Below are 56168 nucleotides of genomic sequence, written 5' to 3'. Positions count from 1 at the left end.
GGCATTCTTGAGCTGGCCTTCCAGGTCGGCGGCCTGCTTGGCGTACTCGAACTTCAGTGCCTCGAATTGCGCTTCAATCTGGCCATCGGCAAAAAAGTTGAGCGTCGGGAATTTGGCCACCAGTTCTTCCACGCTGGGTACCGGATATTCGGTCGTGGGGATGGTCGTCCCTTCCAATGCGGCGCGCAGGGCTAAGAGCGGATCCGCAGCGGCGTCGATGCCGGACGCCTGGCTGGCTTCGGTCTCCATCCGCTGAAAAATATCTTGGAGGTGTTGGTCGGTGGCCGACGGAGTCTGGTCCACGGCCTTGGCCTTGCCATAGGTCGACCCAGCGGGGATGACGGTAACGCCTTTGAGTCCGGGTGTGTTCATAGGTCACTTCGCTATGGAGCAAGAACTTTGCCACGGATTGCGGTGCGGTGTTCGGCCTATCTGGCTGATAATTTATAGGGAATTTTTTAAGCGGGGCTGCGGGTCGTAGGGTGGCATGGTGCCAAGCCTGGCCTGTCTGGGGTCCTCAGTCCCGCTACGAAAGGTGAACTTCATACTGTCGTAACTCTTCCATTTCCCGCTCGCAGGCGAACAACGACTCTTGGAGCCGGCCGAGGATCGCTTGCGTCACACGCACTTGCGTCACGTTCGGGGCCTGCAGCTGGGCCTTGGCATCCTGGATGGCATTAAGTATTTCCTCGCGGCGTTCGACATAATGGCCGGCCACTTCCTTGAGGAGCCGTTGCCGTTCCGCCGGGTTGTTCAAATTGCCTTCGACGACTTCCACCAAGTCCCGGAAACGCGGGACATGGGGCGGTTCGAAGGTGACATTCGCCTTCGTTGCTTCGGCCTCGAGCCGGATCGCCGCAAAATCATTGGCGATATTGCGGATTTGCCGGTTACGGCCGCGTTGACGGGCAGCCCCTTGCAAGTCGAGTTGGGCGGTCAGTTCCGCAATGGGACTGACGGCCTCGGCCGCGGCGGATCCGGCGGCCTTGGCGCGAAACTGGGCGAGTGCTGGGTCGTGGGCGACATCGAAAGTATCTCCCTGTCGATGCACGGTGCCGGGCGATACCGCTGCGGAAGCGGATGCTGGGGGGAGATAGACGGCGGACGACTTGCCGCGAATTTTCTCGGGCGTGCTCATGGCAGTGGTCCTCCAATGACTTGATCCAGGAATGTGATGGCCTCTTGTACGGAGCCGAGCAGTTCGGTCCCAGGCGCGTCCAGCTGTCCCGTGGCTTGCAACCGTTGCAGCAGCGTCGCCTGCGCACGGAATTGCTCCAACAGGTCGCTGGAAGCGCGCGCTGCTGGAGGCGTTGGCTGCTCCGCCGAGCCGAGCCCAGGAGGCGTCGCCGGCGGCGAATGGTGGATACGTGAGACCATATCGGGCATTTCTAAGAGCAAAAGGATTGCCAACTTTCTCGTGGGTGCGCGCGTGTCGTGATCGGAGCCGGGAGACCTCAACGCGCCGTTGTATCGGGGTGCGGGGTTCCCAGATGGCGTTGGAGTTTGCGGAGTTGGTTCAGGAGCGATTGCAAGTGTTGCCGGGCGGGGGCGGTCCGACGGTCGAGCCAGCGATTGAGCGTTTGCACGAGCCCGTCGACGGTGTCATGAGCGAGGTGCGACGGTGAAGGCGTTGCTGCTGCGGTCGCTATTGGTGCCGATCGCCGAGCCGGATGGTGCAGCAGCGCGGTGACGATGTCAGGGAGTTGATCGAGCGTCTCGCGCGTCTTCAGGTGAAAATCGCTGCTGCCCTGTTTCTTGGCCTCCGTGGCTGTTTGAGGATGGGTATTGCCGGAGAGGACCAGGACCGGAGCCGTTTTGGCTGCCCGGACAAGGGTGGCGAGCGCCGTGCCGAGCGACTGATGCCCCAATTCGAGGCTGGTAATCACCAGCGCGAACGGTTCGGTCTTCAGCGCGGTTATGGCCTCCGGAATCAGTTCCACTCGGGTGATCGCGAGCCGCGGCAGTTTCTTATGCAGCCGTTCATGAATTAACTGCGCGTGGTCCGGATTGTCTTCCACTAACAGACAACGCAAATGGCGGTCCGCAGCGGATTTGCGAGGTTTAGGCATTCAAAAGTTTACGCAGTGCCTCGGCCCGGTCGGTGCGCTCCCAGGTGAATTCCGCCAGTTCGCGCCCGAAGTGCCCGTACGCCGCTGTCTTCCGATAGATGGGGCGACGCAGCTCGAGGTGTTTGATAATGGCCGCCGGCCGCAACGGGAAGATCTCGCGGACCGCTGCTTCAAGCTTGCCCGCGTCGACGCGTTCGGTCTTGAAGCCGTTGATCAACAGCGAGATGGGTTCGGAATACCCGATGACATACGCGATTTGGACCTCGCAGCGGTCGACGATCCCGGAGGCAACAACGTTCTTGGCGATATAGCGCGCCATATACGACGCCGATCGATCGACTTTTGTCGGATCCTTTCCCGAGAATGCGCCGCCCCCGTGGCTCCCCATGCCGCCGTAGGTGTCGGCGATGATCTTGCGACCGGTGAGCCCGCAGTCCGCGTGGGGCCCGCCCAAGACGAAGCGTCCCGTCGGGTTAATAAAATAGCGGGTTTTCTTATCCAAGAGTTCTGCCGGGATGATCGGTTTGACCACTTCCGCCAAGACCCCTTCTTGAATCGCCTCTTGGCTGATGTCCGGCGCGTGTTGGGTCGAGACGACGACGGTATCGATTCGGACGGGTCGATAGCCTTCGTATTGCACGGTCACTTGCGTCTTGCCATCGGGACGGAGAAACGGGAGCGTGCCTTGCTTGCGACAGCTCGCCAGCCGTTCGGCTAAGCGGTGTGCCAACGCAATCGGCAGCGGCATTAGTTCTTTGGTCTCGTTGCTCGCATAGCCGAACATCAGGCCCTGATCTCCAGCGCCCTGTTCTTTGTAGGTCCCTTCGCCTTCGTTGACGCCTTGGGCGATATCGACGGATTGCCGATCGAACGAAGTCAGGACTGCGCAGGTTTCCCAATCGAATCCCATCGAGTGATGATTGTAGCCAATTTCCTTGATCGTGTTGCGGATCAGTTCCGGGTAGTGCACCGTGGCATTGGTGGTGATTTCTCCGGCCACCAGTGCCAATCCGGTGGTGACCATGGTTTCGCAGGCGACGCGCGAGTTCTGGTCTTGCGCCAGCAGCGAGTCCAGGATGGTATCGGAAATTTGGTCGGCGACTTTGTCCGGATGTCCTTCGGTGACGGATTCCGAGGTGAAGAAATACGTGCGGTTGTTCATGGCTCGCTCCTTAGTGGTTTTCGTGTTACGCGGTGCGGACCGCTTGTGGTGTTTCTGCGTACGACCCCGAGCACACATGTGGACGGGGTTCGTAGCGTTGGCGCGGAGACGTGTCAAGCGGTTTTGGGTGCCTCGTCGCCCATCGTAAGGAGCTTGGGTTCACGGACCGTGCGAAGAATCGCCTCGACTTCGGCGACCGTGCCGGCCTGCAGCGCGCGGGCGACAGCGGCCTTTTGTTCCACGAGCGACAGCGAGCGAATCAGGTGTTTCACCGGCGGGAGTGAGACGGGCATCATACTTAACGTGGCGACTTCCAGACCGACGAGGAAGGGAACGGCCATTGGGTCGGCCGCCATTTCACCGCAAAGCGTCACCGGAATGGCATAGCGGCGGGCGGCCGTGACGATGCGGTGGATCATCCGCAGCATGGCCGGATGAATGGCGCGATAGAGATAGCTCACGTGTTCATTGCCGCGATCCGCGGCCAGAGCGTATTGGGTTAAATCATTCGTGCCGATACTCAGAAATTGCACTTGGCGCACGAAGTCGTCGATCAGCATGACGGTCGCGGGGACTTCCACCATGATGCCGAGTGGAACGCGGTCGTCGAATGGGATGCGGGCGGTCGTGAGCGCTTGTTGCACCTCGGCGATGATGGCGGTCACGGCGCGCCACTCTTCCAGATCGCTGATCATCGGCACCAAGATGCGCAGCGGTCCGTAGATGCTGGCGCGGTACAGCGCGCGCAGTTGGGTCATGAATAACGCGCGTTCACGAAGACAGAAGCGGATGCCGCGCAAGCCGAGCGCGGGGTTGGCCTCGACGGCGTATTCGGTGAACGCGGCGATCTTGTCGCCGCCGATGTCGAGGGTGCGAATCGTGACCGGGCGGGGAGCGGCTTGTTCCAACGCCAAGCGATATTGCGCCAACTGTTCCTCTTCCGACGGCGAGTCGGCTCGATTCAGAAAAAGGTATTCGCTGCGGAACAGTCCGATCGATTCGGCGCCCTGCGTGAGGGCGTGAGCAATTTCATCGGCGACCTCGATGTTGGCGGCCAGTCCGACGCGGACCCCGTCGCGGGTTTCCGCAGGGAGGTCTCGCTCCCGGCGGTAGAGGCGTTTGCCGTGCGTGGTACGTCGTTGACGTCGCTGATATTGTGCGATCTCCGTGCGGGTTGGTTGCAACAGCAAGCGCCCGCGGTCGGCATCGAGGATCGCGAGTTCTCCTTCGCGCGCCAGTGGCACGACGGCATCGAGTCCGAGAATCGCGGGGATCTCCAATGACCGCGCAATGATCGCCGTGTGCGAGGTCCTGCCGCCGCGGGCCGTGGCCAGGCCTTTAATGTGTGCGCGGTTCAACGACGCCACTTCCGCCGGCGAGAGATCGGCCGCGATTAAGATCGTGGCCGGGTAGGGGACGGTCTTGATGGTGCGATCGGCAATGCCGAGCAAATGACGGAGGATCCGGAGCCCGACTTGTTCGACATCGGCGCGGCGTTCGCGTAAGTACGCCTCCGTGGCGCCGAGCATCGCCGCGTTGATGTAATCGAGCGTCTTTTCCAACGCCCATTCCGCCCCGATGGCGCGATCGCGAATCAGGTCGATGGTGTGTTGCACCAACATTTCGTCTTGTAGCAGCAAGAGATGCATTTCCAGAATTTGACGCTGATCGCGGCTCTGAAAGCGACAGAGGCGGTCGCGAATTCGCGTCAGATCATCTTGGGCGTGGGTAACGGCTCGTTGGAAGCGCAGGATTTCTTTGGCGGTGGTTGCATGGGGAATCCAATAATGCGGAATGGTCGGTGCGAGACCGGCCAGCAAATGCACGCGCCCAATCGCAATGCCGGGCGAGGCCGCGGTTTGGGTCAAGATCTTGCGGGCCACTTACTCTTCTCCAAATTTATCGTGGATCAGTTGGGCGAGGGCCACGGCGGCAGCGGCGGCGTCGGGGCCCTCCGCGATCAACGTGATTAACGTCCCTTTCGGAGCCGCCAACATCAAGACCCCCATGATGCTCTTCCCATTGACCGCGACCGTGTCTTTCTTCACTGTAATGCTGGAGCGAAAGCGATTCGCAATCTTCACAAAGCTGGCGGCCGCACGGGCGTGTAACCCCAGTTGGTTGGTGATCTGCAGCGATTGTTCGACCCGGCCGACCTCAGTCAAGTTTGCCTTGGAGGACGTGGCTGGCGATAACGATGTTTTTTTGCCCATAGCGTTGAATAAAAGTGACGACCTCGTTGAAGTGCTGTTGCTGCATGCCGCCCAACAGCTTGATCAACATCGGCAGATTGAGGCCACTAATGACCTCGATCCGATTCGGTTTGAGAAAAGAGAGGCAGAGATTCGACGGCGTGCCGCCGAACATATCGGTCAGCAGCAGGACGCCGACATCTTGGTCAACGGCCTGGATGGCCCGGCCGATTTTTTTGCGATTTTCCTCGACCGGGGCATTGGAATCGATTTCCACACTGGTAATCTGTTGCGCATCGGGCATGATTTTGCGGACCGCGTCGACCATGGCGGTGGTCAGATTGCCGTGTCCGACGGCCACAATCCCGATCAGTTTGCTGGTCATTCCAAGATCTCCCAGACGGAGCTATGCGGTTCTCGCTGCGAGATCAGCTGACGATGGAGCTGCTCTTGAAATTCCCGCGCCGAGTGGTGGCCGCCGACTTTCAACAGCTGATTCCGTGCCGCGACTTCGATAATCGTCGTGATATTGCGTCCGGGGCGCACCGGGATCTGGATATAGGGGAGGTGGACGTCGAGCAAGGTATATTTCCGCTCCTCCGTGCCGAGCCGGTCGTACTCGGCGCGCGGATCCCATTCTTGCAATTCGACGACGACCTCGACGACTTTGCGGTCGCGGATGGCGGCGATGCCGAAGAGGTCTTTAATATTAATGATGCCGAGGCCGCGGATTTCCATGTGGTACTTAATGATCTCCGAACCCATTCCGAAGAGCGTGGCCGGTGGGCGCTTCTTGATATTCACAATGTCGTCGGCGACCAGCCGGTGGCCGCGGAGGATCAGGTCCAGCGCGACTTCGCTCTTACCGATTCCGCTCTTGCCGATCACTAACATCCCGACTCCGAAGACATCCATCAGGACGCCGTGAATGCAGGTGGAGGCCGTGAGATGATCTTCCAAGAACCGCGTAACACGATTAATGAACGTCGATGTGAGCAAGTGGGTCTGAAAGAGCGGGATATCGTGCGTATCGCAAAGTTCCTTGAGCGGGACCGGGGTGGCGGCCCCACAGGTAATCACGAAACAGGTGACGTCGACGTGACAGATCGCGGTCAAGACCTGTTGCCGCGGCTCGGCGTCGAGGGAGCTGAGATATGTGAGTTCCGATTCGCCCAATACCTGGATGCGGCCCGCATGCACGCCTGACGTGTCGCCGGTCAGCGCGAGTCCCGGTTTTTGAATGCGTGGAATGGTGATTTTTTTGCTCAGACCCCGCTCGCCCGCCAGGAGTTTGAGATGCATCTGGTGGTCGCGGTCTTTTGCGAGCTGGATAACGGGAATCGCGAGCATGAGGGCCGCTTCTAGCTGAGGTCGCGCTGCGTTGCAATCAGTTCTACTCGGATGATTCTTCCGGTGTGAGACTCAATTCGGGAATGGAGGGTCGCCCTTTGCGATTGGTTTTGCGATCCTTGCGCCGTTGCAGTTGGTGCTCCACCTTGCGGACGGCTTGGTCAATGGACGCGTACATATCGGGCGTGGTGGCGTGACCGACGAGCTGTTCGCCGCCGTCCGTAATCGTGAGCTCCGCCCGATGGTCCAGATGTTCGACCGCTAAGATGAAATGAATGGTCGCTGGGCGTTGCCAATATTTTTCCAACCGATCGATTTTTTCAGCGGCATGGGCGCGGAGTGCGTCGGTGGCCGCAATGTTCCGAAATGTAAATGTCGGTTCCATATCCGCTCCTTATAACGGCAGTGTCTAAGTGCTTGAGTGCGTAAGTGCTTAAGTCAAGCCGAGCGGGGTGTCAATCCGACTTACGCACGGTGAATCATTCCATCCGTCGTCGTTGCGCAGACGGAGAGATGCCGAGGGCCTCCCGGTATTTTGCCACGGTTCGGCGCGCCAGCAGAATCCGTTCCTGCGCCAATTGTTGGGCGATGAGTTGGTCGCTCAATGGATGGAGCGGGTTTTCACCGTGGATCATTTGTTGGATCTTCTGCTTCACGGTTTCGGAGGCGACGTCGTTGCCCTCACTCTTGTGGATCGCGTTATTAAAGAAAAACTTCAGTTCGAAGATGCCGCGCGGCGTATGCACGTATTTATTGGTGGTGACGCGGCTGACCGTGGATTCATGGACGCCGACGTCTTCGGCGACATCGCGCAAGATCATCGGGCGCATATATTCGATGCCCCGGTCGAAGAATTCATGTTGGAACTTCACAATGCTTTTGGTCACTTTGTACAGCGTCTGTTGGCGTTGGTGGATACTCTTAATCAGCCACATCGCTGCGCGCAGCTTCGACTGCATGTATTCTTTGGTTTGATTCGCGACCGCACTGCCGTCCATCAACGTGCGTCGATAAAAACGACTGACTTGGAGTTTCGGCAGGCCATCTTCGTTCAGCATGATGACGTAGTCTTCCCCGACCTTATACACATAGACATCGGGAATGATGTATTGGGCCTGGTCGCTGAAGTACGGACGGCCCGGTTTCGGTTCCATATTGTGGATGACATGGGCGAGGGTCCGCGCGTGTTCCGGGGTGATGCCGAGTTTCTTCGCGATCATCGAGTAGTGATGCCGTTCCAATTCGGGCAAGTGCGCGTCGATGACCTTCAACAAGAGCGGGACATCTTCGCCGCCGAGTTGGCGGGCTTGAAGGGTCAAACATTCTTTCAGATCGCGCGCGCCGACACCGGCGGGGTCGAAGCGGTGGACCTTCTGGAGACAGGCCTCGACGGCATCGGGGCCGATTCCGAGCTTGGCCGCCAGCTCATCGAGCGTGGATGCGAGATAGCCGTCGTCGTTGATGTTGCCGATAATTTCTTCGGCGATTGCGTGTTCGGCGGTTGTGAAGCTATTCGACAGTTGTAATTGCCACAGCAGATGCTCTTGGAGTGATTCGGTGGTGTGTACGGTGTTCTCGAATGTTTGGCTTGCCTCTGGTGGCGCGGAGGCCTCGCCGGCGGGGTATGGATCGTTGTAGTTGCCGAGATAGTTTTCCCAATCAAAGTTGGGGGGCTCGACCAACTCGCCATCCTGTTTGCCGACTTCGGCAACTTGTTCCTCGCGCGTGGCCTCGGTGCTCTGACTGGCGTCGTTCTCGGGTGGGGTGTCGGTCGGATCGGTCCGTTCCTCGCCATCGCCTTCGGGAGCGGCCTCTTCAGGGGCCTCTTGCTCACTATCTTCGAGCAACGGATTTTCCGTCAGTTCCGTTTGGACCAAGGCCTCGAGTTCCATCCGGGAGAGTTGGAGGAGTTTAATAGCTTGCTGGAGTTGGGGGGTGATGACGAGTTGTTGCGCGAGACGTAATTGCTGTTTGATCTCCAAGGCCATACTGCGGATATGATAAGAAAGGGTTTGACGGCCGTCAAGCCGTCTTGGCGCGAAAATTGCGGATTAATACCTTGACATTATAGGGGTCAATTTTCCCTCAACGCCGGCGGCGCGTGGGGCGCTTGGGGAGCGGGGTGGCGGAGGTGATGAGCGGGGTGTCAACAGGTTCTGCGGCACCGGTTTTCTGCCCGGCCCAGACGCGCCGGCGCGCCGCGGCCCGACCGGCCTCGATGAATTGCGCAAACAGCGGGTGGGGAGTCATCGGGCGCGATTTGAATTCGGGATGGAATTGGCAACCCAGAAACCAGGGATGATTGTGGAGTTCGACCATTTCGACCAACTGGGCGCGGCTGAATATTCCCGTCACCCGCATGCCGTGGGTCGCCAACGTGTCGAGGTAGGCGTTATTGACTTCATAACGATGGCGGTGGCGTTCCGAGATTTCCGCCTCGCCATAGGCCGCAGCGGCCTTGGACCCCCGCGTCAGTGTGCACGGATACGCGCCTAAACGCATCGTGCCGCCGAGATTAGTGATCGCCTTTTGCTCTTCCATCAGGTCGATGACCGGGTGCGGGGTCTTGGCGTCGAATTCTCGACTATCGGCGTCCGCTAAATTGCAGACGTGTCGCGCAAATTCGATCACCGCGAGTTGCATCCCCAGGCAGATGCCGAAAAACGGCATGTTCCGTTCCCGCGCAAATTGGATCGCGCGGATTTTCCCTTCGATGCCGCGATCGCCAAATCCTCCCGGGACTAAGATGGCGTCGACATCGCGGAGGAACGGTTCGACATCGGTCACATCTTCCAGGCGCTCGGAATCGATGAACTGGAGTCGCACGCGCACGTCGTTCGCGATGCCGCCATGGATCAGGGCCTCGTTGAGACTTTTGTAGGAATCGGTGAAGCTGACATATTTGCCGACGACGCCGACACGCACTTCTTCGGTCGCAGCGGCGGCGCGCTCGCCGAGTTGGCGCCATTCCGACAGATCCGGTTGGCGACTCCAGATGTTGAGTTCCTCGACGATCTTTTCATCCAGGCCCTCTTCGTTGAGGCGGAGCGGGACTTCGTAAATGCTGGCGACGTCGCGGGCCGCAAACACGGCGTTCGCCTCGACGTTACAAAACAGCGCAATCTTTTGGCGGACGTCTTTTGAGAGATCGCGATCGCAGCGACAGAGCAGGATGTCGGGTTGGATCCCGATCTCGCGCAGTTTCTGCACGCTGTGTTGCGTCGGTTTGGTTTTGAGCTCGCCTGCCGCAGCGATGTGCGGGACGAGCGTGAGGTGGATGTACAATACGTTTTGCCCGCCGACGTCCGATTTGAATTGCCGGATCGCCTCGCAAAACGGCAGGCTTTCGATGTCGCCGACTGTGCCACCAACTTCGACCAATGCGATGTCGGTGTCTTGCGCCGCTTGCAAGACGCACGCTTTGATTTCGTCCGTGATATGTGGGATGACCTGCACGGTGCGTCCCAGATATGCCCCGCGGCGTTCTTTTTCGATGACCGAATGATAAATCTTGCCGGTGGTGAAATTGTTGAGCTTGGTCAAGCGCGCGTGGGTGAAACGTTCGTAATGGCCTAAGTCGAGATCCGTTTCGGCGCCGTCGTCGGTGACAAAGACTTCGCCGTGTTGCAGCGGATTCATCGTGCCGGGGTCGACATTGATATACGGATCAAGCTTTTGAATGGTGACCTTCAGCCCGCGACTTTCCAGCAGTGCCCCGATCGAGGCGCAAGCCAGACCCTTGCCGAGAGAAGAGACAACCCCGCCGGTGACAAATATGAACTTGGTTCGCGTTTGGACCGGACGTGCCATGCTGGAGGATGCTGGTAGCGAAAAGCGGAGAGGGAGTCAAGGAGCCGGATGTAAGAAGGTGCCGAGGTGCCGAGTCACCGGCAGTGGCTGCTAGTCGGTCAGTAACTCCGCGAAAGATACCGACATCCGTGGCCGCGCGGTTGGCATAGGCGTTGCTGATATAGGCGGCTATGCGGAATCGATGGCTCGGCTTCCTGGTGATGTGCGGCGTGGCCGTTGGCTTGTGGCCGGGTGCGGCAGCGGCACTGAGTTTGATGCCGCCGTTAGCGGCGGAACAGGCCCCGGCCAACCTGATCGATTGCCACCGCGTGGGGCAAATCTACGATGTCGAGACCGGCAAGTGTCAATTTGCGACGTCGCCCGGGGCGGTTGATCTGATGGGACCGCTGTTGGGCGTGAATGGCACGTTAGTCGATCCAGACACGATTGAAGACAGCATGACTGGCGAGGCGGCAACCGCGACGACGTACGGCGGCCAGGACGACGAGAAGAAGAGTAAGAAGAAAAAGACGAAGGCGGAAGAGGACCCCGCGTGTAACAATGGTGTCTATGCGGACGGCTGCGAAAATGGGACGCGGCGTCTTTGTAGTTTCATTCCCGACCTCCCGACGCCGACCGGCGAATGGCCGCAGTTTGTACTCGGGATCATATTGCTTGCCCTCGTCGCAACGTTCCGTCGTCGACTTCCCCACTAGCCCCTTGACCTTCTCCACGATTTCGAGTTTCTACGCTCAGCCGGGCCCGTAGCTCAATGGTTAGAGCCACCGGCTCATAACCGGATGGTTGGAGGTTCAAGTCCTCCCGGGCCCACAACGATTTTCCGCGAGGAAAATCGTCCTCTATTTTCCATTTTCCATTCTTCGATTTTCTGTAGTTACGTGCCGTTGATGGGGGCGGAAAATCGAGAAAAATAGTATGTGGAAAATAGAAAATAGAGGTTGTAAGGATTCCCTATGGACCAACTCAAGAAGGCGCTGCAGAAGGCCGGGTTTACGACGTCGGATCAGCTGAAGACGAAGGAACGCCCGCGCAAGGCGATCAAGCTGGATGACGAACGGAAAGGCCACGAGATTCGCAATCAGTGCGATCTGTGCGACAAGTTTGCGTCCAATATCGAACACTATGAACACCGAGTTGGCGTCCTCAATGGCAAGAAGTGGCTGTGTCTGAAATGTGCCGACGAACATCGAATCAATGATGAGACGCGCACGACTCACCAAAGCCCGTTGGCGCGGAGTGGATTGTTTCTGCGGGAATATGGGCGCACGCGGAAGTTCTGAAATGGCATGGCAAAAGACCCTCGGTGAGGCGCCCGGGGCTCGAACCCGGGACCCACGCCTTAAAAGGGCGATGCTCTACCAGCTGAGCTAGCGCCTCGCCGAAGGTCCTGTGCCTGATGCTGATCGCACGAATTTAACGCCGCCGCGCTCTAACAAGCAGTGCCGGACGTGTCAACCAGGGGCTTGCTTCGTTCCCATCTGATTACCGCGGCGAGATCTTGAAACTCCCGAACGCGAAGCCGAGATCCCATCCCTTCCCTTTGCCGGAGAGGGTCAGCGAGACGTCGCCGTTCCACATCGCGTGCGCACCGGCCGACTTGGCCGCGCCGGCGTGGGCCTCGGACGAGGCGTAACTGCCATACAGTGCGGTGATTGCCTCGACGCGGGAGAACGTGCCGTGCCCGTCTTCGATATTGGACTTGCCGAAACTGACGCCGCCGCCATGGGCCCGAATTTTCACGTTCGCGCGCTGTCCGTTGTCGCACGTGATGGCTCCGGTCCCTTTGCCGGACTTGTACAGCACGGACCAAGAATGCAGGTCGAATTGCAAACGACATTGCGTGGACTTGGCCCACGTAGGGCCGGCCCACGTCATGCCAGCAACGAGTAATATGGCGAATGGCACGCGGTGCATGGAAACTCCTTTCAAATGACAACGCCCAGCTCTTTCGAGCCAGGCGTTGTGCAGGTGGGTCGTGCAGGGATCGAACCTGCGACCCGCTGATTAAGAGTCAGCTGCTCTACCAGCTGAGCTAACGACCCGATTTCACACTGGGCGCCTTCTATCCATCTGAGGCTTGGATGCAACATTTTTTTCTCGAAACGCCGTACCTGATCGTTAAACCCTACTTTACTGCCAGCCGCGTATCGCCGCCGTGAGTTGATCGTACAGGGCCGTGACCCAAGCGGGCGAGTGGGGCGGAGGTCGGAGCGGGGCGCGGCGCGGATCGGTCGGAGTGATGATGACCTCTACATGGCTGAGGCCGGTGCGGTGCACGAGCGTGAAAAGTTCTTCGATCGCTGAGTCGCCGATGGCGAGACAGCCGATCGATGCGGCGCCGCCGTGGATGAAAATGTCGCTGCCCGGATGCGTCCGGCCTTCACGCTGCGCCTGCAAGCGGTCGAAGGCGTTGGGGTAGTTGAGTTGCATCGAGAGGTGAAACGCACTGTTCGGATTCAGTGCGACGATGCGGTACAGTCCTTCCGGGACTTGCGCGTCGCCCTCGCGCAGCTTCGGCCCGAGCGTGCCGCTGGCGGCCAAGATTGGGTAGCGTTTGATCAAGCGCCAATGTTGCCCCGCGCCGGCCCACACTTCGAGTGCCTTTTCCGCCTTGATGGTCAGGAAGCGCAATTGTCGGGGCGGGTAGGGGATGTCTGTCGCTTGGAAATGCGGAGTCAGTCTGGCCTCGGCCGCTGGGCCATAGCGAGTGATAGCTGTGGCGAGTGTCGCGGCCGACACAGTGCGACAGCTCAAGAGCAGCAGGCCGACAAGAAACAACGAAGCGTTGTAGGAACGAATCCGTTTCATCACGCAAATTCTCGCTTGCTATACCCGGCATGATCTTTTACGCAAGCTACATGACGATGAAACGCCCATCCCATGACATCCAGCCCCTCATCCCCGCAGATCAGCTGGCCGCGCGGATTAAAACGCTGGCCCGAGAAATCGAAGACGATTACGCCGGAGGGGAATTCGTCGTGATCGGGGTCCTGAAGGGGGCCTTTATTTTTATGGCCGACTTAGTGCGTGCCTTCCGCAAGCCCGTCCGATGCGACTTCCTCCGCGTGTCCAGTTATGACCATGACCGCTCCACCGGCGTAGTGCGCTTGGATCTGGATCTTACGCAGCCGATCGCCGACCAAGACGTGTTGCTCGTAGAAGACATCGTCGATACCGGGCGGACGTTGCGCTACTTGTTGAAACATTTGCAAGCGAAACGCCCCAGTCGGTTGCGCGTGGCAAGCTTGCTGTACAAGGAATTGTATCCAGAAGTGCGCGGCCTGATCGATTACTGCGGGTTTACCATTCCCAATAAATACGTGTTGGGCTACGGCCTCGATTCGGAGGGTCTCTACCGTTCGCTCCCGTTCGTTGGTTATCGGGAATAACGCGCTAAGGCGTGTTTGCAAAATCGCTTTTCGTGTCCATTTTCCGGGCGGGGCGCGAGGGGGGCCTGCGGGCCGTTCGCCTCGCGTTACGGCGCTCGGCTCACTCAGCAAGCTCGGTGCGCGGCTTTCATCCGTGCATCGTGTTTGCCGACGTCCACAGGACGTCGTTTGCCACGACGCACCCTCGCTCGGTCGAGCTTCAACACCATAGCGCTCCCTCGCTCAGACTCGCCCGCAGGCCCCCCTCGCGCCCCGCCCGGGACCGCGTTTCAATCTGGATGTTTGGCATAGCGCGTGTGTGAACATTTGATGAACAATTACGGAGACGGCCTGTGCTCTCGCCGGGCGGAGGCGCCAGGGGTCTCCAGGGGCTCCCGGAGTCGTTTTCTCCTTGCGTTATCTAATGACGAAAACGGCGAGGGCGAGCGCGCGGCCGCTCGATGCGGCCGCGATAGCGTACCCTGGGGACCCCTGGCGTCTCCGCCCGGCCCTCGGAACGAGCACTGACTACTGGAATGTGGAATGCGCCCCAGGCCCCGCACTCCTTAATCAATATTGCAAACATGTCCTAGCCAATACAATCCCGCAGCGAGTTTGACGTCGATGAGTTTGCCGGTGGCGGCTTGTGTCGCAAGCCAGTTATCGATTGTGGCGAGCGGGACGCGATGGACTGTGATCCCTTCGCCCGGTTCTCCACCGCCGGCATGGATTTGGGTCAAGTCGAGCGCAACAAATATTTCGATCTGTTCGGAGGACAATCCGGCGGAGACCGGGCCTTGGAAGACCGGCTCCAGTCGTGCCGCGTGATATCCGGTTTCTTCCAGCAGTTCGCGTTGCGCGCAAACAGCGGAAGCTTCCTGCCGATGTGATTCCAGATCGCCGACTAAGCCGGCCGGCCATTCGATCACCGATGCGTGGAGCGGGACGCGATATTGCTCGACCAGTATCACTTCGTTCGCTGCGGTGAGCGGGAGGATCATCACGGCGCCGCGGCAGGTGTGGCGTTCGACATATTCCCAATGCCCTTCGCGACAGAGCCGCAAGTACTGGCCGCTGTGCAGCGTGCGGGCTGTCGGATTTTTTTGCTCGTCCATGGCGGTTCAAACTTACCCTGTTGGATCCGCCGCGCTTTGACACAAAATCGGACGCGGGGAAACAGCATTTTGCGTCGTGTCGAATGCTGGCAATTCACTGCCGAAAAAGAAGTGGTATCGCCCGTCGGTGCGAATCACGACCGGTCCGTTGATGGTCGTGCGGGTGTCGACGCCCGCCGTGGCGAGGCGGTCGAGCACCTCGCGGTGGGGGTGGCCAAAGTCGTTGGAGGCGCCGACGGAAATGATCGCGTATTCGGGATGCGTTGCGGCGAGCAGCGCGGCGCTGGTGGCGGTGCGGCTGCCGTGATGGCTGACGTGCAGTACATCGATGTCTCCGGCCAACGTACTAAGGTGCGATTCCAAGTCGATGGTTTGATAGGGTGGGACGCCGCCGCCGCCGGGGAGGTCGCCGAGTGTCAAATAGCGAAAGTCGCGGTAGGTGACGAGCAGGGCCAGGCTGTGGGCGTTTTCATCGTCCGGATGGAGTGACACGACGGTGCCATCGGCGAAGTGGCCGTTGGCGGCGAGGACGGTGATGTGTACGGCGCCGAAGCGGACCGTGTCGCCGGCGCTGGCAGTGCGGGCGCAATGCGGTCGCGTCTGGAGGTAGCTGCGGAGTAACGGGAGCGGGTCGGGTGGTGGACCGCCGCGGTCCCAGCAGCCGCGTGGCGGGTCGAGGTCGTCGGGCGTGTCGGGTACGGCGTCGGGTCCGAGCAGCAGTTCCGTGAGCCCGCCGATATGGTCCAAGTCGAAGTGTGTGGCCAGGCTCATCGTGGGTGTTTCGCGTCCCAGCTGTTGGAGCGCGGGGCGAAGCGCGGTGGCGGCGGATCCGGGGGGACCGCCATCGATCAAGATGGTTGAGCCGTCCGGGGTTTCAATGAGGGTCGCGTCGCCTTGGCCGACGGGGAGGGCGGTAATCTTGAGCATCGGTTCGGGGTTCGGCCGGTCGGGCGTGCCGCAAAATCCGCGCAGTGGCGCGGTCGCGGCCTCGGCCTCAGGCAGCACGTCCATGGCAGGTCCGCAGGTCGCGAGAAAAAAGCAGCTGCTGAGGATCAGACGACGCATAGACGATGTGCGATGCAGAATGAGTGCCACATGCGTCGCAGACGTCTCGCGTCGTGCGGCCAGCGACGCGATCGCCATGCGCCGTTCGAAAGTCGAACACCCCTGCTCGAAAATCGAACGCCGTCAGACACTTTATTTGGAAAAAGTGGTGGAACGTCGAGGTTGGCAGCTTGGAATGTGACTTGCAATGATAGTCGGTCATGAAGTGGTTCGCTGCGTTGATGCTGTTCTGCCAGTTGTCGATATTCCCGAGTGCAGCGTGGGCTGCGGCGCGTGGGGCTGTCACTATTCCGCCATCGTTGTTGGAGCGGATCCCCGCGCGTGTTTGGTTGGCGGTGCAGCAGGGTCTTCCGCCAATTGGAGCGGTCCACGCGGCCGCATTGCGCCATGCCGGCTTACGACTCGATGAACCGCTGGAGTGGGCGCGTCGCGCGCGGCGGGCGGCCGCACTCCCGCGGTTGCAACTCGGGGTGCGCCGCAATCTGAATGACACCGTTGATCTGCGTCTCAGTGACGAGGTCTCGGTGAGTGGCGGGGGCGTGGTCGTCGGGCCCCGATCGAGTAATTTTACCCAACAAGGCGATCGCAATTGGCAGCTCGATGTGCGCGCCCTCTGGTCGCTGCCGGAGTTGGTGTTTAACGGCGATGCATTGTTGATCAGCCGCGAGGCGCGCGAACGGCGGCGCGAAGCGCGCGCGTTGTTACAAGAAGTGAATCGTCTGTATTTTCTGTATCGACAATGCCGGGCATTGATCGTTGCGGGCGCTGGTGGTGCACTGCCGGCCGCTGCGACCCGATCCGCCTCCGCGCACGTCGATTTGTTTGCCGCCGAACTCGATGCGCTGACCGGTGGCTGGTTTGCGGCGCAGATCGGGGAGCAGCGATGAATATCCAGTGGATGGTAAGTGGTCTGCTGTTGTTGAGCGGTCACTTGATGGGATGCGGAGCGGGGCTGCCGCAGCCGCCCCCGGCGTTGGCGAGCCAGCAGCCGATCTTGGTTGCAGTGCAACCGCTGGAAGAGATCTCGTTGCCAGCCACGCCACGTTTTGAGTTGACGTTTTCGCAGCCACTCCATCCGGCGAGTGTCGGTAGTGAATCGCTGGTCGTCGTGCCCGATGTGGACCCGGCGGAGTCGACGGCGGCGATCGTGGAAAAGTTAGCGGCCGGTGACTACGCGCCTCTCCCCACGGAAATTCAGTTGAGTGCCGATATGCAGGCCGTCACGGTTGCCCCAACGGTGCCGCTCCACACGGCGACCGTTGCGCTCGTGGTGACAGACGCGATTCGTTCTATCACCGGACTTCCGTTTGCGTCCGTCCCGGGTGGCGGCGCCGGTGCGTTGGTGTTGCGGTACGGTGTAGAATCGGCGCCGGACCCGTTGATTCCGCCGGACACCGCGCTGTCGCCTGCCGCACCGACGGCAGCCGATGCCTTCGGTACAGTCGGCACCGCCGACGATCCTGTCGCTGCCGTCTCAGCTCCGGGGACAACGGGCAGTGGACCCGGGACGGCGGAGCAACCCACAGTGCTGGTCTTGAATGAGATCCTCTACGATATCCCCGGGAGCGACACGAATGGGGATTGTTTTGTGGAACTTCGCGGGACACCGGGCGCGGACCTGGGCGGCTATGTCGTGCGGTTTATTAACGGCGATGGCGGCAAGCCGACGGAGAGCATCCAGATCCCGGCAGGGCTCACCATGCCGGCCGACGGTCTGTTTGTCATCGCGGACGGGGTGACTGGCGATCCGCACGTCACGCATCTGCCGAGCGCCGATTTAGTGGATAATTTCGACGCACAAAACGGGCCCGATGCCGTGCAACTGCTGGCACCGGATGGCACACTGCTGGATGCGATCGGCTACGGGAATCCGCTCCCGTTGCGCGATGTCGATGCATTGTTGTTGTACGAAGGGCTTCCAGGTCCCGACGCCCCCGCCGGCCAAAGCATCAGCCGCCGCGCGGATGGCGCGGATACGGACAATAATGCCGCCGATTGGGTGGTCCTAGAAACGCCGTCACCGGGTGCCCCCTAGCGTGCCGCAAAAAAACAGCATGCTGACCCATCCGTTCGCAGTGAAGAACGTGGTGTTGACGCGGGAGAGATCATGGGCGCGCACGAGCGATTGTTCGATGAGTAACGCCAGCGCCATGAGCGTGGTGGCGATGAAATACGGCGTGCCGAGTTGAGCCAGCCGGCCGAATGCGAAAAAACCGACGGCTGCGGCGATATGCAGGCCGCGCGCGATCCAGAGGGCGGTGGCGACGCCGAATCGAGCCGGGACGGAGTGGAGGCCGTGGGCGCGATCGAAGTCGACATCGAGTGTGGCATAAATGATGTCGAACCCGGCGACCCAACCACAGATCGCTAACCCAAGCAGCACAAACGGGGCGCTGATCGCGGCGCGGACCGCGACTTCTGCCGCCGGGGCGGCCAGTCCGAGGGACGCCCCGAGGACCAGATGGGACCAGGGGGTGACCCGCTTCATGAATGAATAGCCGCACAACACCAAGAGTGCGACTGGGGCGAGTTGCAGTGCGAGTCGATTCAGCGCCGCGGTGCAGAGTAGAAAGCCGAGGAGCATGATGACGGTGAAAGTGATCACGTAGCGTGGAGAGAGCCGTCCCGCCGGTAGCGGGCGGTCGCGCGTGCGGGGATTGCGCGCGTCGAAATGCCGATCGGCGAGTCGATTGACGGCCATCGCCGTAGCGCGGGCCGTGATCATCGCGGCGATGATCAATGCGCCGGTGCGCCATCCCGGCCAGCCGTGCGCAGCGACCCACATCGCACCGAGCGCGAACGGCAACGCAAAGATGGTGTGCGAAAACTTGATCAGCTCTAAGGTGTCGCGCAGGCGCGCCGTACTTCGACCCCCTCCGGCATTTTGCACTTTGTATTTTGCACTTTGCATTTTGCCTTACCTCTCGGCCCCCCACCGCTTCGTCCGTGGTTGGTATGCGATGCCGAGATGGTCCACGATCCGCGCGACGACTGTGTCTACGGCCTCTTCAATGCTGCGCGGGCGGCCATAGAACGACGGCGACGCGGGAAGGATCGTCGCGCCGGCCAGTGTTAGCGCGCGCATGTTGTCGAGGTGAATCAACGTGAATGGCGTTTCGCGCGGGACCAGGAGCAATGGCCGCCGTTCTTTTAAAAAGACGTCGCCGCAGCGAGCGATCAAGTCTTCGGCCATGCCATGCGCAATCCGTCCCAACATTCCCATGCTGCACGGGACGATCACGCACGCGTCCCAGACATTAGAGCCGCTGGCGAACGGCGCCGTGAAGTCATGCACGGCGTAGAGCGGGCAGTCATACTGTTCGAGGCAGCCGCCGACTTCATCGACCCAAATTTGTTTGGCGTGCTCGCTGGCGACAATGGCGACACGGTGCGGCGATGGGACTAAGACATCCAGCAGCTGCTTTGCATAGATCGCCCCACTCGCGCCACTGAGGCACACGACGATCTTTTTTTCTCCGTTCGCACGCTGTGTTTTGAAAGTTGTGCTGTGCATGTCGCCTCCTCGGAAGGGTGACTCGTGGTCCGTTCCCCAGTCACCAGCCACTAGTCACCCATTCGGTTCCGCGACGATTAGCGAGGCCACGCCGCCCGACAACTCCTCCGCGACGCGCACGTGAAAGCCATGTTGTCGTAGCAGTGCGCGGTACGCGGAGAGCGGATAAAACGCGGCTGTCGAGTCGCGCAAATACTCATAGGCCGGGCGTTGCTTCGAGAGCAAGCCACCCAACAGCGGGATGATGTAACGGCCATAGGTGCGACCAAACCATCGAGCGGCCGTGGTCGTCGGCTGAAAGAATTCGAGGATGACGAGTTCGCCGTTCGGTTCCAGCACGCGCCGGATCTGTTGCAGTGCGCGCACTTGATCCGGGAGGTTGCGCATCCCGAACGCGCAGAGCACGACATCAAATGAATGATCGGGGAAGGCGAAGCGCATCGCGTCTTCGCAGCGTGTTTCCACTTGGCGCTGAAACACATGCGGAACCTTACGCATCCCGAGTTCTAACATCTTTGCTGAGAAATCGACGCACGTGATCGTGGCTTGAGGGAAACGGCGCAGCATCGCGACGCTCATGTCGAGCGTGCCGGCGCAGAGATCGAGGACGCGGAACGAGAGCCGCGGCGTGATGGCGCCGATCGCGTGGGTGCGCCAGCGCCGATCTCGCGAGAAACTGAGCCATCGGTTCAGCTTGTCGTAGGTCGGCGCGATGTTGGTAAAGAGTTGTTGCAGGTCCGGCATTAGCGAATCCCCAATCGTTCCCAGATCGCATCCACGCGCTGCTTCGTGGCCGCGTCCATCACAATATCGGGCGGCCACTCCCGCGGATGCCCCTCTTCGCGACTTTTGCGTGTCCCGTCAATCCCCATCTTGGAGCCGATCAGCGGCTGCGGCGCCGAGTGATCGAGCGCGTCGACTGGGCCGTCGGCGAACACGACATCGCGGCGGGGGTCGATATTATTGCTGACGCGCCACACCACTTCGCCGACATCTTGCACGTTCACGTCGTGATCGACGACGATGATCGTCTTCGAAAACATCAATTGGCCGGTGCCCCACAACGCGTGCATAATTTTCTGCGCATGGCCCGGATATTGTTTCCGCAGCGCGACGATCACTAAATTATGAAAGCATGCGGCGATCGGCAAATGGATGTCGACGATTTCCGGGAAGGTCATGCGCAGCAGCGGGAGCGACAATCGTTCGACCGCTTGGCCCATATAGCCGTCTTCCATCGGCGGACGGCCGACGATCGTGGTGAAATAGATCGGATCGCGACGATGGGTCAGCGCGGTGACGTGAAAGGTCGGATACGGTTCGGCCGGCGAATAGTAGCCGGTGTGATCGCCGAACGGGCCTTCGACGCGTAACGGTTCCTGCGGGTCGACGTAGCCCTCAATGACAAAATCGGCCTCTGCGGGCACTTCGAGTGGAATGGTGCGGCATGGGACCAATTCCACCGCACGTTTTCGCAGCAGCCCGGCGATCATGAATTCATCGAGTCCGTCGGGCAGCGGCGCACACGCGCACCAGGTCAGGATTGGATCGCCGCCGATGCAGACCGCGACCGGCATCCGTTCGCCGCGCGCTTGGTAATATTGATAATGCCGCGCCCCGACCTTGTGGATTTGCCAGTGCATCCCAGTGGTTTGGGCGTCATACACTTGCATCCGATACAGTCCGACATTGCGCAATCCCGAGACGGGGTCGCGAGTGATGACGCTGCCGAACGTGATGAATGGTCCCGCATCGAGCGGCCAACAGGTGAGCACTGGGAGTTGGGTCAAGTCGGGCGGATCGATCGCGACATCCTGACATGCGCCCGCGCGGACCGATTTCGGGAGATACGATCCGAAGCGCGCCAACTTCGGCAGCATCTGCAACTTCTCGATCCACGACGCCGGCGGCGTGGTCTTGACGAGGGCGTCGATCTCGGCCGCGATGTCTTCGAGGCGCTCGCCCCCAAGGGCCCACGCCATGCGTTGTGCGGAGCCGAGCGCATTGATCAACACCGGAAAGCGGGAGCCGACGACATTTTCGAACAGCAAGGCCGGTCCGCCGCCAGGCGACTTCATTACGCGGTCGGCGATGGCGGTGATCTCGAGCCGTGGATCCACGCGCTCGCGAATGCGCACGAGGGCGCCTCGCGTTTCGAGCGTGGTCACAAAGTCACGGAGTGTCCGATGCGGCATGCTGTTCCTCGCCGTCGATCCATACACGATCCGCCGTGTCATTCAATAAGACGTTCTGATACGGATCGGCCGTCGGATCGAGCAGCCGTACGGCCGCCAGATCGGCGGCCATGCCGGGCGATAGACTGCCGCAGCGCTTTTCTAAGCCGAGCGCCTCGGCCCCGCCGCGTGTCGCCATCCGGACCAGCTGGGCCGTCGCGAGAGCGGGGTAGGTCTGCTGCACTTGCCGGAGCGCCGCCAACATCCCGATCGTCGACGCGCTGGCGTGGCTGTCGGTGCCGAGCGCGATTGGAATGTTGGCGGCCATCAGCGCTTCCAGCGGGAAACATCTGAAACCGAAATGGGCGTGGCTCGGCGGACAATGAATTACGGTGCAGCGCCGTTGTTGCAACAACGCGATGTCGTCCGCATGGAGATAGTTGCCATGAATGAGGCAAGTGCGTGGCGGCAATGGCCCGACGCTGTCGAGGTAGTGCAGCGGCGAATGCGCGTCCGGTGTGCCGCGCCAGCCAAGCTGCGTCATCCGCGTCCACAGCGGTCCGGAAGCGGTAGTGAAAAACTCCCACTCCTCCGGAGATTCCGCGCAATGGATCGCGAGCGGGACGGACGACGCACGCTTTGCCAGCAACGCGTGCAGTGCATCCCGATGGACGCTGTATGGGGCGTGGGGCGTGAAGCCGTGTGGCCACTGCGCGGAAAAAGCGGCGCACCGTTGCAGCGCGGCGTTCATTGCTTGACGGTGCTCAGTTATCCGTTCCGGCGTGCAGCCGATCACTTCCAACCATGCGGTGCCCTTGAATGGTGTGGTCGCCAAAAGTGAAAACCAACGCGCGTCGCCGATATAGTCGCCGACACACGTCACGCCGCCCGCGAGCAGTTCCCGCACGGCGCGCCGCAGCCCGTGTTGCAGGTCGGCCGTCGAGGCCGCGCGGCGGTAGGCCACGACCGTGTCCAACCACGGCACAAATCCCTGGTGTGCGGAACAGGGTGTCGTGACGCCGGCGAGGTCGAGATGGGTATGCGCATTCACGAGACCGGGGAGCAGCAGATGCGCGGGGAGTTCCACGACGTCAGCCGTGCGCACGTGCGGCACCGTCGGCCCCACCGAACGGATCTGTCCCGCGACGATCTCCACCCATCCATCGCGGATCGGCGGCTGATCGATTGGCAACACCCACGCAGCGCGGAGGAACATGATCGGCTAGGAGCACGGCGGAGAGTCGGAGTCAAGCGGCGCGAAGATCGTTGACAAGCGAATCAGATCATAGCTATTATAGCCATATATGAAAGAGGTCAATATAGCTGTTTTAAAAAATTCCCTCAGTGCCTATCTGCGTCGTGTGCGGGCGGGAGGGCGGTTTCTCGTCACGGACCGTGGCGAGCCAGTAGCTAAGCTGGTTCCCATCGGGGAACAGGGCGGGGCCGAGGCCGCCTCGCTGGAAGAGCGACTGCTCATATTGGAGGCCGAGGCGTTGCTGCGACGCCCAGTCAAGCAGGGGGCGGTGCGACGGCATGCGAAGATTCGTGGCCTTCGTTCGGGCGCGGCGGAGTTGATCGCCGAGGAACGGGAGACCTGGTGACGCCCCATTATTGCGACAGCAGTGTCCTTGTGAAACGCTATGTCCAGGAGGCGGGTTCTGCGGAGATCGACCGATGGTTTGCGCGTGAGTTCCCATTGATGACCGCCTCACTCGCGTATGCGGAGATGTATTCAGCCCTCACGCGTCTCCAACGGAGCGGCCAGATCTCGCGCGTTCAGCTCCAACGGGCGGTAGTGGCCTTCGAGGAGGATTGGCGGCGCATACACGTCGTCGCATTGAACGACGACGTGTGCCGTAAGCTGCCGAGTCTCTTTCACGTCCATCCACTGCGGGGTGCCGATGCGATTCATTTGGCGTCCGCGTTATTGCTGGTGGAGCGTGGCATTGCGCCTCGTTTCGCCGCGTCCGATCGGAAATTGTTGAATGCCGCCGCCGATGCTGGCCTCGCAACCGTCGATCCGTCGGAGGTGTAGAACGCTATGCTTTCGTTGCTCCACAAAGCCATTCGACTTGGTCAGCGGACCATGCTTCCACTGCTCGTCATCGGCGTGGGCCTCACGGCGTATGTCTGCTCCGTCACACGAGATGCCCCTCATGGTACGGCCGCCGTGGCCGGCAGCAAGGACGCGATGCAGAACCCTGTTGCACGGTATTTGGAACATGCCGAATTGCAATATGAGGGCGAGAGGCAGCGAATGAATCTCATCGCCGCATTGAACGATGCGTTGCAGTTATCGGCGGCCGATCTTCAGGCAAAGCGATATGAAAATTATCAGGGGAAAAAAGGTCAATGGGATTTGCCCACGGTCCTCTATCGGCATTGCGTGCCCAGTACGGAATATTCATCGTTAGGAAATAATTTTTACCGCGATGTCAAATCCCCTGCCGTACAAGCTATCATCGTCACCTTGCTCACGCGACTCACCGCGAAAATTTGAACCCAATGGCCGGGGCGATTTCCAATTCGTTGTGGTCGTCGGTCCAACTCTTCACGACTTGGCAGCCGAGTGAAAGGTTCAAATTGCTGTCTTTGCCAAGGCGGATCTCGAGCGCGACATCGCCTTGTACGCCGCCACCGGCGTGGGTCGCAGTGCCTTGTGCCTTCGCGAGTAAATGAGCGCCGGCCCCGAGATGCAAATTGACGCCGCCGCCGAGCGGAACATCGACGCCGACTCCGACCTCGGAACGGATCGTCCCGGGCGCGTCGTTATCGGGCAGACCCTCGTCGCCGACACCGGCGCGCCGCAGCAGGCTATCGACGCGGAGTTGCGGCGCCGCCACGGCCACGGCCGTCTCCGCCTTGACCATCCCGTGCCCGAGTTGGGTCCGTTTGCGGATCACCGCGCGGCCGGCAGTGCGATCGCCGTCGTCGAAATGGGCGTATGGGGCATAGGTCACTGTCGTGGAGGCGACGAGTCGGTCCGAATCGATGTCGGGGTCCTCGTGCGGGACCGGATCCCATGCCGATTCGGTGAAGGTGCTGAATCCGCTGCTCACGAGTGCCGGCTTCTTGGTGAGCATCCCCGCGACCGCCAATACCGCGCCGAGTGCGGATCGATAGATCGGCAACGCATATTTCGGGGCCTCGAAATGGATCAGCAGCATCGATCCGACTCGACCTGCGGAATTCAAGCCTTCTGCGCAGTAGCCTTCTTTCCCCGGGGTGTCGTCGAAACAGCCGAGCGCTCCGAACAGGATCGCGCGCCCGCCCTCCAGCGCCATCGGGAACGGTCGCCACGCTTCAGGAAAGCGGTGGAGCGCGGCGAGTTTCTGGTTGGCGCCCATCGCGCTCAAGATCGGCAGCGCCACCGAAATCACCGAGAGGTCTTCGGTATACGGCGCCATCGGGCCGTCTCCGGGACCTTTCGCCATTGTATTCAATGCCGCGGTTTGGGCGATCGGTTCCATCAAGTCGCGCTGATTCAAATAGGCTTTCGGGATCTCTAACAGATATTGGCCGATCAGTACGTAGGCGATCTCTTCGGCTCCCGCCGTATTGGCCTTATCTGGCGCGAAGCTGTCGCCGCCAATCACGAGATCGGCTCCGACCATCAGTGTGATGTCGCGGACTGCATAAGGCCAGTCTTCGACCTCCGTGTCGCTCATGAAGGCGTGATGCAGCCCGTTGGAGAGGCCAACGAACGGGGCCAGTGCAAAGTTTTTGCCCAAGCGGATCTCGAGTCCCCCGCGCTGCGTATCGACGAAGTCGAGCGTCGTAAAATCCTCGCTCCGCTCCGGCACCGTCGTCCCATCGTTGAGGCGACGGCCCGGCGTGGTCGCCGTCAGCCCGCCGATCCCGACTCCGTACGTGTCCGCGCTCCACCAACTGACGATCGATTTGCCGTCCGAGCGGTGGCGGTCCATTTTGACGACGGAAAAAAGTACACCGTTGGTCGTGTTGTCGGTCGACGTGCCGTCCACGCCCACCACCGGCAACAACTTGCCTTGGGTCTCGCCATGGATGAATGCGCCGCCGAGTCCGAAGCCGAAAGTCTGCTTATATTTTCGATCGAGGAACAGGCATTCCACGCGATGCAGCGTCCCGCCTTCGGTAATGGACGTGGCCACCGGGAGGCCAAAGCCGTAGCCGCATTGCAGATTGAAGCTGCCCCACACCCGCGTATCGCGTGATTCATCACCCATGGGGCGCCCCCGTCACGATCGAGATCTGCGACGCGGCGTCGCGTTCGTTGAGTTGCAGATCGAAGCAGTGTTCGCCTTCTAACTGGTCGGGCGATCCCGCCGGATCACAGAGCCATCCGTTCAACACGATGAAGATGACGACGTCTTTGAACGCAAAGGTCAGGTCCTCGCTGGTGCCGAACTTGGAGACGCCGACGACGGTGAAAATCCCGGTCTCATGATCGAGCGGCCGACCATGCAGATAGGCAGAGCCGCCGGTGAACGTATTGCCGGTCTCCGGGCATCCGGCGGGAATCAATCCTTCGGGATCTTTGGAGAGCAGCGGGGCGATATATCGCCACGTGCTGTAGCGTTCCCCCTGGATGGAGTCGTTATTGGTGTTGCGTGCGCAGATCGCCGGGGTTTCGAGATTCGGATCGGTCAGATTGATTTTGTGTTCCTGCTTCGCGGCGTTCACGCGCGGGTCGGGGATCACATTCAGGCCCGGCGTTTCGGTTGGTGGAAGCAGCGGTCGCGTCGTAAAGGTCAAATGAAAGATCTGGTCGAGTGGCGGCTTCGGCCCGAGCGGTCCCGCAGGATTGTGAAAGTAATTGGGTCCCCAGAAGCGCAGCCCCAACGTAAAGTCGAATTGGCCGTCGAGGGTGTAGGAGCCGGGGATGTCCAGCAGTGCTTGTTTTTGCCCCTTCGTGGCGCACAGGTCTTGATACGTGCCGCCCGGCATCTCGTCGGCGGTGTGAAACGCGGGACTTTGGTATGTCCCAGCGGTGATGTTGAAGAACGCGCAGACCCCTTTCTTGCCCGGCTCCGTCGGGCCGGTGCCATATTTGCGTTGTCCTTCAGGACTGCACGGATCCACGCTTTCGCAGCGGGACGGCTGATGCGGTTTCTTCTCCTCCGGGGCCAACGGTCCTGGATTGGAGAGCGTCTCGGTAAAAATCTTCAGGCTATTGGCGCGGAAGTCGGGCGGGACATTCGGATAATCCCAGAAGACGCCGCGCGATCCCGCTGGCCGCGTCCCGTCGTGGGCAAAGGCCGTGTAATCGCGCAACGCCGGATCGTCGTAGGTGTCGCTGGTCGGATGGGTATCGATGCGGCGGAACACGGCCGTGACGCCGTCCCCAGGCGTGCTGACGATCGCGCCCTCTTCGCTCTTGAGGTCTTGTTGGTCGAACGGATCGAGCAAAAACGCCCCGAGGATCAGGAATTGATCCTCCTGGCTGGCCTCGCCTTCGGCAATCCGGGCCTGGAGTTCGTTCATTGGAATGGCCGCAGCCACGGTCGGGAATTGCGGGTTCAGCAACGTCGACATCGTCTGTGTGATGCGCAGCACCGCCGGGCCTTGGCGCGGTTCGATCACCGCCAGCAATGGGATCGTAAACGTCGATTGTTTGATCGAGCCGTCCGGATTGCGCAGCGGTTTTCGATCCGGGCCTAACGCCTCGGCTTGAATCGTCAACGCGCCGCGGAATTGGCGTTGCGGCGTTGTCGTCGAGTTCAGCTCGACGTGAAAGTTGAGACAACCGAACAGCGGCATCGTCTCCAGCGGCGTTGCGCCGGGCGTCAGATCGTAACCGCTCGGCGCCAGGCTCACGGGGCGGGGATCGGCGTTGATGCCGATGATGCCGCCGTCGGGTCCGAACAACGGCAACGTGCAGCGTGCGCCCGCCGGTTTGGCGGCGATCGTCGTGGTCGAGTCGAGCCATTCAAAGTGCGCGGCGTCGGCGCCGGTCACGCGGACGCCGGTGACGCGGACGGGTCGTGGCGCACTCTCTCCGACGCGGATCAACACCGGGACCGCGAGGTCCGTGGTCGCGCGGGTGATTCCTTGAAACGCAAACGTGCTCCCGTCGCTCCGTTCTTTCAGCCCATTGCCGGTCGCGAAATAGACTTGCAGCGGCGGGACATCCTTGATGGTCGTCAATCCACTCAGTTGCAGCGTCGTGATCGTGCCGTCCTCCGCTTCAAGTTCGAGAACCGCGCGATCAGTCACTGCGGCGCCGACGCCGGCCACGCGGCCGTCGCTGCCGGCCAAGTCGTTCGGATGGTACGCGATGACAAAATACGCTTGGGTGTGGAGCAGCGGCGGATCGTAGGGGGGGAGGGTCAACGGAAATTTGGTGACGGCGGTTGTCGAGGGCGCACTCCCCGCCGTGGCCGTGACCAGGTTGCGAATCTTGTTGAAGTCGTCGCTGACGTACAGCGTCTCCGCGCGGAACAAAAATTGTCGACTCGACGCGCTGCCGCCCACTTCGCGCAGTCGCAGTGAGCGGATGGTCAACGGATTGGGGCCGTCGTTGCGTAATGTGAGGATGCGAATGGCTGGCGTGGTCTCCGCTTGCGTGCCGCTGAAATCGACACTGAGTCGTTCATGGGCATGCGGGTGGACCGGTTGGCACGCGGCGTCAACCTCGGTCAACGCCTCGCCGCGCTCCCCGATCGTCAGCAATTGACACTGCTGTGGATCGCTAGTGCAGGCCTGGCATTGAGTGGGGAGCGGGATGCCGCCGCATAACACGGTCTGACAGGCGAAATAGGCCCGTTCCGGGCTGGCCGGGACCGCCAGTTCGCCGACCACGACTTGATCGACCCGCTCGCGTTCCAACTGGCCATCGCTGTTGACGATCGAGATCCCGACACGGCCGGCCGTGGCGAGCGCCGTGGCAGTGAGGGTGAACGGATCGCCGCCGATCTGCACCGTCTCGGTCTGGAGGCCTGGTTCTTTCTTCGGATCGGGACGAAAGATCACCGTCAACGTCATCGTCCCCTTGACGGGAAGCGTGCGATTCAGCGGGGAAGCGGAGCTGAGGAAAAATGGGCCAATGCGCGGCGGGATTTTGATCGCGAGCGGTGTGTCACTCAGGTTCACGAGTCGAAACTTTGCGGCCGCCTCAAAGCGCGGTCCGACTTGACGCACGTCGGTTGGAATGAATGTGCCTGCGGAAATTTCCAGACGATTGCCGTCCGGAATCGGGATTGCGGCCTCATCGCCCTCCGGACCAACGATTAACTTCGTGATCTCGAGATGGATGGGCCGACTCGGTGCGGTGCCGCATGCACTGAGTGGCGGGTCTAGCTTCCCGCTGAACGTCGCGGTCAAGGTCGCGCCTTTCAGATACGCATCGGCGCTAGGAAACAGCGAGCCGAGTCGGGTGGCGCCGACCAACGTGAGCGACCCATCGGCCGTGGCCGGCTGGCCGTGAAGTGCCTCAACTTTTGGAAACGCCGGTGTCTCGCCGGTGGTGAGATTGAGATCGGGGATCTGGCCGACTTGTTCGAGTGCGGTCACGTAGAAGGCAAAGCCTTCGATGCTGAGATTGCCATCGGCGCCGACGGCGCCCTCGCCAATATTGGTCCGCCCATCCGTGGAGCCGCGCCCATTAATGGTGATCGGGACCGGGAGCCCATGGCCCTCGACAATAATGTCCGGGAAGAGGTCGCCCCGCATGCGGACGGTGCCCGCGCTGATCTCCAATGGGATCGGCGGGATATTTGCGGCGCACAGCGGGTCCTCGCCGGCACCGCCGACACTCAATTGCTCGCCGATAATGGTGACACAGAGCGTGGTCGTGAACTGCGTGCTGCAACTCTTCGCCGTCGTGTCGGTCGAATCTGGTGTGGCGATCGCAGGGGCGGCCGTGCCTTCCCCCTCCGCACCCGTTGGGAAATAGATAGGCGTATAGTCTTTGCCGCCGCAGGCCAGGGCCAACAGGGACAGTGCGAGAACTGCAATGTAGGGCCTCAGGCGCATGTAACCACGTCTCCACCCCCTTATCGGCACGTCGCAGAAAAAGTTGCCTGAATAGGCCTGACTTCTTCAGCTACCCCTCGCCCAGCCCTCTCCCCAAAGGGAGAGGAGTCCGCCTTAGGCGGAGGGTGAGGGCTTGATGCTGGCCGCTATGCCAGCTCGGAGGTTCAGGCAATACGCGGTGTTCCGGCGTGGTGCGTTGTGAAGCGGAGATCTGTCTCACTCCGCCGGAGGGGCAACGGGGATCTGTCCCACCAAGCGCTTTGCGGGCACATGTGCCGGTTCCAAACGAAGCGCCGCTTCGAGGGAACGGCGTGCGCAACTTGGGCCGACGTGGCATCCGATAACCCCTGTGAGGAGTCTCGTCCCTTATGGCCCCGATTAATTCCACCACCCCCGCAGTGTCCGCCGGTCCAACCGGCCTCAAGCCGGAACTGATTCTCATTACCGATGAATTCGGCCGACAAGTAGTCGTGGGGGTGTTCGATCCCGAGTCGACTGAACCGATCATGGTGGAGCAGGTCGCCGAGGGGGTGTATCAGGCCGTCACCGCAACCGCCGAGCAAATCCATTACATTTATACCCCCACCACGGAGGCGCAGCCGGCCCGAGGCGTATTTCGGCGGGTCGTGGAGCGGCGCGAGACGGATGCCGCGGGGCGGCAGCAGCTCGTGACCGTTGCGGAGACGGAATACGACGGTGTCACCCGACACGTGATCGAGTCCGCCGTTGCTACGTATGTCGTGCGTCCCGGGAATGAGGCCAAGGTCCCACATGCCATTGAACCACAACGGACGTCGTCGACGGCGCCGTCCAGTCAATTGCAACTTGTGGTCGGGGGCGTGAGCTTAGTGACGGAACGGCGCTTTGAAATTGTGGTTCCGACTGTCATTGCGGCGCTTGGGGCGAGGCCCTTGGTGCCGGCGGCACTGGCTCGGGAGTTGAGTGAGGCCTCTGTCCCCACACGACATGAGACGGACGCGGCGCGGTCGCGTAGCGGATCGGTGGCGGTGCCTGCTACGAATGACACAGGGAGCGACCGGTTTCCCCAGTTGGACGGCCGCGCGTCGTCGCACGCCGTCAGCGGGCATGGGACGCTGGATGCTGGTGCCATCGAGCGGTCTCGGGAGGGTGTCGACATCCTGAGCGAGGACGATGAGATTACCAGCCCCGGTTGGCGCGAGCCGATTGCGGCCGCACTCGAATCACGCGATCATGCCATCCCCAGCCGTCTGCTGGCGTCGTTATCGACGCGATTGGCAGCGGATGATGCACGACCCCCTTCCGGCGGAACCTACGATCTGGCCACCGTCGTTGCTTCATTCTGGGGCCCGACAGGCGGCTCCGATACAGAGGTGCACGCTGACGTGCGGGGGCAGACGGAAGCGCGAGGTGTTGCTGTCGAGCGCACCGAGCGATCTGCGGGAGGCGCAGCGCAACCAACGGCACAGGGATTCGTGGCGGATGTGCCGGCAACGGTCATGTCCACGGGGCGCGGCGAAACGGCGCGCGTACCGGTGCGCGAATCGATCGTCGAGACACCGTTACAGAGTGTGTGGAGTTCCCTGGCCAGTCTCTGGGGACAGACGCGGAGTATGGTTGCCTCACCGCGCCCATTGCCGTTGGAGCTCCCGGACGTCCCTCAAGTTGGGGCTGCCCCGCGAGAGCACGATGGTGAGGGCGGGAGACAGGGACAGCAGCACGACCAATCGCAGGATGGACAAAGCGACGCCGAGGATGTCTCTGAAGCGTGACCATTCCGCAGCCACCCAATTCCCGCTTGCCGAATGATTCTGATTCCGCTACGGCCATTTTCATGCACCAAACACGTCGCCCCAAATCGGTCGGTACGATGCTCTATCCCGGTGTCGTCGTACGAGGCGACCTCCTCTGTTTCGAACCTCATCGCACTGTCAGCAGTGCGCCGCGCCGTTCGCAAGTGACACCACGCGGTTTATCCACGGGCCTATCTGTGGATAAGGTTGTGGATGATGCGTCTGCCGTGACGGCGCGACGTATTCGTTCAGGGCTCTGAGAAAAGTGCCCAAACAATAGTCAGCAACTCCATCGCTATTTCAGCTATTTCAATCCAGCAAGTGACGGTCATGCGCCGCAGCGGGATTGGTATGGTGTGTGGCCTGTCAGTGTGGACAATTGCAGAAGAGATTCGACTTCAAGGTTACTTTAACACCATTCTTCAAGTGTTCGTTGAAGAGTGTGGACCGCCTCGAGATCCGCTTGGAAGCGCCACCATTTACCCCGACGATTCGGCGCAGGCTCCACAGGCTGCAATATCCCATAATCTGCGAGCGTGCGGATCGCGTTCGAAAAATTACTGTGCGTAATCGCCTCCGGACAACGAATGGAGCCGAGCAGTAGCAAATGACGTCCGTAATTCAGCATCAACTTGGTTAAGCTCCGCTCCTCGATGCCCTCGCTGGGGATCTGATGACACGTCAGCAGCGCGGTCTTGTAGGCCTCGAAATAATTGCGCAGCAGCAACGCAAAGAGGCGGAGTTGATGGTGCGTGTGCAGGGTGACTTGCACCGTCTCATCGTGCGGGCAATCGGCCAAGATCCCACGCTCCTGGAGGTACGCCACGTTGCGCGCCAAGTGTTCGCGTAACGGGAGTCGAGTCGCAAAGGTAAATTCGTAACGGAACAGCTGTTGGCATTGGGAAAAATCTGCGGCGATCCGCTCGATGGTCGGGTGGGTTTCTCCGCGGGCGAATGCCGCGCGAAGGATGACCGCCAGGCAGGCAATCGAGACAAAGGCATGCAGGCTCGTGTTCTTGCTATAGTCGAGTTCCAACCGCTTCCCCGACTCCACAGCGTAACACGTCGGTGGGAATGCGGCGTGGCGTTGGATGAGATGACCGTCGGTGAACCGGTCGAGGGCCCCGCGACAAGCGCGCTCCGGATCGTGTGCTAATAGCTCCGAAGTCGGGGTTTCTCGCCAGCGGAGATAATCGAGCAGACGGGCACTCGTGTCGAGGACTTCGGTCTCGGCCACGGCCCTGCCCGGGTGGAGTAGCAGTGCCGTGGCCGTGAGTGCGGCTGGGGTGACGACCAGACCACGGTGAATGGCCCGCATTAAAGTGATCGCAAGTTGTTGGGTCGCCGCGCGTTTGGTCACCCCATCCGTGATCGGGGTGCCGACGGTCTCCCAGAACGAGACCGGCTCGCCAAACTTGAGATAGATCCGTCCGTAACGGCGGCGCAGATATTTGCCGAGCCGCAATAGATCCCAGCCTTTCTCTTTCCGTTTCGGCGTTCCATGTAATTCGGTCAGGTAGGCCCGTTGTTCGATGACTTGGTCATACGTGATCGAGATCGGAATAAAGCGGAGTTCCGGCACGACCTGTTCGCGCATGGTGTCGACCAGCATCGATAAGATCCCCATTCGCGCTGGGAGCGATTTGCCGGTGCGGGATCGTCCGCCTTCGATAAAAAATTCGACACAATGCCCCTCACGGACCAACAGCCGCAAATAGGCGGCGAAGACGGCGCGATAGAGCGGGTTGCCTTCGAAGGTGCGCCGCAAAAAAAAGGCCCCGCAGCGCCGCGCGATCCAGCCAAACGGCCAGAAGGCGAGATTGATGCCGCCGGCCCCGTAGGGGAGCGCGATATTATTTTCATAGAGTAGCGTGGAGAGGAGGAGGTAATCGATGTGGCTGCGATGATTCGGCGCGAGAATCACGGGACCCGCCTCCAGCGCCTTACGCACGCTGGCGAGGTCTTCCGGAGAAAAATCGATCGAGTCGTACATATGCGACAGGACCCAGCGAATCAGGCGTCGCATGATTTCAACCACGGTGTAATTGACGTCGGCCGAGATTTCGCGCGCATAGCGCTTGGCCAGCAGTTGCAGGTCCTCCACGAAGGTCCCACGTTCGGCGGCCAACGGATAGAGCGTGCGTTGGACCTCTTCACTTTGCAGCGCCTGATCGCACATCCAGCGGCGCGGCTTGAGTGGGGGGCCGGTGAGTCCTTTCCGTTCTCCACGCATCAGGTCAAGCAGGTGCGCGCGGAGATCCCGCGCCACTGCCGGCGCGGAAGCTCCGACGCGGGAATCGAGAAAGGTTTGGACGTTGATCGGCGTGCCGAGCAGCGCGACCGGGCGTCGCCACCATTGCGTGGCGATCGTATAAAGCTGACGCAATGTCCCCGGCCGATGCCCTTCACCCAACAAGAGATCGACCAGGTTCGGGGCGCTCCGTTCCGGGCGACGGTCCCATTGGAAGTGCAACGGGACGAGCCAAAACGGCGTCGTGGTTTCCTGTTGCGCGGCGACGAGCGGGATCAGCGGATCTTCTTGCGGATCGTCCCATAACAGATCGTCGTAGAGGGCCGTGGTGCGAATCCGAAACAGCGCGGAGTGGCCGGCGCGAAGCAGCGACTGCACGTGGCCGCTACGAATGGCCTGCGCGGGGTCGTCAGCCGAGGCGCGGTGCGGCCATTTGGGGAGATTGGCCAAACGGCGACGCCACGGAGCTGGCAGTGGAGGGAGGCGTTCGCTCCATCGTGGATTGAGCGGCGCCAATTCGTTGATCCACTGTGGTTGGGGAAGCCGTTCGTTGTGGAAGAGGGAGGAGAAATATTGGCACTCGATCGTGCCGAGTTCCGTCGAGAGGTAGACCAAGGTGCCGTTGTGGGCCAACTCCCGCAAGGCTTCGACCGCATGGCCTTCTACGGCAATGCGGCGAAAGAACGGGAGCAGATACCAACGTGACCACCACGCGCCAGCGCGGACTCTTGCTGCGTCATCACCCGTGTGATGCGCGACCATTTCCGACTCTGCCGTCGGCAACGGCTCAGGGGGGAGCGGCAAGGGGGCGTCTGACATGGCGGCCGTTGTACGAGAATTGCGCGGCACTGTCTAGGGTGGGAACACGCGAGTCTCTGTTTGACTCTCCACGCAAAATCCGTTACACGCGGGCCACTTGTTACTTCCATCTGCAACCATTCAACAGGAGGGTATCACGTATGAAGAAACGTATTGGTCTCATCGCAGTGGCGGTTGCGGCCTTACTGGTCGGAGTAGCGTCAAGTGCGCAGGCGGCCGAAACCTCTCCACATAAGGGGTTTTTTCTCGGTGCCGGTGTGCTTGGTGGTGGTGAAATCGGGCCCACGGATCGTTTCGGTGGTGGCGCTGCGGCACGGCTCGGCTATGGCGTGAACGACCAGTGGCTCCTCTATCTCGACAACAACTATCTCTACACCCGGAAGTCAGGGGCGAATTTCAGCTTCTACGATGCGCTGGCGAAGGCGCAATGGTATCCGGTCGGCAACTTCTATCTCTCGGCCGGTGGTGGACTCGCCGTTGGTCAAGCAGCCTTCGGTGCCGTGAAGTCGACCAAGCTCGGCTTTGCGACGTCGAGTGGTGTCGGCTACGAATTCCGGCCGAAGGATCAGTTGGCGCTCAGTGTGGAGAGCGGATTTACCTATAAGCGGATCAGCTCGACGAACTTTTACACCCCGCATCTGATCGGCCGGCTCGATTATTGGTTTTAATGAGGTCGGATGGGTAGCAGTGCTTTAGTCGGTCAGTGTGCAAAGGGTCGTGACGATGAGGTCGTCACGACCCTTTCGCTTTTTGCTCGTTGCGTTTCGCGGCGAGTGTTTGTACATTCCGTGTTGCGAACATATGCTGAACGTTGAATCCCCAGTGATTACCGAAATGGCCGGAGAATACCGTGTCAACTTGCCGGCCTTCGAAGGTCCGCTCGATCTATTACTCTATCTGATTCGGAAAAATGATCTCGACATTCGCGATATCCCGATGGCGCAATTGACGGAAGAATACGTCCACTATCTCGACTCCATGCAAGCGCTGGATATCGATCTGGTCGGCGAGTTTCTGCTGATGGCGGCGGAGCTGACTCACATTAAGTCGCAATTACTGCTGCCCGTGGCGCCCCCCGAGGCGGAGGCCGAAGAGGAAGGCGACCCGCGTGCCGATCTGGTGCGGCGCTTGTTGGAGTATCAACGCTACAAAGAGGCCGCTGCGGAATTGGAACGTCGGCCGATGTTGATGCGGGAAATCTTCCCAACGGCCGTACCACCGGACTTGGCGGAAACAGCGGTCGAACGGCCCTTGGCGGTTGGGAATGTCTATATGTTGGTGGAGGCGTTCGACCGCGTCCTCCGCGCGCTCCCTCCGGAACGTGCCCATACCGTCGAAGTGGACCGCATCAGTGTGAATCAGCGGGTCATGCAGCTGATGGAACGGTTGGAGCCGCAGCGCACTGTGGCGTTGGAAGACCTGTTAGTGCAGTACACATCGCGTTACGAAATTGTGGTAACGTTTTTGGCGTTGTTGGAAATGGCGCGGTTGGTCGTGATCACGCTCTTTCAGGCGGGCGGGGGCACGCCGCTGTACGTCACACGGCGAGCGGACGCGCCAGCGATTGACCTCACGATGGTACAGCGCATGTAACGAGGGGGATGGATGGAGCACACGGAGCTGAAGGGCATTGTGGAAGCGTTGATCTTTGTCTCGGCCGAACCGCTGACGGTCGGTGCGATGGCATTAGTGCTGGGCGAGGCCGGCGTGGAGAAGGCGGCCATCCAGCAGGCGTTGGACGCGTTAGTGGAAGAATATCAAATGCCGACGGGCCGTGGGATCTGCCTGCGGGCCGTCGCGGGAGGGTATCAATTTCGGACCAACCCGGAGTGTGCGCCGTGGTTGCAGCGGCTCAATATGCCGAAGCCCGTGCGACTTTCCCAAGCCGCGCTCGAGACCTTGGCGATTGTGGCCTATCAACAACCGATGACACGTCCGGAGGTCGAAGAAATTCGTGGGGTGGATTGTGGTGGCGTCTTGAAGACGTTGCTGGAGCGGAATTTAGTCCGGATCGTCGGGAAACGCGAGGAGCCGGGGACGCCGCTATTGTATGGCACCACGCGCGAGTTCCTCTCGTTGTTTAACCTCGAAGGCCTCTCGGCATTGCCAAGCTTACGCGAATATCATGAACTGGAGCAGCAAACTACGATCGGGAACGCCGCAGCCATGGAGGCGCCGGCGGCAGAAGCGGATCAGCCGATCCGTCCGCTCGATGTCGAGACGCAAGTCGCCTATGCACGCGCCGATCAATCCGTGATCGACGAACTCGAGTCGCAAATCCGTTCGTTGCGCCACTTGGAACGGCAGATGTTTCCGAAGCCCCCAGGACAAGAGGAGAGTGATGGGACGGACGAGATCGTGGATGTTGCAACCGCAGGTGGTCCTCCCGTGAGCCGTGATGACGTCGTGTCGTCTTCATAAATTCTTAGCGCAAGCCACCGGCCTCTCACGCCGGGTCGCCGAGGCGGCCGTGGCGGCGGGCGAAGTGCGGCTCAATGGCCGTGTCGTGACCAAGCTCGGCGTGGTGATCGACCCCACGCATGCACGTGTGGAGTGGCGGGGGGCTCGACTCCGCGCCGTGCGGCGTTTTCATTATTTGGCCTATTACAAACCGAAACAGGTCGTGACTACCAAGTCGGATCCGCAGCGGCGGCGCACCGTCTGGTCATTGTTGCCGGAACGTTTTGACGGGCTCGATGCTGCAGGGCGACTCGATTACGATTCCGAAGGACTGCTGATTTTAACGGACGATGGCGCGGTCGTGGCACGACTGACGCAACCACGCTTTGCGGTGGAAAAGGTGTATTGGGTCAAATTGAGCGCGCGGCCGACCGCAGCCGCATTGGCGCAATGGACGCAAGGCATTCCGGACGATGGCACCGTGCTGCGTGCGGCGCGGGTGCGGATGCTCCGGGCCGAGGGGGCACATGCGTGGGTAGAAGCGGTATTGACGGAGGGGCAGACGCGCGAATTGCGGCGGATGGCCGCCGCGATCGGTCTGACGGTGCTGAAGTTGAAGCGCACGGCGATGGGACCAGTCCGTTTAGGCCGCTTAAAACCCGGCGCGTGGCGTAAATTAACGTCACCGGAGGTTCAGCAGTTGCAACATTCCGCTTGCCATTCCCAGGGGAGATGAGTACCAGGACGCCAACCTCATTGCGGGGTAGAGCAGCCCGGTAGCTCGTCAGGCTCATAACCTGAAGGTCGCTGGTTCAAATCCAGCCCCCGCTACCAAAAAACAAACGGCCCCTTGTGGGGCCGTTTGTTTTGGTGGGGCTGGAGTTGAACCAGCGACATTACAGGGGCTTGCGTCGCCCCCTCCACCGGCAAAGCCGGATGGAGCCTCCCCCTCAACGCCGCGGTGCGGCTGTTTTTGCGTGTTGGCTATTTCGGTAATTCTAATGTGCCGGTCAGTTTTACGACGACGCGTTTGCCTGCGAGTTGGCTGTCAGCGAGTCCATTGCCGGTCGGATTGGCGCCCAATTTGGTATCGATGCCTAATGTGATCGTCCCACTTGCCAGCGGTGTGAGGGTGGTCATTTCGAGATCTCGAATGGAGAATTCGGCGAAGGTCGACGCCCCGGCTAACGCGTCGAGGGATTTTTCTCCTAAATAAATTCGCACCCGGAACCCAATCCCACGTAACGTCAATGCGGTGCCGTCAAAGTCGCCGGTCGCAGTGCTCCCCTTATCGCCACTGATGGCCAGCGTAATGGCATCGACCGGGAGCCCGGGGATGTTCTTGAAGGTGAAGAGCGAGACCGGAAATTGCGCCATTTCCAGTGTCGCGCTGGCGCCGTCGATCATGAGAGGGAGCGGGCCTGCAAGCGGCGTGGTGAATTCTCCCTCCACCAGTTCTGGCAAGCCGAGCGAAAAATCGCCGGTGAAGCAGGCCGTGGTGCCGTTGGCGGTGCAAGTCCCAGGCTCAATCGGGCCTTCCGGTTCCGTGGAGCCGGTCGCTGTGATTTCTCCGTGTGGTCCCGCAACCGCTTGTCCGATCACCTCGACTTGCATCACGCCTTCTTGCGGATAGTCGTATGTGAGTACGATGAGTGCACGGTGGATCGCTGCCGGGGTCGAGGCCGCAGCTCTAGCGGTTGCGCGGCCGAGCAACGCGGCTGCAACGCCAGTGGCACTCTCCGGTTCCGGTGCCGCGTCGTCTTCCGGCTCCGAGTCATCCGGCGGCGGCAACGGCGCGAGCCGCGGCGGTTGCCCGGTCTCCCATCCGCCGAACGCCACGCGGCTGGTCTGCAGGTCGCGTGGGGCATACAGAATATGGATCTCCAGCGCGGAGCGCGGCGGAATCAGAATATCACGTGGTTGAAAGGTTTTGCCTCCAACCGTGATTTCCGCGATCGCAAAGTGTCCGCCCGGATTCCCGCCGGCGTCGAACGCAATCGCGCGCACATGCTGCGCCTCCGTTTCATTGGGATTGACCAGGCGAATCACCTTTTCTTGATCCGCCGTGATCGCGGTGACGGAAAATTCCTCACGTTGATAATCAGAGAAGGGAAGCTGTCGAGAACAGGCGGTGGAGAGGAAAAGGCAAAGTGCAAAAGACAAAATGCAAAAGGCAAAATGGGGGACCCATTTCCGATCACATTGCCTTTTGCACTTTGCACTTTGCATTTTGACTTTCCCTTTTCCCTTCCCTCTCCCCCCTATATCGGCACCCAGCAAAAAAAGTTGCCCCAACATCGCGGTACTTTTGCGATTGCCGCGCGCAGGACAATCGGCTAGGCGATCATCCACATGATATTCTTGAAGAAATATTACGTAAATACGACCGACCAATGGGATTGTCTCCCGATTACCCACGAGGTGCGCTACGCTATCCGCGATGCCAACGTCCCGGCCGGGCTGGTCACGGTGCTGGTGGCGGGGCCCGGTGCGAGTGTGACGTTAGGCGAGGGTCTCCCCGAAGTGGTCGCCGGCTTGCGTGGCGTCTTGAAGCGGTGGGGGGAGCCGGCGCAGGGGGGAAAGGCGAAGGACCAGTGGCGCCAACCGATGGATGTGGAGCCGCGCGTCTTAGCGGCCCTGTTGGGACGCTCGGTCCAGATTCCTTTCGACAATGGCCGCCTCTGTCTCGATCCATACAGCGATGTCTTGCTGTGCGATTTTGAGACGAAAGGTCGGCGGCGTGAGTTTGTGGTGCAGGTGATGGGTGAAGCGGCCGAATCGGGCAAGACGGCTCCACCCCCACCCGAGGAAGACTATGAGTGAAACGCGTACCGTGACCTTCGACGACGTCCGCTGGTTGCGCGATTTGTTCGGCGTAGAAGATCGACATTTGCGCGTCTTGGAACAATCGCTCGGCATTGCGGTGAGTGCGCGTGGTGATCAGATCTTGCTGCGGGGCGATGCCGAACCCATCCGTCTGGGGGAACAAGTCTTGCGGACGTTGTACGATTTGCTCGCGCGTGGGACCGTGTTGGATGCCGACGCCGTGTCGCAGACGCTCCGCACGTTGACCGCCCAACCCACCGTGGATGTGCGGACGTTAGTGGCGGATGTGGTCCAGGTGCCAAATCGGCGTCGTCAGATTACCCCGCGCACGCCCGGGCAGAAGGCCTATCTCGATGCGATCCGTCGCTTCGATATGGTGTTCGGCATCGGTCCGGCCGGGACCGGGAAGACGTATTTAGCGATGGCGATGGCGGTCGAGAGCCTGCTCAAACGACGGCACGAGCGGATCATCCTCTGTCGCCCGGCCGTCGAGGCGGGGGAGAAATTGGGCTTCTTGCCGGGGAGCATGCAAGAGAAGGTGAATCCCTATTTGCGGCCGTTGTACGATGCGCTGCACGACATGATGGAACACGAACAGGCGCAACACTTGATCGAAGAGGGGACGATCGAAGTCGCGCCGCTGGCCTTCATGCGGGGGCGGACGCTTGCCCATTCGTTTGTGATCTTGGATGAGGGGCAGAATTGTACGCCGGAACAAATGAAGATGTTTCTGACGCGGATGGGCGAGGCGTCGAAAGTGGTGATCACGGGCGATATCACGCAAATCGATCTCCCGAACGGCGTGGCGTCGGGGCTGATCGAAGCGGTACGTATCCTGTCCGAGGTCCCGGCAATTTGCGTGCATTATCTGACTGAGGTGGATGTGGTGCGCCACCCGTTGGTCCAGGCGATCGTCTTGGCGTATGAAGCCAAAGGCGGTGGGGGCATATGATGCGTTCCCTCAACCAACCAGAACGGAAGTGGGATTGGGCCGGGTGGCTACAACCACGTCGCCTGGTCCGATGGCTGCCGTTTCTCGGCCTGATCGTGGTCCTCACGTGGTTGCTGCTCCTCACGGTCGGAGAAATTCCGGAAGTGATTACGGAAGGGGCGCTGGCGCCATACGACATTCGTGCGGATCGTTCGTATGTCTTTGTCGACGAAGAGACGACCGAGGCGAAGCGCGCGTCCGCCGCGAGTACGCTGCGGAGGGTCTACGATTACGACGCCGATGCCATGCCCGGTGTCGTGGAGCGGATTCATGCGGCATTTCGGTTGGCGCGCAACGCGTTCCTCGGCTTGAAACTTGGTCCACGGGAGGCCCCACCGGCCGAATTGGTCGCGGAATTGCGCCCCCAATTTGCGCTGGCGTTGGCCGTCACCGTGAGCGACGCGCAGTGGGAGGCGCTGGTTACGGAGCGATTTAGCCCGACGATTGAGGAGACGTTCGTGCGCGTAGTGCGCGAGCTGTTGCGGGGACCGGTCGTCGATAATCTCGAGCTGTTGCGGCAGGAGCGTGAGGGCGGGATTACGCTGCGTCAAATCACCGTGCGGGATGGCAAGCAAGTGGTGGAGGAGACGCTGGCGCGCTGGGAGCGCATCGATGCGATCGCATCGATCGACCAACAGCGCGGTAAAGTGCGCTTGAACGCGTTGGAACGTCACCGCGCGCCGCTGAAAGAACTTGTGGTGGGACTGCTGCAATCGAACTGTGTCCCGAACGTCCAAGTCACGAAAGAGCGGCAGACGAGCGCGCGGGAGTCGGTCGCGCCGATCAGCGAATCGATCAAGCCGGGAGAACTGATTGCGCGGCGCTACGAGCGGTACAGCCCCCGCCAAGTCAAACTGTTGCGCGCGATCCGCGCCCAAAAGGCCACCGGCAATTGGCCGTTGGAGGCGGCGGGGGCCGCGCTGTTCGTTGCCACGACGCTCTTGTTGCTACACGGATTCGGGCGGCGATTTATTCGTGCGTATCGCCCGGCCTGGTCGGATCTGCTTTTCCTCGGCGCGCTGGTGGTCCTCATGGTGGCGGTGTTGCGCGTCGGAGGGATCTGGGCGGATGCGATGGCGAATGTGCAATGGCCGTTGCCGGCGCGCGCGTACTATTATCTGATCCCGGTCGCGGCCGGCGGCATGATGGTCCGATTCCTCCTCAATGCCGAGACGGCGGCGCTCTTTAGTGTCGCGATCGCTTGTTTGGCGGGCCTCCTCTATCCTAACCAGCCGGGCTTTGCGCCGTATGTGTTGTTAGCGAACTTGGCGGGGGCCGGCACGATCGCCCAAGCGGATAAGCGGGCCTTGATTATCCGTGCCGGCGTCTATACCGGCGCCATCGCCGCAATCTTAGTGCTGGCGATCCATCTGCTGCGTGCAGGCAGTTTGAGTGAAATTATTCTGCCGATCGACATCGGTTGGCTGCTGGTCTGCACATTGGGTGGGGCATTGTTGGCTGCCGTGCTCGTCTTGACGCTCACCCCAGTGGCCGAATCGGCGTGTGGTTACACCAGCGACATTAAGTTGCTGGAGTTGGCCAATCTGAATCATCCCTTGTTGCGCGAACTCGTCATCCGTGCGCCGGGGACATATCACCACTCCCATTTGGTCGGGATTTTGGCCGAGGCCGGCGCGTCGGCGGTGGGAGCCAATGCACTGTTGGCGCGGGTCGGGGCCTATTATCATGATATCGGGAAGATTCGGAAGCCGACGTACTTTACTGAAAATATGAAGGGGGAATCGTTGCATGATCGATTGACACCGCATATGTCGGCATTAATCATCGCGTCGCATGTGCGGGAGGGATTGGAATTGGCGCGGATGTATAAGTTACCGCAACAGATTGCCGACATGATTCCGCAACATCATGGCACTAAGCGAATCGGATATTTCTATGAACAGGCGTCGGCCGTGGCGGATCCGGCGCTCGGCGGAGTCGACGAAAAAGATTTTCGTTATCCGGGTCCGAAACCGCAGACGCGGGAAGCGGGGATTCTGTTGCTCTCCGATGGCACCGAAGGCGCGGTGCGAGCGTTGCCGGAAAAGACGTCCGCGCGCATCCAGCAGATGGTGGAAGGGATCATCAATAAGAGTTTCGCCGACGGACAGCTGGATGAGTGCGACCTCACATTGAAGGATCTGCACGATATCGCGAACGCGTTTACCAGAATCTTAATGGGGATCTATCACCAACGGATCGAATATCCGCGTGAGACGTTACAGTTGAATGAAGAAGATGTCCCCGTGGTGGAGACCGAGGATCAACCCGATGATCGTCATTCAGCAGCCGACGAAACCAAGCCGCCGAGCCGACAAACCCATTAGTGTGCGGCGGCAACTGGCCGCAGCGTGGCGCTGGCTCGCCCGCGGCGATGCAGAGATCACCATCCGTCTCGCCGACAACGCGGAGTTGCGGCGACTGAATGCTCAGTTTCGAGGGAAACGATGTGTGACGGATGTGCTCAGTTTTCCCTATCCGCAGGCGGATGGACGGTGTGATGGCGATGTGGTGATCGGCTTAGGCGTTGCCGCGACGCAGGCGCGGCGGAGGCGGGTCGCAGTGGAGGCGGAAATTGTCCGTTTAGGGGTGCATGGGTTGGCCCATTTGGCAGGGCTTGATCACCACACGCGGACGGGATTTATGGCGATGCGCCAAGTGGAATTCGAGACGTTAATCCAGATTTTATAGACGAGGTGGCTATGAGCAAACTATTGCGGGAACGATGTGACCAGTTGCAGCAACAACTCGACGCGTTGCGGAGGCATCTTTGACTTGGAGCAATCCGAAGCGACAATTCGCGATTTGACGGCGGCAACGCAGCAGCCCGAGTTTTGGAATCAACCCGAGGCGGCGCGGGAAGTCACGAAACGTCTCACGATCGCTAAGGAGTTGGTGGCCGCGTGGGAAATCCCGCTCGCGCAGTTGGCTGAGGTCCGCGCCATTTTCGAGCTGTTGGCCGAGGGGAGTGATGCGGAATTGGAGGCGGAAGCGGGAACGAAGTTGGACGCCGTGGCGCAGGCGTGCGATGCGCTCGAAATGCGGCGGATGCTCTCCGGGCCGCACGATCATAACAGCGCGATCCTCTCGGTGAATGCTGGTGCCGGTGGGACCGAGGCGTGCGATTGGGCCTCGATGTTGCTGCGGATGTATCAACGATGGGCCGATGGACATGGGTGCACGTCGGAGGTGGTTGACTTTACGCCCGGCGACGAAGCGGGGTTCCGCAGCGCGACGATGACCGTAACCGGACGCTACGCGTTCGGGTATTTACGCGCCGAGGTCGGTGTGCATCGGCTGGTCCGCATCTCCCCGTTCGATGCCAACAAACGACGTCATACCTCGTTTTGCTCGGTCTTTGTGCTGCCGGATATCGAAGATGAGATCGTCATCGATGTCAAAGAAGCCGATCTGCGCGTTGATACCTTTCGTGCGGGTGGGGCCGGCGGACAACACGTCAATAAAACCGATTCCGCCGTCCGTTTAACGCATTTGCCGACCGGTATCGCGGTGGCGTGCCAAAATGAGCGCTCGCAGCACAAGAATCGCGCGATGGCGATGAAGTTGTTGAAGGCGAAGTTGTACGAAGTGGAGATGGAAAAACGGCGCCAAGAGCGCGCCGCCGTCGAAGAGCAAAAATCGGAGATTGCGTGGGGTTCTCAGATCCGCTCCTACGTGTTACAACCCTACCAACTCGTGAAAGATCATCGCACCGGATTCGAAGTCGGCAACGTTAACGCCGTGTTGGATGGCGCGTTGGATCCGCTGATGCGGGCGTATCTATTGCAAAGTGCTTAAGCGAGTGCCGAAGGAGGTTCGGTATGACTCGTGCGACCATGTGGATTTGTTGTGCCGTTTTGTTGCTCCTCACGGCGCCGGGCTGTAAGCGGCAGTCGGCGCTCAGCGTGCTCGAATCGACGCCGGCGGCGCCGGCGAAAGCGGCTGCACCCGCAGCCGTGACGCCGCAACCACCGCCGCCCGAAGTCGCGGTGCCGGCGGTGGACGATCGTGCAGTGCAACTGCCGACGCCCGGTAGCGTGGCACAGCCATTCCTCCCTCCGCCCGCCGTGTTGCTCCTGATCAGTGACTCCAGCCGTCACCGCAGCTTATTTAATCGGGTGGCCGGCGAGTATTATCCGTTCCGCTGGGGGAGCGACGCCGAATCGCCGCACCAGCTCGATGTTGCGAAAGGTGAGCTGGTGCTTCCGGAGGCATTGCGCTCCCAGTTTGGGTTGCAAGGACTCGGTTGGTCCGAGACACCCGCGCTACATATCGCGATTCGTTTTGTGGAGCAGGAGTTGGATCGGCGGCGGCGCGAAGCGATGAAATCCCTGTTGAAGGCCCAACAGCCGGTGACGTTTCGATTTGCGGTATCTCAATTGAGTCCCCCTGCACAGGCGGCGATGCGACCGTTGTTGGAGGCGGCGCAGTATATTCAGACGCTCTTTCAAGTGCAGTTGATGCCGGAGGCGCCGCAGTTGATCAGTGAGATTTATCGGCGGGCCGAGCCGTTGGAATTGGCGCTGTTACGGCGCAATGGGGCCCCACACTGCGGACGGCTTTCCGACAACGAATATTGCGATCTGCTCCCGAGCTTTCCGGGCGTGCGGCCCGCTGCGGCCATGTGGCCGGAGGGCATGAGTCGCGAGCTCTTCACCCAACTAAAGCAGCAAGCGGCGGATGTCGGCCAGGATCCGCGCCTTTCCCCATTTACGCTCACGACGCGCAACCCCGATGGGGGTTTTGGCTGGATTCCGTATGCCCAGAGCGAGCCGTTCTTGGCCGGCAGTGAACGTGTTGCCGCGCTGTTGGAAGAGGCGGCGCAAGTGCCTGGTCTCGATCCGACGTTTCAACAACAGCTCGTCGCCCAAGCCGCCGCGTTCCGCTCCACCGAGGCCTATCCGTTTGCCGCGAGCGATGCGGCCTGGGCCGAGGCGACAGGCGAGCTCGAATTGACGATCGGCCCGTATGAGACCTATCGCGATCCATGGGACACGAAGGCCTACTTCCAATATGTCTTGGGACGGGAACGGCCGCAGGCTGCTTCGTTCGTGCAACGGATCTTTCCGCGGCTCTCGTCGTGGGAGCAAGGTGTGGCCGCGTTAAACGGCGCGGATGGTTATACCGCGCGGACGTTGCCGGAGCGGGTCCCGTTTCGCGTCATTGATGTCATTCTGGCCACCGGCGATGCGAACAGCGATGGCGGTCCGCCCGTCGCCTATCATCTCCCCAATGTCGGTCCGTTGAGCGCGAGCGGCGGCGGGAAACGTGTGATCTTGGCGAATCATCTCGAGGCGAAATTTCCGCATGTCATCTCCAGTGCCGCCGTCGCCCTGGCGCCCGCGCTTCAAAACGGGGTTCAACTTGAGGCCGCATTGCGCAATGTGATCTTGCACGAAATCTTCCATGGAATAGGTCCTCGGGTCGATTTGCCGATTACCACGGCTATCTCTGAACGTAAGGGCCTTACGGTGGGTTTGGCATTAGAGGACTATGCCGCTCCATTGGAAGAGGCCAAGGCCGACGTCGGCGGGCAATGGGCGTTGGCGGATCTGCAGCAACAGGGAATGCTGACACCCGAGGAAGTCCGTGCGTCGTACACGACGAAACTCGCTGGTCTGTTTCGCCAGTTGCGCTTAGGGCTCCATGAAGCGCATGCTCGCGGCGCGGTATTACAATTTGGCTATCTCTTCAGCAAAGGCGCCATTCTGATTGAGGGGGACCGGTTCGCACTTGACCTGAATAAAGTGCCGGAGGCGTATGCCAGTCTGCTCAAAGAAATCGTGCGGGCCCAGGTCACGGGCGATTTAGCGGCGGCAAAGGGATTGCTCGATGGTTACGCCGCGAAGCTCCCTCCGCTGGTGGGCCAAGTCGTCGAGCGGATGAAGGCCGCGAACATCCCCGACGGCATCGCGGCCTATTATGAAATTGAAGAGTAGGATTTCATGATTGATTCGGCGCTCATTGTGGTGGCGGGATTGTTGGCGGGACTCTTTACCGGACTGCTGTGGCTCTATCGCCGCGATCGGCGACGGGAGCGACGGCGGACGCGGGACACCTTGAGTCCGGCCGTGGCGCGCGAATTGATGGCGGAGCAGGAAGCGGCAGCGACACGACACGAACATTTCGAAGCGGTGTTGGAGCGCGTGCGACGTGAAATCCAATGCCCGCCAGCCTCGCAATGATAAAAAACGTAGAGTTATCAGCGGGTTATTTTCTGGCTATGCGAGCGGTTTGAGACCTGATATTATACGCCATACAACCTTGGGGGAGGATATCCTATATATGATGCGTCCATCACGAACCTGGCTCCACTGGCTCGTTGTCGGTTGTATCGTGTGGTTGGTCTCAGGGACTGAACTGCGTGCGGATCCCGACGATGATGTTCCGGAAACGAACGTCGCTGATCTGGACACCGATGGTGACGGCATTCCGAACCCCGACGATCCGGACATCGATGGAGATGGCACGACCAACTTGATCGACAGCGACGACGACGGCGACGGGGTCCCGGATAATGCGGATCCGGACAGCGATCAGAATGGCGTCTCGGATTGATCGCTATCCACGCCGCTTCAAGAACCGATGTTCGTATAGCAGTGCCGCGACGGCGCCACCGGCCATCGGGCCGACCCAATAGACGGCTTGACTGGCCCAGCGCCCGGTAAAGAACGCGGTGCCGAATGCGCGCGCCGGATTCATCGCGCCACCGGTTAGTGGACCCCCGAGCAGGATATCGAGCGTAATCGTGAGTCCGATCGCCAGTCCCATCGGGGCCTTGAGCCCGCGTTCATCCACCGCGACCCCGAAGATCACGAAGACGAGCAGGAACGTGAGCACAAATTCCGTCAGGATCCCCATTCCCAGACCGAACGTTGGGATGGCCGTCGTGAGTTCTGGATTGCCGCGAAACGGCGCGGCGTGCTCACATTCCGGGACGATGCTTTTGAGCAACGCAGCTGCCACCAAGCTGCCGAGCAGTTGGCTGGCGATATAGGCGAGTCCCGTCTTGGCTTTGATCCGACCCGTCAGCATCATCCCGAACGTCACGGCCGGATTGATATGGGCGCCGGAAATGTGGGCCGTCGCGTAGACCATCACGGCGATCGCTGCGCCGTGGGCGAGGGCGATGCCCACCAAGCCGGATTGTCCGCCGGAGAGGGCGTTCGCGCAGACGCTCCCGGCTCCGATGAAAATTAGCGTGAACGTCGCGATGAATTCGGCCAATAGCTGTTGCATGTTTTTCCCCGTTCCTGATGTGTCGCGGTTGCGTTATGCCGTTGCGGTGCGGATCGCGGTGCGGAGCGCCTCGTTATCCCGCGCTTGGCCGAGTTCATGGACTTGGAGCCAGGCCACTTTGCCGTGCTTATCCACTAATACAGTCGCGCGCTGTGCCGTATTCAGATCCGGATTGTAGAGGCCGTAGGACTTGCAGACCGTCCGATGGATGTCTGCCAGCAAGGCATGCGTCAAGCCGTGTTGGGTGGCAAAGGCCTGATGCGACCAAACAGAATCGCACGAGATGCCGAAGACCTGAACTCCACACGCTTGAAATTGGGCCAATTCGTTGCTGAAGCAGCGGTTTTCTGTTGTGCAAACGGGACTCCAATCGAGCGGGTAAAAACAGAGCAGCACCGCTTGTTGTCCGCGAAAGTTCGACAGCCGCAGATCTTGTTGGTGTTGATTACGGAGCGTGAAGTCTGGAGCGGCGTCGCCCACACGGATCAGTGGTGTTGATGTCATCATACTCTCCCTTGCAGTGGTGAATACGTCGTGGCTGTATACTGGCTCGAGCTTATAAGGTCAATGTGGCTCCGGCAAAGACCGCCCAATTGGGGGCATCGCTGGTGATCCCTTTCTCCGCGCCGAGATCGAGCGTAAAGCGCTTGCCGATCATGACTTCCAGGCCGCCGGCGCCGCTGAAAATTTCCTGTTTGCCGTTATCTTGAAAGTCGGTCAGTCCGGTGAGTTCGGCATAGATGCCTACGCGCCGGCCGGCGTATTCCATCGAGACACCGTAGCGCGCCAGTTCGTCGCCGTTCGTTTGGATCAACGAGCCGGCGTTGAGATTAAAAAGTGTATGTTCCCCGCGTTGCGTCAGCACCGTGCCGGTTTCGATTTGGTAGTTGTCTCCGGTGGCACGGCCTTCTTTGTCCGATGGGAAGGTCGTGCGTAAGTAGGCGCCGAACAAGCCGCGTTCATCGGACCATGCGCTCAGCGCGCCGAGTTTATAGAAGAGCTCCAGATCGCCGAAATTCAGATTGGTCCCGCCAGATTGCTCTATACGCCACGGGATGCGGAGATCGAATTGTTGGCTTTGGAGGGTCCCCATCGAAATGGTCATGCTCTGCAATTGGCGGCGGGTGTCCGTCGGCGCGTACTCGAGGCGATGCCCGAATTCGATCACGACATGTTTCGGCGGCGGGACGGCGGCGGATTCGACGCGCGCGCCGCGCATCGCCAATGCCGGCCACGCCATCAAGCTACATACACACAGAAAAACGACGCCGGACCAACGGACACTGTTCATGGGCGCTATTGTGTGGAGATGCCTCCGAATGTCAATGCAGGAGTGCATCCACGTTGACGTTTTTTGAGGAACCGTGCTATGCGGCGGCACGCGATCGGGGGTGGTATTTCGGCATGGGGCTGAGACCGCAGTCGATCGATCACAAGGAGGCGGGTATTATGAAGCGGTTCGCAATGCTGTTGGCAGTGATGGTTGGTGTCGGAATGGCCGGTGCGGCACAGGCCGGGATCGGGAGTGCAATCGGCGGGCAAGTCAAGGATGCAGCAAAGAAGGGCGCGGAGACGGCTGCCAAGAAGGCCGTTGAAGAAACCATCAATAAGCGGTTGGCGTCGTTGAATTGCAGCTTTAAGAAGTCAGGGACGGACACGACATGCAATTTGAACAAAGTCGCGGCGGAGTTGAAAGCGCAGCACACGGTCGCGGAGCAGGGTGGTTTTGCCGATTTCAATATTAACGTGACGGCGTATGGACCGGACTCCAAGATGGCCACGCAACGTGCCGATGCACTGCGGGACAAGCTGAAGATCATCTTCGGTAGCTGGGACTATGACGTCCGCAGCGAAGTGGGTGGTGATACCCTCAACTTTAGTGTGAAACTGAATTAATCACGAGGTTGAGTTGCGATCTTGAAGGGCGCTCCGGCCGCGAGTCGGGGCGCCCTTTTTGTTTCTTGCACCGACACGCGTTGCCACGCTAGAGAGATTCGCATGCGTTGTTCACTGCTCATACTCCTGCTGTGCGGTTCTCTGCCATTCAGCGTGGCCTGGCGGGAATCCTCTGCGCCGCGCTCCCGGGCCAAAGTCATTCCAACGGTGACGGGCCTGGCTGCCGGGTCATCCCACAGTTGCGCGTTGCTGAGTGATGGGACGGCGCAGTGTTGGGGGTACAACGCGGACGGCGAGTTGGGCGATGGGACAACGATCCCGCGCAATGCCCCTGTCCCGGTCCAAGGGTTAGAAGGCGCGACGTGGCTGGTGGCCGGCGCGCATCACACCTGCGCGCTGTTGCCGGACGGGCTCGTCCGTTGTTGGGGGGCGAATGCGGGCGGGCAGTTGGGTGATGGGACTCGCACCGCACGGCGTCGGCCGACGCTGGTCAGCCGATTGCGGGGCGTCGTGGGACTCAGTGCCGGCGAGCGCCATACCTGCGCGCTGCTACAAGATCATACCGTCCGTTGTTGGGGCGAGAACCGCTCCGGTCAGTTGGGTATCGGCAATACGCTCGATCAAGTGCGCCCCGCGTTTGTCCATGGGCTGATCGATGTCGCATCCATAGCGGCGGGAGGGCGCCACACTTGTGCGCGTCTGTTGGATGGGCACGTGCAATGTTGGGGACGAAACGATCAGGGGCAACTCGGGAATGGTTCGCGCAGTGTCCAGTGGCACCCAACGCCAGTCCCGGGTCTGGCACGCGTAATGAGTCTGGCGGCCGGGAGTTATCACAGTTGCGCAGTGATCGAAGGGGGCACGGTCCGTTGTTGGGGACAAGGTCGCTACGATGCCGGCAGTGTCCGACCTCATGGCCCGATTGGCGGGCTGCGCCGCGTGACGGCGCTGGCCGCGGGGGAATGGCATACCTGTGCGTTGTTGGAGAATCAGACGGTGCATTGTTGGGGATGGACGGCAGATGGGCAACTCGGTTCCGAACAGTCCCGCAGCACGTGGATGCCGGTCAAAGTCCCGGGGTTGGAAGGGGTCATTCAATTGGGCGCGGGTCTGCGTCACGCCTGTGCGATTCGCGAACCGCATTCCATGTATTGTTGGGGGTCGGATCGGGCCGGACAACTCGGCGACGGATCACTGCACTCCGATGGAGTGCCGACACTAGTGCAACTGCGTTTCCCGACGGTGTGGGGGGATGAACCGCGCGCGTTGGATACACGGGCAGATCCGCGCATTGTGGAGAGCAACTAAGATGACACGCATTTGGATGCTGGTCGGCCTCATAGGGTTGCTTGCGGTAGCGGCGTGTAGCGCCGGGACGGCGACGTTGAGCCTGCAGCACACGAGTCGCGATTCGCTGGTGGCACAGCTCGCGCAGTATACCGAACTCGCCACCCACGGCGCGACGCGCGCGGCGCGCTTGGCCGCGGCCAAGACGGGGCGCGGCATCGCGGACCGTTGTGTCCAGCAATCCCCGCGCGACGCGCTGTGCTACTACCATCGGGCAGTGCTGACCGGCGAGTATTACCGACTCCATATCTTCGGCTATCAACGCGGACTCAAGCAAATGATCGCGGATTGTGAACGGATCAATCAACTCGATCCGCTGGTCGGTGAGGCGGGCGGATATCGGATCCTCGGGCAGATCTTCGCCCAAGTGCCGCAAACCGCAGCGCGGCCCGGCGATATCGTGCGCGATCTCGATGCGGCGGTTGGCTATTTCGCGAAGGCCGTGGCATATGCTCCGGCCAGCGTGGACAATGCGATCGCGTATTGTGATGCATTGACGATGCTGGAAGATTGGGCCGCGGCCCGCCGGGTGTGTGCGGATGCGGCCCACAAGGTCGCCGCCAGGCCGCAGCACCCCGATTCGGCGGAGTGGCGTCATGTGCTGCAAGACGCGAAGAAACGCCTTGCACGGCGCGGGGCGGAGGCGTAAGGCGCTGGGCACCAACAAGGAGCGAACGCATGGCAAGTCTCAATAAAGTGCAGGTGATTGGCAATTTGGGCGACGATCCGGAAGTGCGCTACACCGGTTCCGGACAGGCGGTCGGGACGCTGCGCGTGGCGACCAATGAACGGTGGACCGACAAAGACGGTCAATCGCAAGAACGGACCGAGTGGCATCGGATCGTGGTGTGGGGAAAACAAGCGGAACAGTGCAAAGAATTTCTCAGTAAAGGTCGGCAGATCTATGCCGAAGGGCGGTTGCAGACCCGCGAGTGGACCGATCGCGAAGGACACAAGCGTTACACCACGGAGATCGTCGCACAGCGGGTCTTGTTCCTGGGCGGACGTGGAGAAGGCGGTAGTCGCAGTGCCGGAGCCGGCAGCAGCGAGCGCCCACCTGATTTCCCGCCAGATTCGGTGAGTGGTCCGGGCCCGGGCGGCGATGAAGACATCCCGTTCTAACGGGCATACGCACGTTTTTTACAATCCCTTCCATCGCCATCCGACCCTGCCGAACAACGTGACGTCGATCGACGGGCCGTTGGCATTCAGGTCTTCCGAGAGGCCGACTTGCCAGAGTATTCGCTCTCCATGGGCACCGACCGGATGCTCGCCGGACATCCCCATCATGAGATCGAGCGGAAACGAATCCCACCGGGTATCGCCGAGTCCGGTCAGGAGCGGCGTGCCTCCGTGTAGTTGTGCATGGAGTGCCACTTGCCGCGAGACGCTGAATTCCCCTCCGACAACATAGTTGAATTGGATCGGATGGATCGCATCGGCCAGTGCCGGTGTACCGGCACTGACGAAATAGCCGCCGTTGAAATACCCATGCCAACGGCCCTCATTTTTTTCCATCAGGAGTCCGACTCCGTAATCGAGGTTCCCATTCCCAAGCCCTTGGGAGCGCTTGCCCGTCGGGAATTCGCACGCCGCAAACCAGCCGATCGCTGGGCGTCGCGCGGTTTCGGTCACGAGGTGATGGCGGAGTCGGAGGCTCGCATCGCCGAGTGCCAACGGAATCGGGGCGACTTGGTAGCGTTCCGCGCCGCTCGGGCGATCGAGGATGCGGAAGACGTGTTGATCGTTGGTAAAAAATTCTCGCCCCGCGTTCGGCACGCCGAGGACGCTATGCCACCACTGCAGGAAGCTGTCGAGACGACCGCCCCCGGTGTGGACGAACGGGATTTCCGCCTCCAGCGTAAAGTTATGCGGGAGGCCGTAGGCCAGATCCACGGTCATGCGCAGCTGTTCCGTATCGATGCGCACGTCGGCAGTCGTGTTGATGAATTGTTCGAAAATATTCGAATGCTCCATCCGCAGCCCGACCACGCCGTCGCCACGCGGCAGCGCGACGGCGCGCATCGGCGTGAGTCCGAGGCTCTGGAGATAGAGGGGGTGTTGGTGGCGATATGGAATCGGTCCATGGGCCGGAAACGGTTCGCGGGCTGCCAGTGCCCCGCTGACACCGAGGATCGCTAGTCCTGCCACTCCCGCAACGCAGCGCGTGAAGGCGTTCATCCGTGTTGGGTCAGCAGCGGCCGGACTTCCGGCGCCACGGCGAGTCCTTCCCGTTGCACGAATTCCCGCAATCCTTCCCAAGAGCCGACGTCGCTCCACCCGCATTCGACCGGGATCATCGCGACGCGCTGCGAACGTTCCATCACGCCGTAGTCGATGGAAATTTCCGGTGCGGTGGCGAAGTAGTCGTCGATCAGCGGATCGTGGCCGGACAATGAAATCTTGCGGTCGGCCAACAGCCGGACGGCGCGGTCGAGTTCGGGTAAATGGGCGGCGATTTCCGTGAGGAGTCGCCGCGCCCGCCAAATAAACATTCCACTGTTCCAATAATAGCGACCGTTCGCGAGATACGAAACTGCGAGGGCGTGATTTGGTTTCTCGACAAAGCGTTCCACCAGTGAGGCCGAGGCGGAGAGCGGAACGCCTCCGCAGATGTAGCCATATTCCGTGGCGGGCCGATCCGGGCGAATTCCCAACGTCACGAGGTAATCGCCGTCGATGGCGATCCGTTCCGCAGTCTGAAGCGCTTGTTGAAAAGTTGCGAGGTTGACGATCATGTGATCGGCCGGCAGCGCCACCATGATCGCCTCGGGATCACGACGAGCCAAAATGGCAGCGGCCAACGCAAGTGCCGGCGCGGTGTTTTTTTTGAGCGGTTCCGCAATGATATTGTCGCTCGGCAGTTGTGGTAGATGTTCCCGAATCAGCGGGACGTAGCGGTAGTTCGTGCTGGCAAAAACCCGCTGCGGTGGCACCAGGGCCTCGCATCGGTTGTAAGTCTCTTGCAGCAAGCTGCGGGTGCCGAAGAGGCGCAAGAATTGTTTGGGGCAGTCGGGGGTGGAGAGTGGGGCAAATCTCGTCCCCTCTCCGCCGCACATCAGGACGCAATACGTCTGGGGGCTGAGTGGCATGTCACGGCTTTAAGCGGAGGTCGGGGCGGAGTCAAGTAGTGGCTGTCGAGAGAAATAGTTTTACCGCTCGCGGATACACGCGGTGTTCGACAGCATGAATACGGGCCGCGAGGCTGGCTTCGGTGTCGCCGGGGAGGATCGGGACGCGCTCCTGCAGGATGATCGGGCCGGTATCGATTCCCTCATCAACTAAATGGACAGTGCACCCGGTCTCGGTGACGCCGGCCGTGAGGGCCTGTTGGACGGCGTGGAGGCCTGGAAATTTGGGCAACAGCGCAGGATGAATGTTGAGGATACGGCGGGGATAGGCGGCGATGACGGCTGGAGCGAGCACGCGCATGAAGCCGGCGAGGCAGAGGAGCTGCACGGAAGTCGCTTGCAGCGCATCCAGAATGGCGGTGCCAAGGAGATTCCGATCCCGGTGGTTTGGTATCACGACGTGCGGAATATTGGCCCGTTGGGCGCGTTCAATGGCCCGCGCTTGAGGGTTGTTGGTCAGCAGCAGCGCGATGGTGGCGTGGAGTTGTCCAGCCGCGTCGGCATCGAGCAGGGCTTGAAAATTAGTCCCCTCGCCGGAGGCGAGCACAGCGATCATTGGGTGCGTACGTCGATTGGTGGACTTTTCAGCCATACGCGAGGTTACACATAGACGATCGGTTCCGCGTTGCTCGGGCGCGCGACGATTTCGCCGATCGCGTGCGCGGCAAAACCCGCAGCCGTGGCGGTCTCGCACGCCGTCGTGGCGAAGGCCGCGTCGACGATCACGACGAGTCCAATGCCGCAATTCAAAACCGTCCGCAGTTCGGCATCGCTCAAGCCGGCCATACGTTGCACTACGGCAAACGGCGTTGGCAGTGTCCATCGCGACCAGTGGAAACGCATCTGACATGTTGCGGGCAAGATGCGGGGGATATTCCCGGTCAGGCCGCCGCCGGTGATATGCGCAATCCCGTGGATGCGTCCGGCCGTCATGAGTTGGGCCACGAGCGGGCTGTAGAGGGCCGTCGGCGTGAGCAAGACTTCGCCAACCGAGGCCGGCATCTCCGGGAAGCGATCGGTGAGTTGGAGCCGCTGTTCTTCCAACAACACGCGGCGTAAGAGTGAGTAGCCGTTGCTGTGAAATCCGGTGGCGGCGATGCCCACCACGACTTGGCCCGGTTGGATAGTGTGGCCGTCGATCAGTCGGTCGCGATCCACCAGTCCGATGACAAAGCCGGCCAAATCGAAATCGGTGCCGGTGTACATGCCTGGCAGCTCTGCCGTTTCCCCGCCAACCAGTGCGCAGCCGATGGTGCGGCAGGCGTTGGCAATGCCGGCAATGATCGGTGCGTGGTACGTAGGCGCGAGTTTTCCGGTGGCGAAGTAGTCGAGGAAGGCCAGCGGGGCGGCTCCGGAGCACGCGATGTCATTGGCGCACATTGCGACGAGATCGATGCCGATCGTGTCGAGCGTGGCCGTTTCAATGGCGACGCGCAATTTGGTGCCGACGCCGTCGGTCGAAGTGACAATGATCGGTGCGCGATAGCGAGCCAGATCGAGGGCCAAATGGGCGGCGAACCCGCCGACCCCGGCCAAGACCTCCGGGCGAGTGGTCGAGCGCGCATGGGGTGCGATGCGTGCGATAAACTCATCGGCCGCCCCTAAATCGACACCTGCGCGCGCATAGTGCTGACTCATCGCGGCTCGCAGTCGCACACCTCGGGAAGAGGGTCAAGCAAAGCGTGTATACGTGCGTACAGACGTGCGCACGCAAGGCACCCTCC

58 protein-coding genes and 4 tRNA genes (1 of these 62 only partly in view) are annotated in these 56168 nt (G+C 60.8%); 28 read left to right on the top strand and 34 right to left on the bottom strand.

The features are described from left to right. The 12 genes from HY696_03855 to HY696_03800 all read right to left on the bottom strand — a co-directional run. A protein-coding gene (locus HY696_03855; GenBank protein ID MBI4237537.1) for a hypothetical protein crosses the window boundary here: on the bottom strand, positions 1–372 show its start. It extends 2019 nt beyond the left edge of the window; 372 of the gene's 2391 nt are visible here — the first part of the coding sequence; its start codon is at positions 370–372; its stop codon lies beyond the left edge, outside the window. A gap of 154 nt (positions 373–526) precedes the next feature. After that, a complete protein-coding gene (locus tag HY696_03850) occupies positions 527–1138 on the bottom strand; it encodes a hypothetical protein (GenBank protein MBI4237536.1) in 612 nt (203 codons plus the stop codon). After that, complete coding sequence (locus tag HY696_03845; GenBank protein ID MBI4237535.1) at positions 1135–1377, bottom strand: hypothetical protein; 243 nt, start codon at positions 1375–1377, stop codon at positions 1135–1137. Before HY696_03845 ends, HY696_03850 begins: the two co-directional genes overlap by 4 nt. Positions 1378–1454: 77 nt before the next feature. Beyond that, positions 1455–2069 carry a response regulator gene (locus HY696_03840; GenBank protein ID MBI4237534.1) on the bottom strand — a complete coding sequence of 205 codons (615 nt, stop codon included), beginning with the start codon at positions 2067–2069 and terminating at the stop codon, positions 1455–1457. After that, positions 2062–3231, bottom strand: a complete 1170-nt coding sequence (locus tag HY696_03835) for a methionine adenosyltransferase (protein ID MBI4237533.1) — start codon at positions 3229–3231, stop codon at positions 2062–2064. The genes HY696_03840 and HY696_03835 overlap by 8 nt, the downstream gene beginning before the upstream one ends. A 113-nt stretch (positions 3232–3344) precedes the next feature. After that, complete coding sequence (ptsP, locus tag HY696_03830; GenBank protein MBI4237532.1) at positions 3345–5114, bottom strand: phosphoenolpyruvate--protein phosphotransferase; 1770 nt, start codon at positions 5112–5114, stop codon at positions 3345–3347. After that, positions 5115–5444, bottom strand: a complete 330-nt coding sequence (locus HY696_03825; protein MBI4237531.1) for an HPr family phosphocarrier protein — start codon at positions 5442–5444, stop codon at positions 5115–5117. After that, the gene (locus HY696_03820; GenBank protein MBI4237530.1) at positions 5389–5808 is read right to left on the bottom strand and encodes a PTS sugar transporter subunit IIA; all 420 of its coding nucleotides are present in this window, start codon (positions 5806–5808) and stop codon (positions 5389–5391) included. The genes HY696_03825 and HY696_03820 overlap by 56 nt, the downstream gene beginning before the upstream one ends. Next, a complete protein-coding gene (gene hprK / locus HY696_03815) occupies positions 5805–6773 on the bottom strand; it encodes an HPr(Ser) kinase/phosphatase (GenBank protein ID MBI4237529.1) in 969 nt (322 codons plus the stop codon). Before hprK ends, HY696_03820 begins: the two co-directional genes overlap by 4 nt. Positions 6774–6816: 43 nt before the next feature. Next, positions 6817–7158 (bottom strand): ribosome-associated translation inhibitor RaiA, encoded by a 342-nt coding sequence (gene raiA, locus HY696_03810; protein ID MBI4237528.1) that lies wholly within the window; start codon positions 7156–7158, stop codon positions 6817–6819. A gap of 94 nt (positions 7159–7252) precedes the next feature. Beyond that, a complete protein-coding gene (rpoN, locus tag HY696_03805; GenBank protein MBI4237527.1) occupies positions 7253–8761 on the bottom strand; it encodes an RNA polymerase factor sigma-54 in 1509 nt (502 codons plus the stop codon). Positions 8762–8858: 97 nt separating this feature from the next. After that, the gene (locus HY696_03800; protein ID MBI4237526.1) at positions 8859–10583 is read right to left on the bottom strand and encodes a CTP synthase; all 1725 of its coding nucleotides are present in this window, start codon (positions 10581–10583) and stop codon (positions 8859–8861) included. A 170-nt stretch (positions 10584–10753) separates the two neighbouring features. On the opposite strand from HY696_03800, the gene HY696_03795 reads away from it, so the two are divergent. From HY696_03795 to HY696_03785, 3 genes are all read left to right on the top strand, one after another. Beyond that, the gene (locus HY696_03795; protein ID MBI4237525.1) at positions 10754–11278 is read left to right on the top strand and encodes a hypothetical protein; all 525 of its coding nucleotides are present in this window, start codon (positions 10754–10756) and stop codon (positions 11276–11278) included. 42 nt (positions 11279–11320) lie between these two features. Next, positions 11321–11393, top strand: a tRNA-Ile gene (locus HY696_03790). A gap of 143 nt (positions 11394–11536) precedes the next feature. Then, positions 11537–11863 carry a hypothetical protein gene (locus tag HY696_03785; protein ID MBI4237524.1) on the top strand — a complete coding sequence of 109 codons (327 nt, stop codon included), beginning with the start codon at positions 11537–11539 and terminating at the stop codon, positions 11861–11863. Between the two features lie 24 nt (positions 11864–11887). Here the strand turns inward: HY696_03785 and HY696_03780 are convergent. From HY696_03780 to HY696_03765, 4 genes are all read right to left on the bottom strand, one after another. Then, positions 11888–11960, bottom strand: a tRNA-Lys gene (locus HY696_03780). A 105-nt stretch (positions 11961–12065) separates the two neighbouring features. After that, positions 12066–12497 (bottom strand): hypothetical protein, encoded by a 432-nt coding sequence (locus HY696_03775; protein ID MBI4237523.1) that lies wholly within the window; start codon positions 12495–12497, stop codon positions 12066–12068. A 55-nt stretch (positions 12498–12552) separates the two neighbouring features. Further along, positions 12553–12625, bottom strand: a tRNA-Lys gene (locus HY696_03770). A gap of 88 nt (positions 12626–12713) precedes the next feature. Further along, complete coding sequence (locus tag HY696_03765) at positions 12714–13391, bottom strand: L,D-transpeptidase family protein (GenBank protein ID MBI4237522.1); 678 nt, start codon at positions 13389–13391, stop codon at positions 12714–12716. Between the two features lie 56 nt (positions 13392–13447). Here HY696_03765 and hpt point away from each other — a divergent pair, with 56 nt between their 5' ends. Continuing rightward, entirely contained in the window at positions 13448–13972 is a 525-nt protein-coding gene (gene hpt / locus HY696_03760) for a hypoxanthine phosphoribosyltransferase (GenBank protein MBI4237521.1), read from the top strand. 545 nt (positions 13973–14517) lie between these two features. On the opposite strand, the gene HY696_03755 is transcribed toward hpt, so the two are convergent. Next, positions 14518–15066, bottom strand: coding sequence for an NUDIX hydrolase (locus HY696_03755; protein MBI4237520.1), 549 nt, complete (start codon positions 15064–15066; stop codon positions 14518–14520). Positions 15067–15078: 12 nt separating this feature from the next. Beyond that, positions 15079–16209: an MBL fold metallo-hydrolase gene (locus tag HY696_03750; protein MBI4237519.1), complete on the bottom strand. Its 1131-nt coding sequence runs from the start codon at positions 16207–16209 to the stop codon at positions 15079–15081. A gap of 122 nt (positions 16210–16331) precedes the next feature. Here HY696_03750 and HY696_03745 point away from each other — a divergent pair, with 122 nt between their 5' ends. Together HY696_03745 and HY696_03740 are read left to right on the top strand one after the other, a co-directional pair. Then, entirely contained in the window at positions 16332–17018 is a 687-nt protein-coding gene (locus tag HY696_03745; protein MBI4237518.1) for a hypothetical protein, read from the top strand. Next, on the top strand, positions 17015–18166 hold the full coding sequence (locus HY696_03740; protein MBI4237517.1) for a hypothetical protein: 1152 nt from the start codon (positions 17015–17017) through the stop codon (positions 18164–18166). The genes HY696_03745 and HY696_03740 overlap by 4 nt, the downstream gene beginning before the upstream one ends. On the opposite strand, the gene HY696_03735 is transcribed toward HY696_03740, so the two are convergent. The 5 genes from HY696_03735 to HY696_03715 are packed head-to-tail and all read right to left on the bottom strand — an operon-like array spanning position 18149 to position 23035. Then, positions 18149–19042, bottom strand: a complete 894-nt coding sequence (locus HY696_03735) for a 4-hydroxybenzoate octaprenyltransferase (GenBank protein MBI4237516.1) — start codon at positions 19040–19042, stop codon at positions 18149–18151. The genes HY696_03740 and HY696_03735 overlap by 18 nt on opposite strands. A gap of 6 nt (positions 19043–19048) precedes the next feature. Further along, positions 19049–19645 (bottom strand): UbiX family flavin prenyltransferase, encoded by a 597-nt coding sequence (locus tag HY696_03730; protein ID MBI4237515.1) that lies wholly within the window; start codon positions 19643–19645, stop codon positions 19049–19051. 54 nt (positions 19646–19699) lie between these two features. Next, positions 19700–20389 carry a ubiquinone/menaquinone biosynthesis methyltransferase gene (locus HY696_03725; protein MBI4237514.1) on the bottom strand — a complete coding sequence of 230 codons (690 nt, stop codon included), beginning with the start codon at positions 20387–20389 and terminating at the stop codon, positions 19700–19702. Next, complete coding sequence (locus HY696_03720) at positions 20389–21840, bottom strand: menaquinone biosynthesis decarboxylase (GenBank protein ID MBI4237513.1); 1452 nt, start codon at positions 21838–21840, stop codon at positions 20389–20391. Before HY696_03720 ends, HY696_03725 begins: the two co-directional genes overlap by 1 nt. After that, entirely contained in the window at positions 21818–23035 is a 1218-nt protein-coding gene (locus HY696_03715) for an amidohydrolase family protein (GenBank protein ID MBI4237512.1), read from the bottom strand. The genes HY696_03720 and HY696_03715 overlap by 23 nt, the downstream gene beginning before the upstream one ends. An 88-nt stretch (positions 23036–23123) precedes the next feature. On the opposite strand from HY696_03715, the gene HY696_03710 reads away from it, so the two are divergent. From HY696_03710 to HY696_03700, 3 genes are read left to right on the top strand one after another with little or no spacing between them, the layout of a single operon-like run. Beyond that, a complete protein-coding gene (locus HY696_03710) occupies positions 23124–23420 on the top strand; it encodes a type II toxin-antitoxin system prevent-host-death family antitoxin (protein MBI4237511.1) in 297 nt (98 codons plus the stop codon). Positions 23421–23449: 29 nt separating this feature from the next. Beyond that, positions 23450–23854 carry a type II toxin-antitoxin system VapC family toxin gene (locus tag HY696_03705; GenBank protein MBI4237510.1) on the top strand — a complete coding sequence of 135 codons (405 nt, stop codon included), beginning with the start codon at positions 23450–23452 and terminating at the stop codon, positions 23852–23854. Positions 23855–23860: 6 nt separating this feature from the next. Further along, complete coding sequence (locus HY696_03700) at positions 23861–24319, top strand: hypothetical protein (GenBank protein ID MBI4237509.1); 459 nt, start codon at positions 23861–23863, stop codon at positions 24317–24319. Here HY696_03700 and HY696_03695 read toward each other — a convergent pair. Together HY696_03695 and HY696_03690 are read right to left on the bottom strand one after the other, a co-directional pair. Then, a complete protein-coding gene (locus HY696_03695; protein MBI4237508.1) occupies positions 24303–26024 on the bottom strand; it encodes a hypothetical protein in 1722 nt (573 codons plus the stop codon). The two genes, HY696_03700 and HY696_03695, sit on opposite strands and share 17 nt — an antisense overlap. Continuing rightward, positions 26017–29772: a hypothetical protein gene (locus HY696_03690; protein ID MBI4237507.1), complete on the bottom strand. Its 3756-nt coding sequence runs from the start codon at positions 29770–29772 to the stop codon at positions 26017–26019. Before HY696_03690 ends, HY696_03695 begins: the two co-directional genes overlap by 8 nt. Before the next feature lie 368 nt (positions 29773–30140). Here HY696_03690 and HY696_03685 point away from each other — a divergent pair, with 368 nt between their 5' ends. Both HY696_03685 and HY696_03680 read left to right on the top strand, forming a co-directional pair. Continuing rightward, positions 30141–31523 carry a hypothetical protein gene (locus HY696_03685; protein MBI4237506.1) on the top strand — a complete coding sequence of 461 codons (1383 nt, stop codon included), beginning with the start codon at positions 30141–30143 and terminating at the stop codon, positions 31521–31523. A gap of 62 nt (positions 31524–31585) precedes the next feature. Then, on the top strand, positions 31586–31804 hold the full coding sequence (locus HY696_03680) for a hypothetical protein (protein MBI4237505.1): 219 nt from the start codon (positions 31586–31588) through the stop codon (positions 31802–31804). 149 nt (positions 31805–31953) lie between these two features. On the opposite strand, the gene HY696_03675 is transcribed toward HY696_03680, so the two are convergent. Further along, positions 31954–34614, bottom strand: coding sequence for a 1-acyl-sn-glycerol-3-phosphate acyltransferase (locus HY696_03675; GenBank protein ID MBI4237504.1), 2661 nt, complete (start codon positions 34612–34614; stop codon positions 31954–31956). Between the two features lie 140 nt (positions 34615–34754). On the opposite strand from HY696_03675, the gene HY696_03670 reads away from it, so the two are divergent. From HY696_03670 to HY696_03650, 5 genes are all read left to right on the top strand, one after another. Beyond that, complete coding sequence (locus tag HY696_03670) at positions 34755–35282, top strand: hypothetical protein (protein MBI4237503.1); 528 nt, start codon at positions 34755–34757, stop codon at positions 35280–35282. 133 nt (positions 35283–35415) lie between these two features. Continuing rightward, positions 35416–36207 carry a segregation/condensation protein A gene (locus HY696_03665; protein ID MBI4237502.1) on the top strand — a complete coding sequence of 264 codons (792 nt, stop codon included), beginning with the start codon at positions 35416–35418 and terminating at the stop codon, positions 36205–36207. Between the two features lie 12 nt (positions 36208–36219). Further along, on the top strand, positions 36220–37035 hold the full coding sequence (gene scpB, locus HY696_03660) for an SMC-Scp complex subunit ScpB (GenBank protein MBI4237501.1): 816 nt from the start codon (positions 36220–36222) through the stop codon (positions 37033–37035). Beyond that, positions 37013–37750 (top strand): rRNA pseudouridine synthase, encoded by a 738-nt coding sequence (locus tag HY696_03655; GenBank protein ID MBI4237500.1) that lies wholly within the window; start codon positions 37013–37015, stop codon positions 37748–37750. Before scpB ends, HY696_03655 begins: the two co-directional genes overlap by 23 nt. 21 nt (positions 37751–37771) lie before the next feature. Continuing rightward, positions 37772–37848 (top strand) — tRNA-Met (locus HY696_03650). 150 nt (positions 37849–37998) lie between these two features. Here HY696_03650 and HY696_03645 read toward each other — a convergent pair. Further along, on the bottom strand, positions 37999–39177 hold the full coding sequence (locus tag HY696_03645; GenBank protein MBI4237499.1) for a hypothetical protein: 1179 nt from the start codon (positions 39175–39177) through the stop codon (positions 37999–38001). Between the two features lie 189 nt (positions 39178–39366). Between HY696_03645 and HY696_03640 the strand changes: the two genes are divergently transcribed. The 8 genes from HY696_03640 (at position 39367) to HY696_03605 (ending at position 47389) form a co-directional block, all read left to right on the top strand. Then, a complete protein-coding gene (locus tag HY696_03640; GenBank protein MBI4237498.1) occupies positions 39367–39837 on the top strand; it encodes a YjbQ family protein in 471 nt (156 codons plus the stop codon). After that, positions 39830–40792: a PhoH family protein gene (locus HY696_03635; protein MBI4237497.1), complete on the top strand. Its 963-nt coding sequence runs from the start codon at positions 39830–39832 to the stop codon at positions 40790–40792. The genes HY696_03640 and HY696_03635 overlap by 8 nt, the downstream gene beginning before the upstream one ends. Then, positions 40789–43158, top strand: a complete 2370-nt coding sequence (locus tag HY696_03630; GenBank protein MBI4237496.1) for an HDIG domain-containing protein — start codon at positions 40789–40791, stop codon at positions 43156–43158. The genes HY696_03635 and HY696_03630 overlap by 4 nt, the downstream gene beginning before the upstream one ends. Further along, entirely contained in the window at positions 43103–43522 is a 420-nt protein-coding gene (ybeY, locus tag HY696_03625) for an rRNA maturation RNase YbeY (protein ID MBI4237495.1), read from the top strand. The genes HY696_03630 and ybeY overlap by 56 nt, the downstream gene beginning before the upstream one ends. A gap of 11 nt (positions 43523–43533) precedes the next feature. Further along, a protein-coding gene (gene prfB, locus HY696_03620; protein ID MBI4237494.1) for a peptide chain release factor 2 occupies positions 43534–44629 on the top strand; the annotation gives its coding sequence in 2 pieces (ribosomal slippage) (positions 43534–43593 and positions 43595–44629; 1095 coding nt in all). Between the two features lie 23 nt (positions 44630–44652). Then, positions 44653–46770, top strand: coding sequence for a hypothetical protein (locus HY696_03615; protein ID MBI4237493.1), 2118 nt, complete (start codon positions 44653–44655; stop codon positions 46768–46770). 6 nt (positions 46771–46776) lie between these two features. Beyond that, a complete protein-coding gene (locus tag HY696_03610; protein MBI4237492.1) occupies positions 46777–47016 on the top strand; it encodes a hypothetical protein in 240 nt (79 codons plus the stop codon). A gap of 100 nt (positions 47017–47116) precedes the next feature. Continuing rightward, positions 47117–47389 carry a hypothetical protein gene (locus HY696_03605; protein ID MBI4237491.1) on the top strand — a complete coding sequence of 91 codons (273 nt, stop codon included), beginning with the start codon at positions 47117–47119 and terminating at the stop codon, positions 47387–47389. A gap of 3 nt (positions 47390–47392) precedes the next feature. Here HY696_03605 and HY696_03600 read toward each other — a convergent pair whose 3' ends face one another. The 3 genes from HY696_03600 to HY696_03590 are packed head-to-tail and all read right to left on the bottom strand — an operon-like array spanning position 47393 to position 49361. Continuing rightward, the gene (locus HY696_03600; protein ID MBI4237490.1) at positions 47393–48070 is read right to left on the bottom strand and encodes an aquaporin; all 678 of its coding nucleotides are present in this window, start codon (positions 48068–48070) and stop codon (positions 47393–47395) included. 33 nt (positions 48071–48103) lie between these two features. After that, complete coding sequence (locus tag HY696_03595; GenBank protein ID MBI4237489.1) at positions 48104–48574, bottom strand: peroxiredoxin; 471 nt, start codon at positions 48572–48574, stop codon at positions 48104–48106. 52 nt (positions 48575–48626) lie between these two features. After that, on the bottom strand, positions 48627–49361 hold the full coding sequence (locus HY696_03590; GenBank protein ID MBI4237488.1) for a hypothetical protein: 735 nt from the start codon (positions 49359–49361) through the stop codon (positions 48627–48629). Between the two features lie 158 nt (positions 49362–49519). On the opposite strand from HY696_03590, the gene HY696_03585 reads away from it, so the two are divergent. The 4 genes from HY696_03585 (at position 49520) to HY696_03570 (ending at position 52435) form a co-directional block, all read left to right on the top strand. Further along, entirely contained in the window at positions 49520–49966 is a 447-nt protein-coding gene (locus HY696_03585; GenBank protein ID MBI4237487.1) for a hypothetical protein, read from the top strand. Positions 49967–50068: 102 nt separating this feature from the next. Then, positions 50069–51274 carry a hypothetical protein gene (locus tag HY696_03580; GenBank protein MBI4237486.1) on the top strand — a complete coding sequence of 402 codons (1206 nt, stop codon included), beginning with the start codon at positions 50069–50071 and terminating at the stop codon, positions 51272–51274. A 1-nt stretch (position 51275) separates the two neighbouring features. Further along, positions 51276–51962, top strand: coding sequence for a hypothetical protein (locus HY696_03575; protein MBI4237485.1), 687 nt, complete (start codon positions 51276–51278; stop codon positions 51960–51962). Positions 51963–51991: 29 nt separating this feature from the next. Further along, entirely contained in the window at positions 51992–52435 is a 444-nt protein-coding gene (locus tag HY696_03570) for a single-stranded DNA-binding protein (protein MBI4237484.1), read from the top strand. Positions 52436–52453: 18 nt separating this feature from the next. Here the strand turns inward: HY696_03570 and HY696_03565 are convergent, their stop codons facing one another. Genes HY696_03565 through HY696_03550 form a run of 4 tightly spaced genes read right to left on the bottom strand, consistent with a single transcriptional unit; the run spans position 52454 to position 56082 of the window. Beyond that, entirely contained in the window at positions 52454–53494 is a 1041-nt protein-coding gene (locus tag HY696_03565) for a DUF3187 family protein (protein MBI4237483.1), read from the bottom strand. After that, positions 53491–54405, bottom strand: a complete 915-nt coding sequence (locus tag HY696_03560; protein MBI4237482.1) for a mannose-1-phosphate guanylyltransferase — start codon at positions 54403–54405, stop codon at positions 53491–53493. Before HY696_03560 ends, HY696_03565 begins: the two co-directional genes overlap by 4 nt. A gap of 31 nt (positions 54406–54436) precedes the next feature. Next, a complete protein-coding gene (locus HY696_03555; GenBank protein MBI4237481.1) occupies positions 54437–55000 on the bottom strand; it encodes a phosphoribosylglycinamide formyltransferase in 564 nt (187 codons plus the stop codon). 44 nt (positions 55001–55044) lie between these two features. Continuing rightward, the gene (locus tag HY696_03550; protein MBI4237480.1) at positions 55045–56082 is read right to left on the bottom strand and encodes a phosphoribosylformylglycinamidine cyclo-ligase; all 1038 of its coding nucleotides are present in this window, start codon (positions 56080–56082) and stop codon (positions 55045–55047) included. Between the last annotated feature and the right edge of the window lie 86 nt (positions 56083–56168).

Source organism: Deltaproteobacteria bacterium (assembly GCA_016210045.1).
GTDB lineage: Bacteria > UBA10199 > UBA10199.
The sequence above is the reverse complement of the archived record's forward strand: the minus strand, read 5'-3'. Positions and strand labels throughout refer to the sequence as shown.

Coding starts and splice junctions, on each gene's coding strand:
- HY696_03850 (MBI4237536.1), bottom strand. CDS start 1,138: ATGAGCACGCCCGAGAAAATTCGCGGCAAGTCGTCCGCCGTCTATCTC.
- HY696_03845 (MBI4237535.1), bottom strand. CDS start 1,377: ATGGTCTCACGTATCCACCATTCGCCGCCGGCGACGCCTCCTGGGCTC.
- HY696_03840 (MBI4237534.1), bottom strand. CDS start 2,069: ATGCCTAAACCTCGCAAATCCGCTGCGGACCGCCATTTGCGTTGTCTG.
- HY696_03835 (MBI4237533.1), bottom strand. CDS start 3,231: ATGAACAACCGCACGTATTTCTTCACCTCGGAATCCGTCACCGAAGGA.
- HY696_03825 (MBI4237531.1), bottom strand. CDS start 5,444: ATGGGCAAAAAAACATCGTTATCGCCAGCCACGTCCTCCAAGGCAAAC.
- HY696_03820 (MBI4237530.1), bottom strand. CDS start 5,808: ATGACCAGCAAACTGATCGGGATTGTGGCCGTCGGACACGGCAATCTG.
- hprK (MBI4237529.1), bottom strand. CDS start 6,773: ATGCTCGCGATTCCCGTTATCCAGCTCGCAAAAGACCGCGACCACCAG.
- raiA (MBI4237528.1), bottom strand. CDS start 7,158: ATGGAACCGACATTTACATTTCGGAACATTGCGGCCACCGACGCACTC.
- rpoN (MBI4237527.1), bottom strand. CDS start 8,761: ATGGCCTTGGAGATCAAACAGCAATTACGTCTCGCGCAACAACTCGTC.
- HY696_03800 (MBI4237526.1), bottom strand. CDS start 10,583: ATGGCACGTCCGGTCCAAACGCGAACCAAGTTCATATTTGTCACCGGC.
- HY696_03795 (MBI4237525.1), top strand. CDS start 10,754: ATGCGGAATCGATGGCTCGGCTTCCTGGTGATGTGCGGCGTGGCCGTT.
- HY696_03785 (MBI4237524.1), top strand. CDS start 11,537: ATGGACCAACTCAAGAAGGCGCTGCAGAAGGCCGGGTTTACGACGTCG.
- HY696_03775 (MBI4237523.1), bottom strand. CDS start 12,497: ATGCACCGCGTGCCATTCGCCATATTACTCGTTGCTGGCATGACGTGG.
- HY696_03765 (MBI4237522.1), bottom strand. CDS start 13,391: ATGAAACGGATTCGTTCCTACAACGCTTCGTTGTTTCTTGTCGGCCTG.
- hpt (MBI4237521.1), top strand. CDS start 13,448: ATGAAACGCCCATCCCATGACATCCAGCCCCTCATCCCCGCAGATCAG.
- HY696_03755 (MBI4237520.1), bottom strand. CDS start 15,066: ATGGACGAGCAAAAAAATCCGACAGCCCGCACGCTGCACAGCGGCCAG.
- HY696_03750 (MBI4237519.1), bottom strand. CDS start 16,209: ATGGCGATCGCGTCGCTGGCCGCACGACGCGAGACGTCTGCGACGCAT.
- HY696_03745 (MBI4237518.1), top strand. CDS start 16,332: ATGAAGTGGTTCGCTGCGTTGATGCTGTTCTGCCAGTTGTCGATATTC.
- HY696_03740 (MBI4237517.1), top strand. CDS start 17,015: ATGAATATCCAGTGGATGGTAAGTGGTCTGCTGTTGTTGAGCGGTCAC.
- HY696_03735 (MBI4237516.1), bottom strand. CDS start 19,042: ATGCAAAGTGCAAAATACAAAGTGCAAAATGCCGGAGGGGGTCGAAGT.
- HY696_03730 (MBI4237515.1), bottom strand. CDS start 19,645: ATGCACAGCACAACTTTCAAAACACAGCGTGCGAACGGAGAAAAAAAG.
- HY696_03725 (MBI4237514.1), bottom strand. CDS start 20,389: ATGCCGGACCTGCAACAACTCTTTACCAACATCGCGCCGACCTACGAC.
- HY696_03720 (MBI4237513.1), bottom strand. CDS start 21,840: ATGCCGCATCGGACACTCCGTGACTTTGTGACCACGCTCGAAACGCGA.
- HY696_03715 (MBI4237512.1), bottom strand. CDS start 23,035: ATGTTCCTCCGCGCTGCGTGGGTGTTGCCAATCGATCAGCCGCCGATC.
- HY696_03710 (MBI4237511.1), top strand. CDS start 23,124: ATGAAAGAGGTCAATATAGCTGTTTTAAAAAATTCCCTCAGTGCCTAT.
- HY696_03700 (MBI4237509.1), top strand. CDS start 23,861: ATGCTTTCGTTGCTCCACAAAGCCATTCGACTTGGTCAGCGGACCATG.
- HY696_03695 (MBI4237508.1), bottom strand. CDS start 26,024: ATGGGTGATGAATCACGCGATACGCGGGTGTGGGGCAGCTTCAATCTG.
- HY696_03690 (MBI4237507.1), bottom strand. CDS start 29,772: ATGCGCCTGAGGCCCTACATTGCAGTTCTCGCACTGTCCCTGTTGGCC.
- HY696_03685 (MBI4237506.1), top strand. CDS start 30,141: ATGGCCCCGATTAATTCCACCACCCCCGCAGTGTCCGCCGGTCCAACC.
- HY696_03680 (MBI4237505.1), top strand. CDS start 31,586: ATGCACCAAACACGTCGCCCCAAATCGGTCGGTACGATGCTCTATCCC.
- HY696_03675 (MBI4237504.1), bottom strand. CDS start 34,614: ATGTCAGACGCCCCCTTGCCGCTCCCCCCTGAGCCGTTGCCGACGGCA.
- HY696_03670 (MBI4237503.1), top strand. CDS start 34,755: ATGAAGAAACGTATTGGTCTCATCGCAGTGGCGGTTGCGGCCTTACTG.
- HY696_03665 (MBI4237502.1), top strand. CDS start 35,416: ATGCTGAACGTTGAATCCCCAGTGATTACCGAAATGGCCGGAGAATAC.
- scpB (MBI4237501.1), top strand. CDS start 36,220: ATGGAGCACACGGAGCTGAAGGGCATTGTGGAAGCGTTGATCTTTGTC.
- HY696_03655 (MBI4237500.1), top strand. CDS start 37,013: ATGACGTCGTGTCGTCTTCATAAATTCTTAGCGCAAGCCACCGGCCTC.
- HY696_03640 (MBI4237498.1), top strand. CDS start 39,367: ATGATATTCTTGAAGAAATATTACGTAAATACGACCGACCAATGGGAT.
- HY696_03635 (MBI4237497.1), top strand. CDS start 39,830: ATGAGTGAAACGCGTACCGTGACCTTCGACGACGTCCGCTGGTTGCGC.
- HY696_03630 (MBI4237496.1), top strand. CDS start 40,789: ATGATGCGTTCCCTCAACCAACCAGAACGGAAGTGGGATTGGGCCGGG.
- ybeY (MBI4237495.1), top strand. CDS start 43,103: ATGATCGTCATTCAGCAGCCGACGAAACCAAGCCGCCGAGCCGACAAA.
- HY696_03615 (MBI4237493.1), top strand. CDS start 44,653: ATGACTCGTGCGACCATGTGGATTTGTTGTGCCGTTTTGTTGCTCCTC.
- HY696_03610 (MBI4237492.1), top strand. CDS start 46,777: ATGATTGATTCGGCGCTCATTGTGGTGGCGGGATTGTTGGCGGGACTC.
- HY696_03605 (MBI4237491.1), top strand. CDS start 47,117: ATGATGCGTCCATCACGAACCTGGCTCCACTGGCTCGTTGTCGGTTGT.
- HY696_03600 (MBI4237490.1), bottom strand. CDS start 48,070: ATGCAACAGCTATTGGCCGAATTCATCGCGACGTTCACGCTAATTTTC.
- HY696_03595 (MBI4237489.1), bottom strand. CDS start 48,574: ATGACATCAACACCACTGATCCGTGTGGGCGACGCCGCTCCAGACTTC.
- HY696_03590 (MBI4237488.1), bottom strand. CDS start 49,361: ATGAACAGTGTCCGTTGGTCCGGCGTCGTTTTTCTGTGTGTATGTAGC.
- HY696_03585 (MBI4237487.1), top strand. CDS start 49,520: ATGAAGCGGTTCGCAATGCTGTTGGCAGTGATGGTTGGTGTCGGAATG.
- HY696_03580 (MBI4237486.1), top strand. CDS start 50,069: ATGCGTTGTTCACTGCTCATACTCCTGCTGTGCGGTTCTCTGCCATTC.
- HY696_03575 (MBI4237485.1), top strand. CDS start 51,276: ATGACACGCATTTGGATGCTGGTCGGCCTCATAGGGTTGCTTGCGGTA.
- HY696_03570 (MBI4237484.1), top strand. CDS start 51,992: ATGGCAAGTCTCAATAAAGTGCAGGTGATTGGCAATTTGGGCGACGAT.
- HY696_03565 (MBI4237483.1), bottom strand. CDS start 53,494: ATGAACGCCTTCACGCGCTGCGTTGCGGGAGTGGCAGGACTAGCGATC.
- HY696_03560 (MBI4237482.1), bottom strand. CDS start 54,405: ATGCCACTCAGCCCCCAGACGTATTGCGTCCTGATGTGCGGCGGAGAG.
- HY696_03555 (MBI4237481.1), bottom strand. CDS start 55,000: ATGATCGCTGTGCTCGCCTCCGGCGAGGGGACTAATTTTCAAGCCCTG.
- HY696_03550 (MBI4237480.1), bottom strand. CDS start 56,082: ATGAGTCAGCACTATGCGCGCGCAGGTGTCGATTTAGGGGCGGCCGAT.